At 70.5% G+C, this 57,671-nt stretch carries 51 protein-coding genes and 1 tRNA gene (2 of these 52 cut by a window edge); 26 read left to right on the top strand and 26 right to left on the bottom strand.

Translation table 11 applies throughout. The features are described 5' to 3' along the window. On the bottom strand, positions 1-202 hold the start of the coding sequence (locus tag KGD83_RS08840) for a ParB/RepB/Spo0J family partition protein (RefSeq protein ID WP_212643346.1). The gene continues 827 nt to the left of window position 1, outside the view; 202 of the gene's 1,029 nt are visible here — the first part of the coding sequence; the start codon lies at positions 200-202; its stop codon lies beyond the left edge, outside the window. A gap of 422 nt (positions 203-624) precedes the next feature. On the opposite strand from KGD83_RS08840, the gene KGD83_RS29220 reads away from it, so the two are divergent. The 3 genes from KGD83_RS29220 to KGD83_RS08825 all read left to right on the top strand — a co-directional run bounded on the left by KGD83_RS29220 (position 625) and on the right by KGD83_RS08825 (position 2,526). Further along, entirely contained in the window at positions 625-903 is a 279-nt protein-coding gene (locus KGD83_RS29220; protein ID WP_212643345.1) for a helix-turn-helix domain-containing protein, read from the top strand. A 332-nt stretch (positions 904-1,235) separates the two neighbouring features. After that, positions 1,236-1,643 (top strand): ArsR/SmtB family transcription factor, encoded by a 408-nt coding sequence (locus KGD83_RS08830; protein WP_212643344.1) that lies wholly within the window; start codon positions 1,236-1,238, stop codon positions 1,641-1,643. Then, positions 1,636-2,526, top strand: a complete 891-nt coding sequence (locus KGD83_RS08825; RefSeq protein ID WP_212643343.1) for a permease — start codon at positions 1,636-1,638, stop codon at positions 2,524-2,526. The genes KGD83_RS08830 and KGD83_RS08825 overlap by 8 nt, the downstream gene beginning before the upstream one ends. Before the next feature lie 232 nt (positions 2,527-2,758). Here KGD83_RS08825 and KGD83_RS08820 read toward each other — a convergent pair whose 3' ends face one another. The 12 genes from KGD83_RS08820 to KGD83_RS08765 all read right to left on the bottom strand — a co-directional run bounded on the left by KGD83_RS08820 (position 2,759) and on the right by KGD83_RS08765 (position 17,526). Beyond that, on the bottom strand, positions 2,759-3,355 hold the full coding sequence (locus KGD83_RS08820) for a cupin domain-containing protein (protein WP_212643342.1): 597 nt from the start codon (positions 3,353-3,355) through the stop codon (positions 2,759-2,761). A 189-nt stretch (positions 3,356-3,544) separates the two neighbouring features. Further along, entirely contained in the window at positions 3,545-4,420 is an 876-nt protein-coding gene (locus KGD83_RS08815; RefSeq protein ID WP_212643341.1) for an amino acid kinase family protein, read from the bottom strand. Positions 4,421-4,941: 521 nt separating this feature from the next. Then, positions 4,942-5,103: a hypothetical protein gene (locus KGD83_RS08810; RefSeq protein ID WP_212643340.1), complete on the bottom strand. Its 162-nt coding sequence runs from the start codon at positions 5,101-5,103 to the stop codon at positions 4,942-4,944. A 273-nt stretch (positions 5,104-5,376) separates the two neighbouring features. Beyond that, positions 5,377-7,026, bottom strand: coding sequence for a phosphonate ABC transporter, permease protein PhnE (phnE, locus tag KGD83_RS08805; RefSeq protein ID WP_212643339.1), 1,650 nt, complete (start codon positions 7,024-7,026; stop codon positions 5,377-5,379). 77 nt (positions 7,027-7,103) lie between these two features. Then, positions 7,104-7,919 (bottom strand): phosphonate ABC transporter ATP-binding protein, encoded by an 816-nt coding sequence (gene phnC / locus KGD83_RS08800; protein WP_212643338.1) that lies wholly within the window; start codon positions 7,917-7,919, stop codon positions 7,104-7,106. Between the two features lie 53 nt (positions 7,920-7,972). After that, complete coding sequence (locus KGD83_RS08795) at positions 7,973-8,878, bottom strand: phosphate/phosphite/phosphonate ABC transporter substrate-binding protein (protein ID WP_212643337.1); 906 nt, start codon at positions 8,876-8,878, stop codon at positions 7,973-7,975. A 53-nt stretch (positions 8,879-8,931) separates the two neighbouring features. Beyond that, the gene (gene aepY / locus KGD83_RS08790; protein ID WP_212643336.1) at positions 8,932-10,074 is read right to left on the bottom strand and encodes a phosphonopyruvate decarboxylase; all 1,143 of its coding nucleotides are present in this window, start codon (positions 10,072-10,074) and stop codon (positions 8,932-8,934) included. After that, on the bottom strand, positions 10,071-11,666 hold the full coding sequence (gene gpmI / locus KGD83_RS08785; RefSeq protein ID WP_212643335.1) for a 2,3-bisphosphoglycerate-independent phosphoglycerate mutase: 1,596 nt from the start codon (positions 11,664-11,666) through the stop codon (positions 10,071-10,073). The genes aepY and gpmI overlap by 4 nt, the downstream gene beginning before the upstream one ends. Then, complete coding sequence (gene aroA / locus KGD83_RS08780; RefSeq protein WP_212643334.1) at positions 11,663-12,979, bottom strand: 3-phosphoshikimate 1-carboxyvinyltransferase; 1,317 nt, start codon at positions 12,977-12,979, stop codon at positions 11,663-11,665. The genes gpmI and aroA overlap by 4 nt, the downstream gene beginning before the upstream one ends. A gap of 59 nt (positions 12,980-13,038) precedes the next feature. Further along, on the bottom strand, positions 13,039-13,812 hold the full coding sequence (locus tag KGD83_RS08775; protein WP_212643333.1) for an SDR family NAD(P)-dependent oxidoreductase: 774 nt from the start codon (positions 13,810-13,812) through the stop codon (positions 13,039-13,041). Then, positions 13,809-14,348 (bottom strand): hypothetical protein, encoded by a 540-nt coding sequence (locus KGD83_RS08770; protein ID WP_212643332.1) that lies wholly within the window; start codon positions 14,346-14,348, stop codon positions 13,809-13,811. Before KGD83_RS08770 ends, KGD83_RS08775 begins: the two co-directional genes overlap by 4 nt. Before the next feature lie 709 nt (positions 14,349-15,057). After that, positions 15,058-17,526: a molybdopterin-containing oxidoreductase family protein gene (locus KGD83_RS08765; RefSeq protein ID WP_256448862.1), complete on the bottom strand. Its 2,469-nt coding sequence runs from the start codon at positions 17,524-17,526 to the stop codon at positions 15,058-15,060. A 996-nt stretch (positions 17,527-18,522) separates the two neighbouring features. On the opposite strand from KGD83_RS08765, the gene KGD83_RS08760 reads away from it, so the two are divergent. After that, the gene (locus KGD83_RS08760; RefSeq protein ID WP_212643330.1) at positions 18,523-19,089 is read left to right on the top strand and encodes a CG0192-related protein; all 567 of its coding nucleotides are present in this window, start codon (positions 18,523-18,525) and stop codon (positions 19,087-19,089) included. Positions 19,090-20,061: 972 nt separating this feature from the next. Beyond that, a complete protein-coding gene (gene tcmP, locus KGD83_RS08755) occupies positions 20,062-21,180 on the top strand; it encodes a three-Cys-motif partner protein TcmP (protein ID WP_212643329.1) in 1,119 nt (372 codons plus the stop codon). Here tcmP and KGD83_RS08750 read toward each other — a convergent pair. Together KGD83_RS08750 and KGD83_RS08745 are read right to left on the bottom strand one after the other, a co-directional pair. Further along, positions 21,177-21,932, bottom strand: a complete 756-nt coding sequence (locus KGD83_RS08750) for a DUF5131 family protein (RefSeq protein ID WP_212643328.1) — start codon at positions 21,930-21,932, stop codon at positions 21,177-21,179. The two genes, tcmP and KGD83_RS08750, sit on opposite strands and share 4 nt — an antisense overlap. A 433-nt stretch (positions 21,933-22,365) precedes the next feature. Beyond that, complete coding sequence (locus KGD83_RS08745) at positions 22,366-23,082, bottom strand: DUF2637 domain-containing protein (protein WP_212643327.1); 717 nt, start codon at positions 23,080-23,082, stop codon at positions 22,366-22,368. 173 nt (positions 23,083-23,255) lie between these two features. Here KGD83_RS08745 and KGD83_RS08740 point away from each other — a divergent pair. Together KGD83_RS08740 and KGD83_RS08735 are read left to right on the top strand one after the other, a co-directional pair. Continuing rightward, positions 23,256-23,342: transfer RNA gene (locus KGD83_RS08740), tRNA-Val, on the top strand. A 187-nt stretch (positions 23,343-23,529) separates the two neighbouring features. Then, entirely contained in the window at positions 23,530-23,700 is a 171-nt protein-coding gene (locus KGD83_RS08735; protein ID WP_212643326.1) for a hypothetical protein, read from the top strand. Between the two features lie 51 nt (positions 23,701-23,751). On the opposite strand, the gene KGD83_RS08730 is transcribed toward KGD83_RS08735, so the two are convergent. Then, a complete protein-coding gene (locus tag KGD83_RS08730; protein ID WP_212643325.1) occupies positions 23,752-24,483 on the bottom strand; it encodes a GntR family transcriptional regulator in 732 nt (243 codons plus the stop codon). A 125-nt stretch (positions 24,484-24,608) separates the two neighbouring features. On the opposite strand from KGD83_RS08730, the gene KGD83_RS08725 reads away from it, so the two are divergent. The 8 genes from KGD83_RS08725 (at position 24,609) to KGD83_RS08690 (ending at position 32,314) form a co-directional block, all read left to right on the top strand. After that, the gene (locus tag KGD83_RS08725; protein WP_212643324.1) at positions 24,609-25,991 is read left to right on the top strand and encodes an MFS transporter; all 1,383 of its coding nucleotides are present in this window, start codon (positions 24,609-24,611) and stop codon (positions 25,989-25,991) included. Then, entirely contained in the window at positions 25,988-27,025 is a 1,038-nt protein-coding gene (locus KGD83_RS08720; RefSeq protein ID WP_212643323.1) for an L-idonate 5-dehydrogenase, read from the top strand. Before KGD83_RS08725 ends, KGD83_RS08720 begins: the two co-directional genes overlap by 4 nt. 73 nt (positions 27,026-27,098) lie before the next feature. Continuing rightward, the gene (gene manD / locus KGD83_RS08715; RefSeq protein ID WP_212643322.1) at positions 27,099-28,310 is read left to right on the top strand and encodes a D-mannonate dehydratase ManD; all 1,212 of its coding nucleotides are present in this window, start codon (positions 27,099-27,101) and stop codon (positions 28,308-28,310) included. Next, positions 28,307-29,272: a PfkB family carbohydrate kinase gene (locus tag KGD83_RS08710; protein WP_212643321.1), complete on the top strand. Its 966-nt coding sequence runs from the start codon at positions 28,307-28,309 to the stop codon at positions 29,270-29,272. Before manD ends, KGD83_RS08710 begins: the two co-directional genes overlap by 4 nt. Then, a complete protein-coding gene (locus KGD83_RS08705) occupies positions 29,269-30,723 on the top strand; it encodes a mannitol dehydrogenase family protein (protein ID WP_212643320.1) in 1,455 nt (484 codons plus the stop codon). The genes KGD83_RS08710 and KGD83_RS08705 overlap by 4 nt, the downstream gene beginning before the upstream one ends. Beyond that, the gene (gene eda / locus KGD83_RS08700; RefSeq protein ID WP_212643319.1) at positions 30,720-31,499 is read left to right on the top strand and encodes a bifunctional 4-hydroxy-2-oxoglutarate aldolase/2-dehydro-3-deoxy-phosphogluconate aldolase; all 780 of its coding nucleotides are present in this window, start codon (positions 30,720-30,722) and stop codon (positions 31,497-31,499) included. The genes KGD83_RS08705 and eda overlap by 4 nt, the downstream gene beginning before the upstream one ends. Before the next feature lie 135 nt (positions 31,500-31,634). Then, positions 31,635-32,132 (top strand): TetR/AcrR family transcriptional regulator, encoded by a 498-nt coding sequence (locus tag KGD83_RS08695; RefSeq protein WP_249352223.1) that lies wholly within the window; start codon positions 31,635-31,637, stop codon positions 32,130-32,132. A 35-nt stretch (positions 32,133-32,167) separates the two neighbouring features. After that, positions 32,168-32,314: a hypothetical protein gene (locus tag KGD83_RS08690; protein WP_212643318.1), complete on the top strand. Its 147-nt coding sequence runs from the start codon at positions 32,168-32,170 to the stop codon at positions 32,312-32,314. A gap of 31 nt (positions 32,315-32,345) precedes the next feature. Here the strand turns inward: KGD83_RS08690 and KGD83_RS08685 are convergent, their stop codons facing one another. Further along, positions 32,346-32,828, bottom strand: coding sequence for a hypothetical protein (locus tag KGD83_RS08685; protein ID WP_212643317.1), 483 nt, complete (start codon positions 32,826-32,828; stop codon positions 32,346-32,348). 540 nt (positions 32,829-33,368) lie between these two features. Between KGD83_RS08685 and KGD83_RS08680 the strand changes: the two genes are divergently transcribed. Continuing rightward, positions 33,369-34,697, top strand: coding sequence for a PucR family transcriptional regulator (locus tag KGD83_RS08680; RefSeq protein WP_212643316.1), 1,329 nt, complete (start codon positions 33,369-33,371; stop codon positions 34,695-34,697). 22 nt (positions 34,698-34,719) lie between these two features. Here the strand turns inward: KGD83_RS08680 and KGD83_RS08675 are convergent, their stop codons facing one another. The 3 genes from KGD83_RS08675 to KGD83_RS08665 all read right to left on the bottom strand — a co-directional run bounded on the left by KGD83_RS08675 (position 34,720) and on the right by KGD83_RS08665 (position 37,304). After that, the gene (locus KGD83_RS08675; protein WP_249352222.1) at positions 34,720-35,529 is read right to left on the bottom strand and encodes a MerR family transcriptional regulator; all 810 of its coding nucleotides are present in this window, start codon (positions 35,527-35,529) and stop codon (positions 34,720-34,722) included. Positions 35,530-35,546: 17 nt separating this feature from the next. Then, a complete protein-coding gene (locus KGD83_RS08670; RefSeq protein WP_249352220.1) occupies positions 35,547-36,065 on the bottom strand; it encodes a VOC family protein in 519 nt (172 codons plus the stop codon). A 273-nt stretch (positions 36,066-36,338) separates the two neighbouring features. After that, on the bottom strand, positions 36,339-37,304 hold the full coding sequence (locus KGD83_RS08665) for an LLM class F420-dependent oxidoreductase (protein ID WP_212643314.1): 966 nt from the start codon (positions 37,302-37,304) through the stop codon (positions 36,339-36,341). Positions 37,305-37,646: 342 nt separating this feature from the next. On the opposite strand from KGD83_RS08665, the gene KGD83_RS08660 reads away from it, so the two are divergent. The 4 genes from KGD83_RS08660 to KGD83_RS08645 all read left to right on the top strand — a co-directional run bounded on the left by KGD83_RS08660 (position 37,647) and on the right by KGD83_RS08645 (position 40,991). Further along, positions 37,647-38,177, top strand: coding sequence for a YbhB/YbcL family Raf kinase inhibitor-like protein (locus KGD83_RS08660; RefSeq protein WP_212643313.1), 531 nt, complete (start codon positions 37,647-37,649; stop codon positions 38,175-38,177). Between the two features lie 289 nt (positions 38,178-38,466). Next, on the top strand, positions 38,467-39,519 hold the full coding sequence (locus KGD83_RS08655; protein ID WP_212643312.1) for an ATP-grasp domain-containing protein: 1,053 nt from the start codon (positions 38,467-38,469) through the stop codon (positions 39,517-39,519). 47 nt (positions 39,520-39,566) lie between these two features. Beyond that, positions 39,567-40,325, top strand: a complete 759-nt coding sequence (locus KGD83_RS08650) for a 3'(2'),5'-bisphosphate nucleotidase CysQ family protein (RefSeq protein WP_212644329.1) — start codon at positions 39,567-39,569, stop codon at positions 40,323-40,325. 126 nt (positions 40,326-40,451) lie between these two features. Continuing rightward, positions 40,452-40,991: a DUF1707 SHOCT-like domain-containing protein gene (locus tag KGD83_RS08645; RefSeq protein ID WP_212643311.1), complete on the top strand. Its 540-nt coding sequence runs from the start codon at positions 40,452-40,454 to the stop codon at positions 40,989-40,991. 60 nt (positions 40,992-41,051) lie between these two features. On the opposite strand, the gene KGD83_RS08640 is transcribed toward KGD83_RS08645, so the two are convergent. Then, a complete protein-coding gene (locus KGD83_RS08640) occupies positions 41,052-41,546 on the bottom strand; it encodes a DUF3145 domain-containing protein (protein WP_026114848.1) in 495 nt (164 codons plus the stop codon). Between the two features lie 307 nt (positions 41,547-41,853). On the opposite strand from KGD83_RS08640, the gene KGD83_RS08635 reads away from it, so the two are divergent. The 3 genes from KGD83_RS08635 (at position 41,854) to KGD83_RS08625 (ending at position 45,224) form a co-directional block, all read left to right on the top strand. Continuing rightward, entirely contained in the window at positions 41,854-42,498 is a 645-nt protein-coding gene (locus KGD83_RS08635; protein ID WP_212643310.1) for an RNA polymerase sigma factor, read from the top strand. Continuing rightward, entirely contained in the window at positions 42,495-42,923 is a 429-nt protein-coding gene (locus tag KGD83_RS08630; RefSeq protein WP_212643309.1) for a hypothetical protein, read from the top strand. The genes KGD83_RS08635 and KGD83_RS08630 overlap by 4 nt, the downstream gene beginning before the upstream one ends. Before the next feature lie 231 nt (positions 42,924-43,154). Beyond that, a complete protein-coding gene (locus KGD83_RS08625) occupies positions 43,155-45,224 on the top strand; it encodes a CHAT domain-containing protein (RefSeq protein ID WP_212643308.1) in 2,070 nt (689 codons plus the stop codon). Between the two features lie 5 nt (positions 45,225-45,229). On the opposite strand, the gene KGD83_RS08620 is transcribed toward KGD83_RS08625, so the two are convergent. From KGD83_RS08620 to KGD83_RS08605, 4 genes are all read right to left on the bottom strand, one after another. After that, positions 45,230-45,883 carry an MBL fold metallo-hydrolase gene (locus KGD83_RS08620; protein WP_212643307.1) on the bottom strand — a complete coding sequence of 218 codons (654 nt, stop codon included), beginning with the start codon at positions 45,881-45,883 and terminating at the stop codon, positions 45,230-45,232. Between the two features lie 91 nt (positions 45,884-45,974). Then, on the bottom strand, positions 45,975-46,796 hold the full coding sequence (locus tag KGD83_RS08615) for an enoyl-CoA hydratase-related protein (RefSeq protein ID WP_212643306.1): 822 nt from the start codon (positions 46,794-46,796) through the stop codon (positions 45,975-45,977). A gap of 328 nt (positions 46,797-47,124) precedes the next feature. Continuing rightward, positions 47,125-47,703 (bottom strand): DUF5998 family protein, encoded by a 579-nt coding sequence (locus KGD83_RS08610; RefSeq protein ID WP_019609669.1) that lies wholly within the window; start codon positions 47,701-47,703, stop codon positions 47,125-47,127. 86 nt (positions 47,704-47,789) lie between these two features. Then, a complete protein-coding gene (locus tag KGD83_RS08605) occupies positions 47,790-50,510 on the bottom strand; it encodes a bifunctional acetate--CoA ligase family protein/GNAT family N-acetyltransferase (protein ID WP_212643305.1) in 2,721 nt (906 codons plus the stop codon). A 301-nt stretch (positions 50,511-50,811) separates the two neighbouring features. On the opposite strand from KGD83_RS08605, the gene KGD83_RS08600 reads away from it, so the two are divergent. Beyond that, complete coding sequence (locus KGD83_RS08600) at positions 50,812-51,747, top strand: carbohydrate kinase family protein (protein ID WP_212644328.1); 936 nt, start codon at positions 50,812-50,814, stop codon at positions 51,745-51,747. A gap of 98 nt (positions 51,748-51,845) precedes the next feature. Here KGD83_RS08600 and KGD83_RS08595 read toward each other — a convergent pair whose 3' ends face one another. Beyond that, complete coding sequence (locus tag KGD83_RS08595; RefSeq protein ID WP_212643304.1) at positions 51,846-54,017, bottom strand: RecQ family ATP-dependent DNA helicase; 2,172 nt, start codon at positions 54,015-54,017, stop codon at positions 51,846-51,848. 402 nt (positions 54,018-54,419) lie between these two features. Between KGD83_RS08595 and KGD83_RS08590 the strand changes: the two genes are divergently transcribed. Both KGD83_RS08590 and KGD83_RS08585 read left to right on the top strand, forming a co-directional pair. Next, positions 54,420-57,260, top strand: coding sequence for a glycosyl hydrolase (locus KGD83_RS08590; RefSeq protein WP_212643303.1), 2,841 nt, complete (start codon positions 54,420-54,422; stop codon positions 57,258-57,260). Between the two features lie 284 nt (positions 57,261-57,544). Next, positions 57,545-57,671 carry the 5' end (the start) of a DNA gyrase/topoisomerase IV subunit A gene (locus KGD83_RS08585; protein ID WP_212643302.1) on the top strand. Its footprint extends 2,360 nt past the window's final position, so 127 of the gene's 2,487 nt are visible here — the first part of the coding sequence; it begins with the start codon at positions 57,545-57,547; its stop codon lies beyond the right edge, outside the window.

Below are 57,671 nucleotides of genomic sequence, written 5' to 3'. Positions count from 1 at the left end.
TTGTGCGGCCACTCATCCGTGTCGCCTGCAGGCGGTGCATCCCGTCGATAACCCGCATCGTCGACCGGTGGACAAGGATCGGAGGTAATTCTTCGATCCGCTCGACCAGACGTGCCACGTGATCGCGGTCGATCCCTTCCACCCGGGGGGAATCGGCGTCCAACAGGACGTCGACCCGGACTCGCTCCGAAGTGGTCGCCATCTCAGCTCCTTTGACGAAGAACGCTATCCATGGTCAGCGTGGCGGATTCAGTATGGTCGCCAGCGGTGCGCCGAATCCTTTCGCCATCGACAGAGCCAGAGACGGACTCGGCACGGAGAACGTGGACGCGGATGCCGTGGTCAAGCCGGACAGGGGAAAGAAGCGCGAGGACGCGCCGACGCGCACGGGGTTCCGGAGCAGCGCTGAGGTGAGTACTCACAGAGACCAAGAATAAAGTGTATTTTCTCTGTTTTCAACCAACAACAGATCACCTGCTCTGTTTTTCTGGGAGGTTTGGCACCGTACGTGCTCGATGATGGCACCGAGTCGGGCGCGGATAGCCGCACCAGTGGCCCTTGACGCAGGTAGTGGACGCGTGTACCCGCTGATCATGATCAATATTGGCCTCGGAAGTCGGGACCATGAAGAGGCAGGAGTGGTCGGAGCGGACGTGGGTTCTTCTCATCCAGGATGCGAGCGTGAAGTTAGTTCATTCTGGGTACGCTGATACAACTCTGAACCGGGTCGGTACCAGTGCTGGCGTGACCATAGAAGCACTGACCTTCCGTTTTTCGTCCAAGGCGGCGTTGATCGAAGCCGTATGCACATGGGGTGCCGACGTCACGCGATGCGCACGGACCGTGGTGGACGAGGTGTCCGATGTTCCGCGCTCCCAGGACCGGTTGCGCCTGCCCGCGTAGGTAGGCGCCATCTTCGGCACCCACGGCACCATGCCCCTTGGGCCCCGGGTCCGCTCCCCTCCTCCTGTCGTCCTCAGTTGGCCCGCTCTCCCGCGGCGGCCCCACACCCAACAACTGACCGTTCGGGCAGGGGCCGAGGCCCCTGGGCGCCCACCCGGCGGAGCAGGTTCACTGATGGCAACAGTGCTCGCTGATGAGATCATGAGTGATGCCGTAATGGCGCCCTGATCAGGGAGATGTCGGTGCTCCTCGCCCGGCTCGCGGGGCACCACCGAAGGACACAACAGCAAAAGCTGTTGACATGAATAATTACTGTTGATAGGAGTAGGATTATGTCGAAGGAACTGGACATCCGGCTGCTCGAAGGCGAAGAGCTGTCGAACTGGGAGCGGGCTCGGCTGCTCGTTCCCAAGCTGAAGGCGCTGGCCGACGAGAACCGTACGATCCTGTGCCTTCTCCTCGCCGAGCGCCCGCACACCGTCAAGGAACTCCAGGAAGCAACCGGACTCAGCCAGACCCTCATCAGTCACCACCTGCGCCCCCTGCGTGAGCAGGAACTCGTCAAGGTCATGCCCCGTGGCCGGTCCAACGTGTACGCGCTCTGCTGCGAGGAGCTCGGGATGCCGGTCCGCTGGCTCGCCTCGCTCGCGGCGCTGACCCCCGAAGGCGCCAAGGCATGCTGCCTCAGCGAAGAAGACGACGAAGCGACTACCCCCCCAGAGGAACCAACAGATGTCTGAAAACTGGATCGAGACGATCAAGACGTTCGGAACGATCGCGATTGAGCTGGTCCTGCTCTTCTTCGCGGTCGCGTTCCTCGTCGCTCTGCTGCAGCGCCGGTTGGGTGAGGAGAGACTCCAGCGCTGGCTGGCGGGGGGAAAGCTGACGGCCCCTCTGAAGGGTGCTGTTCTCGGTGCGCTCACCCCCTTCTGCTCGTGCTCCACGCTCCCGATGCTCATGGGCATGCTGAAGGTCGGGGCACCCTTTCGGGCGGCGGCGGCGTTCCTGCTCGCCTCTCCCCTGCTGAATCCCATCATCCTCGGTATCACCTGGATCCTCTTCAGCTGGCAGGTCATGGTCGGCTACTTCCTGGTGGTCTTCGTCAGCACGATCTTGCTCGCTCTCCTCCTGGAGGCGCTGGGGATGGAGAAGTACGTCCGCCGGGTCAAGGTCAGTGCGGAGGGACACAGTGACGCCCCCTGGCAGGGCCTCAAGGCCGAGGCCCGTCCCGCCTGGGACCAGGCTGTGTCGTTCTTCAAGCCGCTGGCGATTCCGATGCTGATCGGTGTGTCGATCGGTGCCTTCATCTACGGTGTGGTTCCCGAGACTTTCCTGGCCTCCGTCGCGGGTCCCGACAACCTGTTCGCCGTGCCGGTCGCCGCGCTCATCGGTATCCCCCTCTACATTCGCACCGAGGCCGCCCTTCCCATCGGCCTCGCCCTACAGGCGGCCGGAATGGGGCTGGGCCCGGTGTTCGCCCTCATCATCGGTGGGGCCGGAGCCAGTGTTCCCGAACTGGCCATGCTGGCCGCGATCTTCAAACCGCGGTTGGTCGGCGCCTACGTCGCCTGCGTTCTGGTGGTCGCCATTGCCGGTGGCCTTCTCATCCCCCTCGTGGCCTGATTCCCTCCGTTCTCGCACCCGCGGTTCCTCTCCGGTCGACGACCGTGAGAGGGGCCGCGATCGTCGTTCCGCGCGTAGCGCGGTGGCCGATTTCCCCCAGCGGAGGTCATCGGCGCACCGCTGCCGTCGGTACGGCGACGGTGAGCGGCAGGTTCGACCGCAGGCAGAGCAAAGAGCCGGTGGCCCCGTCGAGGGACGGGGCCACCGAGCCGGAAGTCCGATCCGCCGGGGATCAGAAGTTGACCGAGACGACCTTGGCCGGGCCGGAGCCCTTGGTCGCGGTCAGGGTGTGGGGGACGTTCGGAGCGATGTAGAAGCTGCCGCCCTGGGGAATCGTCGCCTCCTTGGGGTTGGCCGGGTCACCCCACTTGAAGTGGATGTCGCCCTCCATGCAGAAGATGATCTCGTGGGCGTCGTGGCCGCTGTTGAACGCCGCCTTGTCCGGGTCGTCGACGTTGACCTCGAGGAGCAGCGGGACGAGGTTGGGCAGGGTCCGGGTGCGCACCAGGCAGTTGTAGGTGTAGTACTCGGTACCGTCCCGCATGCCCTCGACCACCGGGTTGTCGCTCGGCATCTGGACGCGGACGCCCTCGTCGAGGTCGGTGACGAACCCGGGGGTGAGCTCCGCGGTCGAGGTCCCCAGGATGCCGGCGATCTGGGTCAGCTTCTCGAGGGTCAGCTCGCCGCCGCCCTTCTCCTCCATGGCGGCGACGTCGTCGACACTCAGGTCCAGCATCTTCGCGAAGGACCCTCGGTCCATCTTGATGTGCTCGCGGCGGTCCTTGATCTTCTGACCGTAGGTCTCTTCAAGGGCAGGAGTCGCTGCCATTTCTCTTTCTCCTTCGGTGATTCGGTGGTGGCGAAGCGGCAAAGGAAACCGAGCGGTGGTCCGGCTGACACGTCCGATGGCGAGTCTGCCGAGCGGGACCAGGTGGCCCTGGCACCTCCTTCTCCTCTTCGCGGATCACGGTGCGGGCTCGCACCGTGAGGTCTTGATGGCTCCGCGCCGTACAACGGCTCAGGCCGTGGCCGAGGGGGACGAGATGCGCGTGCACGAGACGCCGTCTGGCCAGTCTCCGAAGGGACTGAACAGGTGGGAGTAGTCCGTGCCCTGCGCCGATCCGCGCATGATGAAGCATTCGGCCCCGGCCGAAGCGCAGGCCAGGAGCGCGTCGAGTTTCGTCTTGAGCGCCCCGGTCGAGTCCCACGGGCTCTTCGCCCACAGCGCTGAGTAAGCGCGCTCGGGGAAGGCCGGGTCGACATGGGCCAGGACGTTCTTACCGTTGGGGCCGTCCAGCAGGATCCCGGGGACGTCCGTCAGGCTGACCACCCGCAAGTCGGCGTCCAGGGCCCGGACGAGGAACTCCGGCACTCGGTCGCTGGAGATGCCGTGGAGCCTGCCGTCCATGTCCAGGACACTGTCGCCGGACAGGACCGGAAGGGCACCGGAGTCGAGAACCTTGGTCAGGACGTCGCCGCGCACCGAGAACGATCCGTCGTCGTCCAGGACCGACATCGCGCCGAGCTGGAGGGGAAGCGCCCGGACACCCTGGCGCCGCAGGGCTTCCGTCCACGACCAGCGGACATCCGCGAGCGCTTTGGTGAGGGGGATGCACCCGAACGGGTCAGCGCCGTCGTTTCCGCGGAGTGCACCGTGGCCCAAGGCCCCGCCGCCGGTGATGAAGACGAGACGTCCGCAGTGCCCCTGGAAGAGCCTGGAAACCATTCGAGCGTAATCCGCTATCGCTGACATGTCGAGGCTGTTCTCAACACTCTTGTCGGAGAAGAGGCTTCCGCCGATCTTGAGCGCGAGGATGGTTGTCGCCTGCGAGCCCTCACGGGGAGCTGGACGTTCTCTGCCGAGTCGCGTGTCGATCGCGGGGATGACGCTCACTGTAATCGTTCTCCACTTTCATGCAGGGTAGACAGGTTCGCGTCCGCAGCAGGGCGATCCGCCGCCCGGCGGAGTGAAGTGCGAACATGAATTCCGAATGAGCAAACTCCGAAATATCTGAGGAGTGCTCTCGGCCGACGGGGAGGACGGTGGGGGTGTCGGTGATCAGGATCGCTCTTCGGCAGCGGCCCTGCGACTTCGAAACAGCAATTGTTCGACTGAGATGAACCTTAGAGGCGACATGTCGGACATGTCCAGAGGGTGCAGCACATGCTTTCCCCCGGCGCACCTCGAACAGCACGTTCGGTACGATCAGAGAGGAGTTTCCGCACGTGGGAACACCTGAAGGCAGACATCTCGGCTTGACGGCGTCAGCACCGAAAGGGCTTGTGCGTTGCACCTGGCAGAAAAAACAGCCTGCACCGATCACTTGATCGATGCAGGCTGTTTTTTCTGCTGGTCGATATTACTTCCAGGGAAACCTTGCCACGATCCCCCGAGAGTTCTTTTCGGTTGTCGACCTAGCGGGAGGAGGTTTCCTCAGCCCTCACGTCGACCTTCGCCGGGGTCTCCGCCTGGGGCGTCTCCTCTTCCTCCTCGGTAACGCTCACGGCGCCGCAGCAGCTGTCCAACTCTTGCTTGGAGCCACCGCCGGTGAGCTTCTTGAAGAATCCTCCAGCCATGTTTGGCCTCCAATCTGTTTTCGTTCCGACGAACCGCTGGTGTCCGCCAGAGGGAAATCGATGCCCCGCTCTTCGAATGACCGTTGGGACAAGAGGCCGGGTCAAGGACCCCAGCACACGGGAGTCCACGCCAGGACGGTACCCGAATGGATTCCTTCCGGCCTGCGGAGCATCGTGATGGACCTCTGGGATGGGGAACGTCTTTCTCCTCTCCATTAATAACAACAGCCAACGCTGGTGTCAACCATGGAAGTTGATCGAACTTCGGTGGTCTCAGCGGACCAAACGCCTCAGGAGCATGCTGACCAGTTCAAGGGCGAAGACCACTGTGAATGTCATGAGCGTGATCAGGGTGATGACCTCGTATTCACGCGTCTGCGTTGCCTGCAGGAGGTAGAAGCCCACCCCGCCGGCTCCGACGAGCCCGAGCAGGGTCGCGGACCGGATGTTCACGTCGAGTTGGTACAGGAGTCCGCCGATGAGTGCGGGGGCCGCTTGGGGAAGGACCGCGGTGAAGTAGCGCTGGGTCCTGGACGAGCCGAGCGCGGACATCGCTTCCAACGGCCCGGCGTCGATCTCCTCGAGCGAATCGGCGACGATTTTGCCAAGGAGACCGACGGACCCGAGCGCCAGCGCGAACACTCCCGCCACCGGACCCAGACCGATCACCACGACAAACACAATCGCCACGACTAGTTCTGGCAACCCGCGGACCGCGAGGACGAAGCCTCGGCACGCTCCGTGCACAACCCGGTTCCCTGAAATGTTCCGGGCGGCCAACGTCCCGACGGGCACAGCTAGCAGCGCGCCCAGGAAAGTGGCTGCCAGACCGATCTGGATGGTTTCCAGAAGGGCGAGCAGGAGTCGGTCCAGCATGCCCGCGTCCCCGGGCGGCCAGAACAGACCCAATGTCGTGGCGAAACCCGCCCAACCGGCCGAGGCCCTGGTCTCCAGTACGCCACTACCGAACAGGGACGCCATCAAAGCGGCGACGACGATAACGACGTACAGCCAGCGGCGCACCCGGGAGAAACTGAGCGGAGGAGAGACCCGCCGTGCCGTTCCCGTCGGTGAGGCAGTGCGGGGTGCCGCCGGCGGCATGTTCGTACCGGAGGCGCGGCGCCCACGGAACAACCGGGTGCGGAAGCCGTGCGCACCGAATTCGACATCCCCGGATCCGCGCAGGAGGACCCTGCGGATCGAGGTGGACACCATCTCGGTCAGCAGGCACAGCAGCAACAGGATCAGTGCCCAGGAGATCCCGAGCCCGAAGTCGAGACGGGCGAACGCGTTCGTCATCTCGAACCCGATGCCCGCCACGCCCACGATTCCGAGGACGGCCGACACCCGCAGGTTGATGTCGAAGCGGTGGAGCCCGATCGCAATGAACGCCGGCAGGGCCTGGGGAACGACCGCGGTGAGGAGCCGCTGGGCACGGGTGGCGCCGATGCTGTTCAGAGCCTCCCGAGGACCAGGTGCTGTCTGCTCGATCGCGTCGGCGTAGAGCTTGCCCACCATTCCGATCGAGTGCAGACCCATCGCGAGAATGCCGGGGAGCGCCCCCAGACCGAACAGCCGGACGAAGAGGATGGCAAGGACGACGTCGGGAACGGCGCGAGCAGCCACGATCAGTCCGCGTGACGTGAACTGGTGCAGCGCGCTGGGGGTCGTCACCGATGACGCCCACACGGCCAACGGGAGGCTGAGCGCGATGGAGAGCAGTGTGGCAAGGAAGACTGTGCCCAGTGTGATGCCGGTCTGCTGAAGTACGTCCTCGGCGCTGGGAAGGGACAAGGGCCAGATCCGCCGTATGAACATCTCAGCGTTGGAGGCCCCCTGGCCCAGGGCCGCGATGTTCACTCCAAGGGAGTTCAGCGACCAGATCCCGGTACCGACGAACAGGCAGAGGAATCCGACGACCACCCCGGTGTTCCTCGGCGGACGCTGCGGGCCCCCCTGAAGGGACCGGCGAACGGGTGGGCGTACCGGCGACGGTGCGATCATCCTGTGACGTCCGATGCCGCCGGTTTCATTCCCGGTACGGTGTTGTAGACACCCATCACGGTCGTGGTGTCCAGGGTGACCGTGGAAGCGTCCAGTATGACCTCGCCATCGCGGAGCCCGATGACCCGGTCCGCCCACCCCAGGGCCAGGTCGACCTGGTGCAGACTGCCGATGACCGTCAGCGATCTCTCACGCGCGATCTCGCGCAGCAGACGCATGACCGTGTCGGCGCTGTCCGGATCCAGTGAGGCGACGGGTTCGTCGGCGAGGAGAATGGCCGGATGCTGCATCAGCGCTCGGGCGATGGCCACACGCTGCTGCTGCCCACCGGAGAGCGTGCTTGTGCGCTGGAACGCATGATCGGCCATACCGACCCGGTCGAGGTGTTCCAATGCTTCCAGACGAAGGGCACGTGTATAGGTGAACAGGCCGAGTCGGGGGCCCACCAGTCGCCCGAGCGCGCCGCTGCAGACGTTCTCCAGCACGCTCAGCTGTCCGACAAGGTTGAACTGTTGGAAGACGAAACCGGTTCTGCGGCGGATCTGACGCAGCTGGTGCCCACGTGCGTGCGCCACGTCGGTGCCCAGCACCCGCAGGCTTCCACTGGTCGGCCTGTGCAGACAGCAGATATGCCTGAGCAGGGTGGACTTCCCGGAACCGGAGCGGCCCAACAGCGCCAGGATCTGTCCCGTCGGGACATCGAACCCGACCCCACGTAGCGCGGTCACTCCCCCGTCGAACTTCTTCGTCACCTGCGTCAGGGAGACGACCGGCCCTTGATCGACGTCGTCGAACACCGCCTGTTCTGCCATGTGAGCCTCGAATCATTCGTCGGGGTGGGTGGGAGTACCGGTGTGCATGTGCGCTAGCCCGTCTCGCAGGCTTCGGCCTCGGTGATCTGGCAGATCTCGCGGATGGGGTCGTAGAACGAGTCGTCGGCCTCCGTGAACCCCCAGTAGCCGGCGATGTCGTCGACTCCGAGGGCATCGGCGTTCCCCCGCTCCAGCACCGCTTCGGTGATCGCGTCGCGGAGTTCGGGATCCAGAGAGTTGAGGATGGCCAGAGGGGAGTTGACGACCGGGTCGGACGTCCAGATGACGGTGTAGTCGTCGTGGTCGATGCCCTCCTGCTCCGGCAGGACCTCGTCGTACAGCAGGTCGCGGACAGCTCCCGCGTCACACTCTCCGTCCCGGACCGCCAGGAGGGAGGCGTCATGCCCACCGGAGAACCTCTCGGTGTAGTCACCTTCGCTCAGACCGGCCTCCATCAGCCCGGCCAGCGGATAGAGGCGGCCGGAGGTGGAGTTGGGATCAACGAAGCAGACCGTCTTCCCCCGCAGATCGGCGAGCTCGCTGATTCCGCTGTCGGCTCGGGTGACCATGTAGGAGTGGTAGCTGGGGTTGCCGCCCTCCTCATAGAGTTCGGCCGCCATGGGGGAGATGTCGACCCCCGAGTCCCTCGCCAAGACGTAACTGAACGGTCCGTACATGGCGATGTGGACGGTGCCCGCGCGCTGGGCCTCGATGAGCGCGGCGTAGTTCGTCATGACCTGTAGATCGACCTCCTTGCCGGAGGCGTCGGCGATCAGGTCCGCGAGCGGCTCGTACGAGGCGTTCAAGGAAGCGGCGTTCTCGTTCGGGATCAAACCCAGGACGAGTGTGTCGGGGTCGGAGGCGCTTTCGGCGCTGGAGGCGCCGCCGCAGGCGGTGGCCAGCGCGAGGGTGAGGGCCACGGCGCAGAGCGCGGTCGTTCTGGAGAGCTTTCCGGGCATGGTGCTAGCCCTTCCGGTCAGAGGGGGCGAGATGGCTGGGGGCACGGGCTGTGTCAGTCGCCCACAGCGCTCGAGGGGGATCTGCGCGTCGCGGCCGCGAAACGGTCCCGCATGGTCTCGGGCGGGTGGGTGCTGGTCGCGCGCGGAGGCATGGGGCCGCTGCGCGCACGGGTCGGCACGACGAGCATGTGCGGCCCCGGGGAGGACAGCGCCGCGGTGACACCCGTGTGGAGCTGCTCAGGGGTGGCGCATCGCCTGGCGTCGGCGTATCCGGCCGCCGCAGCCACCTTCTCCAGACCGGTGGTGTCCGATGTCGTGCCCTGGCCGCCGGTCGACTCGTGGGTACCGTTGTCCAGCACGACGTGGACGAGGTTGGGCGGCGCCTGGGCGCCGATCACCGACAGTGCGCCCAGGTGCATGAGCGCGGCGCCGTCGCCGTCGAGAGCGATGACGGGGCGGTCGGGCCGGTTGAGGGCGATGCCCAAGGCGATCGAGGACGCGTGCCCCATGGAGCCCTGCATGTAGAAGTTGGCCGGCCGGTCCTCGACCCCGAACAGCTCGCGTCCGGTGTAGCCGGTGGTCGCGACTACCGGGGCGTCACCGATGAGCTTGGTGATCAGGTGGACGGCGTCGACGCTGTCCATCCGGTCGGTGCCCGCGTGTCCGCGCGCGGTCCCCCGGGCCGGTGCCGCGGCGTCGACCGCGTGCTTCTCCACGAGTACGAACGGCGCGTGCCCCTCGTCCAGCGCCGTCGTCACGGCTTCCAGGATCTCCTGGAAACGCGCTTCGTCGGCGTCCGCGCGCAGTATCCAGTACGGCAGGCCCAGGAGGTCCAGGTAAGGAGCGGTGGTCGGTCCCATGACGGCGTGCTGGGGCTCGTCGCCGGCTGGGTCGGGCCAGCCCCGCAGGCTGACGAAGGTGAGCACCGGAATCCGGTAGGTCATGACCAGCGAGGTCAGGGGGTTGACGAGGTTACCGAGCCCGGAGTTCTGCAACATGATGTAGGCGCGCTCACCGGCCAACGCGGCACCGGCGGCCGTGGCGAGCGCACCGCCCTCGTTGGCCGCGGCGACATAGCGGCCCGGAGTGCGGCTCAGCAGGGAGATCGGTCCACCGAAGTACGAGCAGGGGACGCCGCTGGCGAAGCCGAAGCCGTGCCGCTCCAGCTCGTCGCAGAAGAACGCGGCGGAGATCATCGTCGTCCCTCCTGGGCGGCTCCGGTCGGGCCCGGCGCTGCCGGGTCGAGGACGGCCTCCCGCAGAAGCGAGGGCGCGGTCATCGGCGGGGGGACGGGAAGCCCGAGGAGGCGGAGGACGGTCGGGGCGACGGAGGTGATCGCCGCCGGGTCCGTGGACAAGACGGCATCGCTCCGTGTGCCCGCCGGGGCCAGGACGCAGTGGACGGGATTGTGCGTGTGTCCCCCGTAGGGGACGGCCTCACCCTTGTCTCCGGCGGACCGCAGCATCTGCTCGGCGTTACCGTGGTCGCCGACGACCAGCATCCACCGGCCTGCGGCTCGTGCCGCTGCGTGGATGCGCGACACCGCCGTGTCGACGGCCTCGGCCGAGCGCCGGGTCGCGTCGAAGTTTCCGGTGTGCCCGACCACGTCGATGTTGGCGAGGTTGGCCGCGATGAGGTCGATGTCGTCGCGTCCGCACGCTTCGGCGATGGCGTCGGCCACGCCTGCGGCGTTCATCTCCGGGTGTTCGTGGACCGGCCCGTCGGGGGCACCGGTGATCTTGAGGTGTTCCTCCCCTTTCCTCGGCCGGGAGTCCCGTCCGTTGAGGAAGAAGGTGACGTGCTCGAATTTCTCCGGCTCCGCGACGCGCAGCGACCGTGCGCCGGCTTCTTCGAGCACATCGCTGAGTCCTCCCGAGGCGTCCGCCCGGGAGACGAGTGCGGGGATCGCGGTGCGGGTGTCGTACTGGGCCAGACTCAGCAAGCGCACCCGATCCCGGCCGCTCGCGGCGAGGAGGTCCGCGACCATGTCCGCCAGCGGCGCCGTGCGGTCGCTGCGGAAGTTGGTGAACAGGATGCCGTCGCCGTCCTCGACGCGTGCGCGGTGTCCCGAGAGGCCGGTGACGGCCGTGGGCGGGATCGCTCCGTCACCGACCGAGGGGAGCAGCGCGTCCTGGGGGGTGGCGGCGGTGTGCTCCGCGTCGCCGTCCAGGAGGAGCCGCGCGGCCGCGGCCGTCAGGTGCTCCTTCCCGCTCTTGTCCATCGCGTAGTCGCGGCCGACCACTCCGGAGATCGAACCGACCCCCCGTTCCTCGGTCATGGCGGCGAGCCGGGACAGGTACCGCGCGGCTGTGCCGTCGGCCACGTCACGGCCATCGGTGATCACCCAGATCCGGACCCGGTACAGCGCGGCCTCCCAGGCCGCCCGCAGGATCTCCGGAAGGTGGCCGATGTCGGAGTGGATCCGCCCGTCGGAGCACAGGCCCACCAGGTGGAGGGTTCCCCCGTTCCGTGCCAGCGCAGCACACATGTCACGCAGCAGCGGGTGGGACCGCAGATCGCCTGAGGACACGTCCCGTTCGACGCGCAGACTGTCGTACTCCACGGCATGGCCCGCCCCCATGACCAGGTGGCCGGTCTCCGAATTGCCCACGGTTCCCTCGGGAAGGCCGACCGAGGCCCCGGAGGCGTCGAGAAGCCGTCCGTTGGGTCCGCCGGAGAGGGCGTCGAGGAACGGAGTGCGGGCGGCGGTGAGGGCGTTTGCGGGGCTGGGTGGTGCGTACCCCCAGCCGTCGAGGACGAGAAGGACGCCAGGTGCGAGAGTGGTCACCGGTCGCCTCGCAGGGCCTCGAAGCGGTCCCAGAAGTCAGGGAAGGACTTGGTCACGCACGCGGGGTCGCGGATGACGACGCCGGGGGTGCGCAGGCCCGCGACGGCGAAGGCCATGGCGATCCGGTGGTCGTCGTAGGTGTCGATCACCGCTCCCTGAGGCTCCTTGCCGCCGTGGACCGTCATCGTGTCCTCGGTGGTGTCGACGGAGACGCCCATCTTGCGGAGTTCGGTACTGACCGCGTCGATCCGGTCGCACTCCTTGACGCGCAGGTTGCCGATTCCGGTGATGTGGGTCGTTCCGCGGGCGTAGGCGGCGACGACGGCCAGGGTCGGGGCGACGTCGGGCATGTTCGACATGTCGATGTCGATCCCGGTGAGCGGTCCGCCCGTCAACGTGATGCCGGTGGTGTCGGAGCGGTCGGCGCACCCCATGTCGGCGAAGGCGGTGACCAGGCCGACGTCTCCCTGCGCGGAGTCCAGACTGATCCCCGGGATGGTGACCCTCCCGCCGGTGATCGCGGCCGCGGCGAGGAAGTAGGACATGCCCGAGGCGTCGGACTCCACCGTGATATCGCCCCCGCGGTAGCGCACGGCACCCGGTACGGCGTAGCGCTCGTACCCCGACCGCCGGAGGGAAACCCCGCCGGCGGCCATCGCGGCGATTGTCATGTCGACGTAGGGCTTGGAGACGGGGTCCCCGTCCACGACGAGTTCGAGGCCCGCCTCCGTTCCGACCGAGCCGATGAGCAGGCTACTGGTGAACTGGCTGCTCACGGTGCCGTCGACGCGGGTGAAGCCGCCGCGCAGGGTGCCGCCGCCGATCTCGATCGGCGGCGAACCGTTGCCCGCGGTGCTCCGGACCTCAGCGCCGAGCTTGCCGAGCGCGTCGAGGAGGTGGCCCATGGGCCGCTCGCACATGCGCTTGTTGCCCGTCAGGACCGTGCGGCCCTCCGCCAGGGCCGCCATGGTGATCAGGAAGCGGATCGGCGTACCCGCGTTTCCCATGTCGATGGCGGTGTCGGGCGCACGCATGGGGCGGCCGTTGGGGACCACCGAGAACGTCTCGCTGTCCGCGTCGGCCTCGACGTCCACGTGTCCGAAGGCGCGCAGGGCCTTGGCTAGGAGCAGGGTGTCCTGGGAGTGCAGCGCGTGGCGAAGGACCGTCGGCTCCGGAGCCAGTCCAGCGATCGCCAGGAACCGGTTGGTGTAGCTCTTCGAACCGACGACGGTGACCGTTGCGTCGAGGTCCTTGAGGGGGGTGATGCCGACCTCGGGGAGGTCCATGATCGGGTTGCGGGTCGAACGTGTCACAGCGGTGCCCATCCTTGGGTCGGGGGTGAGGGTGATACGCGGTACGGGCCGGCGGGACGTCAGCTCCGCCGGTGCACCTTGTGCTGCGCGGCTTGGGCTCGGGGCCGCACGACGAGGAAGTCGACGTTCACGTGTGCGGGACGGCTGACTGCCCAGGCCACGGCGTCAGCGATGTCCTCGGCCATGAGGGGTTGGTCGACCCCCGCGTAGACGGCTGCCGCTCGATCTTTGTCACCTCGGTAGCGGTTGAGGGAGAACTCCTCCGTGTGGACCATGCCGGGGGCGATCTCGACAACGCGCACGGGCTGGCCGCACAACTCCAGGCGCAGGGTTCCGGCCAGGGCGTGTTCGGCGTGCTTGGCGGCGCTATATCCCCCGCCGCCTTCGTAGACGGTGAAGGCGGCGGTCGAGGAGATGACGACGATGGTCCCGTCCCCGCTCTCAGTGAGGAGCGGGAGCAGTGCCTGCGTGGTCGCGAGCGCTCCCAGGACGTTCGTCTCGAACATGGTGCGCCAGTCGGCGGGGGCGGCGTCCGCGACCTCTTCGGTCCCGATGGCGCCGCCAGCGTTGTTGACGAGTACGTCGCATCGGATCAGTCCGTTGACGACGGCCGCGATGGCCGATGGGTCGGTGACGTCCATGGGCTGGACATCGACCGCCTTCCCGTCCGCTGCGATGCGTTTGGCGACCTCTTCCAAAGCGCTGACCCTGCGGCCGGTCAGGACGACGCGATAGCCCTCGTCGGCCAGCCGGTAAGCGGTGGCCGCACCGATCCCGCTTCCGGCACCGGTGACGAGAGCGGTCCTCTGGGCCCCCTCCGGAGAAGAGCTCATCGGTACGCGTCCTTCCGCGGCACAGAGGTGGTGGAGAAGAGCGGTTCCTCGGGCGGTGCCGCGATCTGGGTCAACCAGACGTGGGCTCCAGGCTCGAGAAGGAGACGGAGATCCGCTCCGCTCTGCCCGGACGTCTCGACCGAACCGCCGAGGAAGGCCAAGTGGGCCTTGCTCGCGGCTACCTCGGGAAAGCACGAGGTAACGGTGAACTCCGCCTGAGTCGAGGTGGGATTGTGCACCCCGAGCAGGCTGACCAGCGTGTTCGGGGTGCGCTCGAGGCCGTTAGGTGATACGCGGAAAGCACTTCGCAGTCCGCTTCCCAAATCCGGGCTCGATACGGAGGCGTCAGGGGAGAGAACATGGGAAAGATCCAGATCATTTCCCGCACAGGTGGACGGATAACCGACCCCGAGTGGTTCGCAGACCATCTCCTGGCGGCGCAAGCCGGTTTCACCCTTGATGCTCGTCATCGATTCCTGCATTTCGTCTTTGGCTTTTTCGTCGACATTGGATCCAATGACGATGCTGACTGTCAAGGGACCTTGAGGGTCAAAAATTCAGCAGGCGAAGGGAGGCGTGAGAGAGAAGGTATGAATCAGCAGAAGAATTGTCAATGAGCTGACCACGGAGGCAGGCGACGAAGGTGTCGTCTGTGACTCATGTGAGAGCAGAGAACAAAGAGGAAACAAAGTTACAAAATGTCACCTTGGTGGTGATTCATGGCGGATTGTCGGCCATCGTTCCGTCACGGAACCCTGCCGACCGGGAAGGCCGGGTAAGGAGGCGCCCTCCGCAGGGGTTTTCCCAAGCCAGGGCGTCTCCGGGGTCGGCGGCCGGGACTTCGAGTCGCATAGCTCGATCACACCCCCGACCTCCCCAGCACCCGGTCGAACAGGCCGCCACCAGTACCACCGATCACTGTCCGACTGAGGAATTCCTCAGTCGAACTTGAGTCATTCCTCCTCGAGTAGTCGCAAAAACCCACAAGGAAGTCCCTTGACCTGGACCGATCACCTGGGAGCGGTGTTTCGACCTCAGGGCTCGGGCGGCCGCCCGGGATCCGCTGCCTCATCGGCGAAGGCGGGCCTCCCGCAGGAACCAGGAAGCGAGGACGGCCACCATGAGCCTGCGGACCGAGTGGCGCTCGGGAGAGGAGGACGACCCGTGAGGTCGCAGAGCCAGGCTCTCTCGGCGGGGGAGTCCCGGCTCGGACTGCCTGCTGGGTGACAGCGGGTGCTTTCCCGTTTACGCCTTGGTGACGCGGCAGGCGAAGCACTTGTAGGCCTGCTGCCCCGAGACATTGTCGAAATAGCGGTCGTCGGTCAGCAGGTTGGCGGACTCGTAGCGATCCGCACCCGAGACGTCACCGACCGCCTGCGAGGGGCCGAAGGTACTGGGCACAAAGATCGTGTCCTCGCGGATGCCCTCCCAGAGAAGAGCAGTTCCGGTGACCGCTCCGCGGGGACTCTCCACACGGACTTGTTCCCCCTCGGCGATACCGTTCCTCTGGGCTGTTCGAGGATGGATCTGGATCAGGCGTACCCCGTTGAGTTGTTTGCCCGTGGGGGTCCACTGCGTGACCGAGGCAAAGTGCACCACGCTGGGCCTGCCGGTCATACCCATCAGTGGGTAGTCCCTGTGCACGTCACCTTGGGCCTGGACGCCCAGCCGAACCTTCACGGTGTTGGCGTGGGGGTAGAGGGGGTTGGTGACGAAGGCATTGGTGTATTCGATGGTCGGGTGCCCGCCGGTTACCTCGGGATGGGTGTAGAAGATCGGCAGAGCGGAGTGGCCGACCCCGGCCAGGGCCTCCTCCAGTTCCTCGGTGTGGATCTCAACCTTCCCCGAAGGGGTGAGGAAGCGTTTCCCCTTGTTTTCCTCCCCCAAGGAATCAGCCGCTTCGTACCAGCTCGGGTGATCCATGTAGAGGGTGCTCACCCCAGGGTGCTCGGAACCGGGACAGGGCCAGCGCAGGGGTTCCCTTCTGGCGCTCATCCGTTCGGCGTCCATTCCCTTCATCCCCGGGGTGTGCGCCACGAACTGCGACCACAGGGTTCGGTAGTCCTTCCACTCGGCAGGAAAGGCGTTTGCCCAATAACCTCTGGGACTGCTGGTGTCCACTTCTTCCAGGGTATGGGCGAGGTCGATCCAGATCTCCCAGTCCGGACGTGACTCCCCGACCCGCGGCACAGCCTGGTTCTGCCATCGGATCGCGCGATCGTCCCGACGCATGTAGACGCCCTCCATCTCCAGACCACTACACACCGGCAGGATGATGTCGGCGAAGTAGGCGGCCTCTTCCATGAACAGGCCGGTATAGACATAGAAGTCGAGCTTCTCAAACGCCTTGTGCACCCTGGCGGTATTCGCTGATGACAGGAGTGGATTGCCCTGGGTGATGACGGCCCTGAGTTGGTAGGGCTTTTTCTCCAGGATGGACTCGGCGAAGTAATCGGGACCTACCGGCAGCGCCTCTGTTGTCTCGGGAACGGTCGATTCGAGCGGAGGCAGGTACATTTTTCCCGGCCATGTGTTGTGCATGAAGTTGCAGCCACCGCCGGGTAGACCGATGTTGCCGGTGATCGCAGCAAGGAAGGCCAGGCAGCGATAGGTGTCGAAGGCCCCGAGTTGATGGGAGATACCAGCGTTGCAGACGATGGCGGCAGGAGACGCGCTGGCGTACTCCTCAGCGATCTGCTTGATGGTCTGGGCGGGCACACCGGTGACATCGGCGGCCCATTCGGGTGTGTAGGCGTGGTCGACCAGATGGCGGCGCAGTTCCTCGAATCCCACCACCCATCGGTCGATGAAATTCCTGTCATACAAATTCTGCGCCACGACGTGGTACAGGATCGCCAGCACCAGCGCCTGGTCGGTGTGGGGTTTCGGGGACACCCACAGATCGGCCTGGGCTCCGGTGGGCGTGAGTCTGGGGTCGACCACGACCAGTTTCGCCCCCGTCCTGGCCCGCTCACGCAGCAGGTACTCGAAGGTGACCGGGTGGGTTTCGGCCTGGTTGGTTCCAAGGAACAGAAAGTACCTGGCCGAACCGAGATCCTGCTCTCCCGTGGCCTCGTCCACGCCGTAGCCGTTGGTGAAGTAACCCAGCCCGAAGGTGCTGGACAGGGCGTTGGCCCCGGCATCGTTACAGACCGGCCCCACGTCGGTGTTGTTGGGGCTGCCGAGTAGCGAGAACAAACGTGCGATCAGGTCCGCGGAGCCCCGGGGCATACGTCCGGTGGTGCGGTTGGCGACGGCGCGGGCTTCTCCTGCGTCACGTAGTCCCACCATCTTCTCAGCGATGGCGCGTAGCGCCTCGTCCCACGAGACGGGCTCGAAACGCGAGTCCTTACTGCCCTTCTGTCCTGAGACCCGGCGCAGGGGCGTGGTGATCCGGTGATGGTTGTAGACCAACTCGGGCATCATCTTCGCTTTGACGCAGAGGTTTCCGTCCTGGACGCGGTCCTCGTCTTCACCGCTGATGCCGATCACACGTCCAGACTTCAGGGACACCTTCATACCGCAATGAGAATTACAGAACTGACATGCGGTGTCGACGATCTCTTCCGGAGATAGTGCCGCAGATTCCTGGGTGAAGTCGAACCCGCCTCCGCTCACCACGGAATCGCTCGACGTTGCGTCATGGCCGGAGTTCGACCCCGGCGAGAGAGACGTCGGAGACGGGGCGGACGAAGTTTGCAATCCCAGCGCCATACCGCCTCCGACGAGACCGCCCTGGAAAAAGAAAGAACGACGACTTGATCCCGCATTTTCGACTGACATCTGAATTCTCCCTTTGCCATGCCTGGCGCATGGGCGGCAAGCACGAGGACAGACTTCAAGCCCTGCCCCAAAATAACTGATCGCACCCAAATCTCTATAAGACACGCCTGTGCTCCAGAAACCTGCCCGACACCCACCATGGAAAGACTGAGGCCCTGGAGCCACACCAGGCTGCCACCCTCCAGTTCGGAGGGCAACCCTTTCGTAGGGCGCGGTTATCGCACACACCTGCCTTCTTCCCTGTCGTTTGACATTGGGATAAGCCCCGTGGACCATGAGGCGTTTGCCATCCCGCGTCGGATGGATTAATGGTCGATCACCGTGCCGCTTCGCGGATACTCGGGCACAGGTCACAGTCAGAGCGAAGGCGAGCCGTCCAAGGCGGGACGGCTGCCCCAAAGGAAGGCGGAGAGCAGCACAAAGACCAAAGCTGTGGCCGAATCCGGCCACAGCGGAGCTCTCTGTTCACAAGAGAGGACGGGGCTTCTGGCGCTGACTCTGCTCCAGTACCACACCCTGCACCAAGAGAGCGACATTAAAAGGATGTACCTTCTGGGAATCTTGAGATGGTGTCTGTTCGTGTCAACTCAGGGTTCTGCTATCACAGTGAGCCGGAGGGCGGCGTATGGCCGCTTTCCCCGGATTGCGGAGGGAAAGCTCAGCACGGATGCGCACAGCGCAGCTCCTCGCCGGAACGTCGACGGCCGAGGCCAGCACTGGTCAGCAGTTGGGCACAGCGCAACGCCAGATAACGCACGCCCTGGCCCCAGGGGTGAGGTGCTCCAAGGTTCCCGGCGGGGACCAATAACATGGCCCCGGCAGAAAAGAAAGGGCGAAGGGGCAGGCGTCCTGTGCTGCAATCGAGATGCCGGGACCGGGTTGGAAGTCAGCTTCCTCCATGAACACTTCTGCCGGATACTGGCGCCCATGGCGATCATTCACAAAGCTACTGTCACCCCGAGCAAAATGACGTTGATCAGCACCTGGTTGGACAGCCAATCGTGGGCAGGTCAGGGGTCCGACGAGAACCTCGGCAAGTACAGGTTCGACGACCCGGAGGGGGAGGTCGGCGTGGAGGCCTTCCTGCTCCGACGCGGGGCACGACTGCTCCACGTGCCGCTGACCTACCGGGGCGAACCCCTACACGGTTACGAAGAGCACCTGGTCGGCACGTTGGAGCACTCCACTCTGGGGACACGCTGGGTCTACGACGGAACCAAGGACGCGGTGGCCGTCGCCTGCTTCCAGCGCGCCCTCGCCGGAGAGCAGGCACAGGCGGAGCTGGAGGTCTGGCAGGAAGGCCGCCTCCTGGAGCGGAGGCCCCAGCAGGTCCTGGTCTCCAGTGAACCCGCCGAGACCGTCAATGACGCCGATCGACTGATTCCGAATGGGAAGATGCTGCTTCCGCGTGTCCTGGGAGCCGCCTCCGAGGGAAGACGACGACTCCGTGCCCGGTGGGGTGACGAACAGGCGGTGGTCGCGGTGCTGGTCTAGATGTACCGTCTTGAGGGGTTGGTGTGTCCTGGTCAGCAGTCGTAAGCAAGCAGTGATCGCTTGATCGGGGCGCCCACCAGCTGGCTGCGCCACATCGCGGTACTACGTCCGGCTTCGACCAGGACCAACACTTTGTACCGGAACTCGGCTGGGTAGCTACAACGTCGCACGATGTTCTCCTTGAGGACACGTGGCCTCAGAACCTAGAAACTCGACTCCGGAAAACCCAGAACGCATCAGGCCAGGACTGGCTCACTCTGGAAGGGCTACCTGTCTACACTCTCGAGCTCAACCCCGTGGAGATGTTGTGGTCAGCCCTCAAGGCACGGAAGTTGGCCAATCCTGCTGGTGCCACCTGACAGAGGTCGGCGACGCAGTCAAACGAGACATCAATCGTGTCTGCGAAGACGATCGGCTTCCATGGTCCTTCCTGACCCACCTGGGGTTGAAGATCCACCCTCCAGCCCCACACAGCTAACGAAAAACTGAGTAGGTTGCTCGTTCCACTACCTCCAGCACGACGTTCCCTACGACGAGACCACCACCTTCCCGAATCCGCTCGAACTCGAGCTGGGGGTCGTGGCTTGACACCTTGCATCCATCGGATGCCTACGGGTACCAGCCGATCGCCGGATACCAGCGCTGCCAGTCTGGTTCATCGTGGCCGTCACCGATCTCGCCACCGCTACGATGGCTGCCTAAATCTGGCCTACCACACCACAACCCCGCTCGCGGGCCGCATCGATGCATAGCGTATCCGCATCAGTCTTTGGAAGACCTGTCAACAAGATGACCGCATCCGGCCGTCACGTCGGGCGACCAAGGCAAGAAGTAGCAGGTCAAGTACAGTCCGATCTGCTCCTGCCCCTGACAAAGACTATCATTCGCCCCCGTGATACTTGCTCCCGAACTTTTCTATGTATAACACTTGTATCGGTTGTCATAATTGATTCGAGTCGCAAGGAGCTCGGGTTGAAGCGATCGGAAGAGCTCAATAGCAAAACGATTTGGTCCAGCGATCCGCACTTGCAGGTAAAGCATCTCGTCTACCGCAAATATATGGACTGCTGGATGGCGAAGATTCTGCAGAGGTTCCCGAAGGCGACTATCGTAGACGCATTTTCTGGTCCGGGGATATACGAAGACGGAGCCCCGGGGTCGCCTATCCTGGCTGCCAAGGCCTATCTGGAGCACAGCTCGCGCCCGAGGTTCAACAAGCTCGACCTGATATGCCTGGAAGAGCGAGACGATCGTGTCGAGGAGCTGCACCGGCAGTTCGCCAAGCTTCCCCATGACGCGAACCTGAATGTCATGATCCAGCCACCCGGGGTCTTCACCGAACAACAGGAGTACCTGTCCACGCTCGCGCGGCGCAGCAGTCCAGGATGCCCGGTACTGTGGATCATCGACCCGTTCAAGATCAGGGACGCTCCCTTCGAGTTGGTTCGCCGATGCCTCAAGAACCGGCGGGACGAAGTCATCCTCACCCTCTTCACGGGGTACATGCACCGGTTCTGCGAAAAAGACGGATACGGCAGGACCATGGACCGCTGCTTCGGTGGGGAGCACTGGAAGTCGGCAGTGACCGTGTCAGGGGACGGCCCGAGGAAGGCTGCCTTCGCCTCGGCCTACGAGGAGGGCTTGAAGCAGCTCGGCCTGTTCACGGGCAGCTTCGGTGTCCGTGTCAGCAACACCACCGAGGTCTACCATCTGGTCATGGCCACCCACAGTGAAGCCGGGCTCAGGTGCTGGAATCCGGTCGGCTGGAAACTGGACAGCTACACCGGGCGCAGTGCCTCGGCCGACACCGCAGCCGCTGACACCCTGTTCGCTGACTCCCCTGTGGTAGACGCTCTGGAGGCCGCACTCGAAGCCCATGCCGGCACTGAACGGACCTGGTCCCAGCTGTCCCGGGAGGCAGCTGAGCACCGGTATGTCGACAGGCACCTGCGCCAGGTATTGGACCGACTCGCCCAGCGGGGACTGGCGATGCGTATCGAACCGATCACGGCTCGCACGCCATGGCCGGAGGGGTGCCGGGTGCGCTTCTATTCCCCCGGTGACATTCGTGATGCCGAGGCCTACGGCTAGCCTTTGGCCAACACGGAAGACTGCGGCTTCTCATCCCAGGTACGCCCGTCGAGGAGGCGCCCATTGGCCTTGGGGGTACGTCCGCCCCACTGCTTGAAAAAGAAGGCGGTGGAGCTCTGCTGGCAAGCGTCACGGATCTGGCGCACCCAGTCGACATGCATGGGACGGTGACCGCGACCGCTCTCCCCACCGGCGATCACCCAGTCGATGCCAGACAAGTTCAGCTCTGGCAACGGCCCGAGCAGCGGCTCGCACGACAAGAACCGTACGGCCGCAGGAACTCGGCGCAAGTGGTCGACACGTTCGAGCACATCAGCCGATTCCACTGAGACCCCCATCCAGACGTTGGGCGGCCAAGGCAGTTGATCAGCGAGGCGGGCCAGGCGCAGAGAGCGTTTAGTGAGGATCTGGTAGGTGTGCTGGGGTGTCTCGGCCATCACGGCGAAGACCTGGGTGATGAAGTCCTTGGGTACCCGAGCGTGGAACAGGTCGCTCATCGAGTTGACAAAGACCAGACGCGGGCTCTTCCATTTGCGTGGGATGTCCAAAGCTCGCGGGTGGATGGTCACGTCAAACCCGGGGCCTGAGGTGCGTGGGTCGCCGTCGTTTTGGTACTTCTCCGCACCCATGGCCTTGAGACGTTTGGCCAGGGTGAGGGCATAACAGTTGTCGCAGCCAGAGGCGACACGGTCGCAGCCGGTGGTGGGGTTCCAGGTGGCTTCGGTCCACTCGATCGAGCTTCGTTCTGCCACAGCGGCACCAGCTTTCAAAGACGGATAAGGGCAAGCGACCCCAGCTGCGGGCCGGTCAGTCAGTATGAGCAAGGTTTGATTCGAACAACTGTCCGTACATTAACAACAGGTGATGCCTGTTGCAAAGGACCCCAGAAAGATGGTTACACAGGTCTCTCGCAATGCGTCACCCCTCGTCGGTTTCCACTGTCCGGTCGATGGCTGCCCGCGAGGCTGTTGCCCACAGCCACTACCCAGTCTCCCAGAGTCCACCTTTGTCTGGATGGCTTTCGTTGTTTCCATACCAGCAGAGCGACGCCCCAAGAGCACAAGAACGCGGACAGTGCAGCTAGCAGACGAACAGTTAATCCGGTGGTTACCAAAGCACGACTTTGCGACGTGCTGAGAAGCCTCGTGTCATGCGGCGGATCTCCACCAGCCTGGGGAAGGGTTCTCACCCGGCTTGGGCGAGGAGGCCTCCTCCTCGCAGTCCTCGCTGCTTGACCAGCCTCCCCCAACGTTCCTTGCGGTCGAAGTGGGACGCGATCTCTCGACCACTCGGCAGCTCTCCTGTCTCTCGCTGCTGTTCCAACGCCCATTGCCAAGCTCGGTCTTGAAACGGTGACAGGGCGGGTCCTGCGGTGGTCTCGGCATCCCTACCATGCACAGCCTGGAGACCGGTGGCTTTCGAAGCACCCGAGACGGTTGGGCCTTGGGCTACTTGGCTCTTCACCCCCGACATCGGTTTCATGGCCTGCTCATGGGCTGCGGACGCAGTGCGTACGCTCCGAGCGGTTGCGCGGAACTCCCGCATGAGCAACTCGTACGCACCGATGAGCGCAAAGCTCGGCCAGGCGTGGATGATCCGCGACCACATCGTGGGGTCGGCGACCGCGACGTTGGCGGCCAGGGACGCGCCGGAGCCGACGATCAGCAGTGTCCAGGGCAGCAGGCTGCCCTTCCGACCGTGGCGGGCATCGCTCAGCAGCGTCATCGACGCGCCCACGATCATGCCGTCGACCGACAGCGGGAACAGGGCCGCGCGCCACTCCGGCTCACCGTGGCGCAGCGCGAGTTCGTACATGTGCGAGTAGGACACCACCGCGGCGATGCCCGCGAGCAGCAGAACAGCCGCGATGGTGACCCATCGTGACCAGCGGGAGGACTCCATCCCGATCACCCTTTCCCGGTGACCGAGGAACCTTCACAGGGCCGAAAACACCTTGCCGGGCGGGGTGGGAGACACCCGTCTCCCACCCCGCACTGGGAGATTTCTGGGAGACGCGAACCTCTCCCAACGGCTCCCAACCGCCGCGAAGATCCCTCAACGGAACCCTCCGACCTGGGCGAATGCTCATCGGCGCAGGTCGCTGCGGAGCCGGAACTACCTTGACACGGTAGAGGTCACAGGTTCGAATCCTGTATCGCCCACTTCACTCCGGAGCGGCCCTGCTCGCGCGCCACCGCGCACCAGCAGGGCCGCTTCGTCATTCCCCCCGGAAGACGACCCCAGACACCCGACCTCCGGGGCCCGGCCACGGGCGCGACCGGGACACCAGCTTGGTTACACGCGCGCACGGAGGGTAGACGAACACCACCCCGACCCCCGGAGGCAACCGTGTTCGCCACCATCGCCGCCGTCCTGTTCGGACTCGCCCTGCTGCTGGAGCTGCTCGGCGAGAACATCCAGGACCTGGTCACCACCACGACCCTCGCCCTCGCCGGGCTGCTGTTCCTCGCGCTGCACGCGGGGGGCTACGGTTCGGGCTGGAAGCGCGGGCGCCGCTAGGGCCGCGGGCCCGCCGAGACCGCGCGACCGGCGTCCGCCCCGGCGCAGGGACTACCTCAGCGAGGTCACGGTCCTGCGGACGGGACGGCGGGGCTGCCCGTCCGAGAAGAACTCCGGTGACGCGTCCCGGATCCGTCCGACGTCCTCGAACACCGCCCGCAGGTGGGAGCGCAGCGCCTCCACCGCGGTCCCGGTGTCCCCGGCCTCGATCGCGTCCACGACCAGCGTGTGCTGTTCCACCAGCTCCCCGATCGGGCGCGTGTCGATCAGGCTCAGCCGCCGGGCCCGGTCCAGGTGGGCCTTGGCCGCGTTCACCGTCCGCCAGGCGCTCTCGTTGCCCGCCAGCGCCAGCAGCGAGCGGTGGAACTCCTCGTCGAGCTCGAAGAAGCGGTCGTGGTCGGCGCCGCCGCCCGCCTCCCGCTGCGCGCCGAGCAGGACGCGCAGGTCGCCGACGTGGTCGGCCGAGAAGGGGGGCCGGGCCTGGGCGAGGGAGGTGCACTCCACCGCCTCCCGGATGAACTGCGCCTGCCGGACGCGCTCGGGGTCCACGAGTGAGACGAACGTGCCGACCTGGGGGTAGACCTCCACCAGCCCCTCCTCGCGCAGCAGGATGAGGCTCTCGCGCACGGGCGTCCGGCTCACGGCGAGCTCGGTGGCGAGCTCGTTCTCCGACAGCGGCGTGCCCGGCTTGAGCTCCAGGGTGATGATCGCGCGGCGGATGGTGTCCAGGGTGCGGTCCCGCGCGGACAGCAGGGGTCCCCCGGACCGGGTCTGGTCGGCCATGAGGGGAGTCTACCGGCATTGACGCCACTGGTATGGCAGTGCTTGTATGTCAGTTGCCATCATGTTCACGTACGGTTTCCCCGATACTTCTTCGCAGGTGGAAGCCCTTCACAAAGGACCGGCCGATGACCGAACAGGCACCCCCCGCGCCAGCCGGACAGGGGGAGCGCAGCACCCGGGACCTCACCAAGGCCTCCGTGTCCGGGTGGCTGGGGACCGCCATGGAGTTCATGGACTTCCAGCTCTACTCCCTGGCCGCCGCCCTGGTGTTCAACCAGATCTTCTTCCCCGACCTCAACCCCGCGGTCGGCCTGATCGCGGCGATGGGCACCTACGGCGTCGGGTACGTCGCCCGGCTCGTCGGGGCGGTCTACTTCGGCCGCATGGGCGACCGCCTCGGCCCCAAGAAGGTCCTGTTCATCACCGTCGCCCTGATGGGAGTCTCCACCACCCTGATCGGCGCCCTGCCCACCTACCAGCAGGTGGGCCTGCTCGCCCCGATCCTGCTCGTGGGGCTGCGACTGGTCCAGGGCTTCGGCGCGGGCGCCGAGATCGCGGGCGCCACCGTGATGCTGGCCGAGTACGCCCCGGCGAGACGACGCGGGTTCATCGCCTCCCTGGTGTGCCTGGGCACCAACTCCGGCACCCTGGGCGCCTCCGCGATCTGGGCGGTGCTGGTGTTCGCGCTCTCCGAGGAGCAGCTCCTGACCTGGGGCTGGCGCCTCCCCTTCCTGGCGAGCTTCCTGCTGCTGCTCCTGGCGCTGTGGATCCGCCTCTCCGTCAAGGAGAGCCCGGTCTTCGAGCAGCGCGAGGACATCGTCGACGGTGTGGCCATGTCCCGAAGCGAGCTGGCCGCCGCCGCGGTCGAGGAGGACAGGAGCGGCCTGGAGACCGCCCTGCGCCAGCGCAAGGGCCGCGCGTTCCTGCTCGCCCTCGGCCTGCGCTTCGGCCAGGCGGGCAACTCCGGCATCGTCCAGACCTTCCTGGTCGGCTACCTCAGCGCCAACCTGCTGCTCAACGACGCGGTCGGCACGTCCGCGATCGTCTACGGCTCCCTGCTCGGCTTCGTCACCGTCCCCCTGGTCGGCGTGCTCGGCGACCGCTTCGGACGCCGCCCCGTCTACCTCTTCCTGACCGTGGCGAGCATGCTGTTCGCCGTGCCCATGATGCTGATGATCGAGACCGGCGACACCGTGCTCGTGACCGTCGCGATGGTCGTCGGGCTCAACCTGTCGGTCCTGGGCCTGTTCTCCGTGGAGAGCGTCACCATGGCCGAGCTGTTCGGGGCGCGCACCCGGTTCACCCAGCTGGCCCTGGCCAAGGAGATCGGCGGCGTCCTGGCCACCGCGATCGGCCCGGTGCTGGCCGCCACGCTCACCGCCGCGACCGGCTCCTGGTGGCCGCTGTCGGCGATGATCATCACCTACTCCCTGATCACCCTCGCCTCCGCCTACCTGTCCCCCGAGGTGCGCGGACGCGACCTGGTCCGCCTGGAGGACGCCGTATGAGGGCCGTGACCGTCCACGGAGCCGGAGACCTGCGCGTCGACGAGCTCCCCGACCCCGTCCCCGGCGAGGGGGAGGTCGTCGTCGCCGTGGAGTGGGGCGGCGTCTGCGGGTCCGACCTGGCCTACTGGCGCCACGGCCGCTCGGGCACTGCCGTGCTGCGCGACCCCCTCGTGCTCGGCCACGAGATCGCCGGACGCGTCGCCCGGGTGGGCCCGGGCGTGACCGGCGTCGAGGAGGGGCTGCCCGTCACCGTGCACCCGGCCGAGCTGGTCGGCGACGGGCGCATGCCGGAGCGGCTGGCCGGGCGCACCAACCTCTACCCGAGGGTGCGCTACTTCGGGTCGGCCGCGTTCTCCCCGCACACCGACGGCGGTTTCTGCGACCTGAAGAAGGTCGCGGCCCGGCAGCTGCGCCCCCTGCCCGAGGGGGTGGACACCCGCAGCGGGGCGCTGGCCGAACCGCTCGCCGTGGCCTGCCACGCCGTCAACCGCGCGTCGGGCGCCGTGGGGGGTGTCGCGGGCCGGGACGTGTTCGTCAACGGCGCGGGGCCGATCGGCTCGCTCGTCGTCGCCGCGCTCCGACACGCCGGGGCGGCCCGGATCACCGTCGCCGACCTCGGGCGCGCCCCGCTGGAGGTGGCCCGGGCGATGGGCGCCGACGACACGCGCGACCTCTCGCGCGGGGACGCGCTGCCCGAGGACGCCGAGCTGGTCTTCGAGGCCTCCGGCGCCCCGGCCGCCCTCGGCGGGGTCCTGAGCGCGACCGCGCGCGGCGGAACCCTCGTCCAGGTGGGCAACCTGCCCGGAACGCAGGCCCCGGCGGCGCTGGGCGAGCTCGTCACCAGGGAGGTCACCTGGATCGGCTCCTACCGCTTCGCAGAGGAGATCGACGACGCCCTGGCCGCGATGGCCGCGGGCCTGGACGTCACCCCGCTCATGACCCACTCCTTCCCCGTCGGGGAGGCGCACGAGGCGATGCGGACGGCGGCCGATCCCGCCTCCGGCAGCAGCAAGGTCATGCTGCGCTTCGCCTGAGCCGCGCCGCGGGCGTCCCGCGCTCCCCGACCGGGAGCGGGCGCCTCCCCCTCCATCCCAGAAAGGGCATTCCGTGAAGATCACCGACGCGCGTGTCGTCGTGTCCTCGCCCGGCCGCAACTACGTCACCCTGGTGGTCGAGACCGAGGACGGCGTCACCGGCATCGGCGACGCCACGCTCAACGGCCGCGAACTCGCGGTCGCCTCCTACCTGCGCGACCACGTGTGCCCGCTGCTCGTCGGACGCGACGCGCGGCGGATCGAGGACACCTGGCAGTACCTGTACAAGGGCGCCTACTGGCGCCGCGGCCCGGTGACGATGACCGCGATCGCCGCCGTGGACGTGGCGCTGTGGGACATCAAGGGCAAGTCCGCGGGCATGCCCCTCTACCAGCTCCTGGGCGGGGCCTCGCGCGAGGGCGTCCTGGTCTACGGGCACGCCAGCGGCACGTCGCTGGACGGGCTCTCCGAGGACTTCCAGCGCCACCTGGACCTGGGCTACCGGGCGATCCGGGTCCAGGCAGCGGTCCCCGGACTCGACAAGACCTACGGGATCGCCCCGGCGGACGGCCGGGTGTACGAGCCCGCCAGCGGCAACCGGCCCCAGGAGGACACCTGGGACACCCCGGCCTACCTGGACTTCGCGCCGACCATGATCGCCCACGTCCGCGAGCAGTTCGGCTACGGCGTGCACCTGCTGCACGACGTGCACCACCGGCTCACCCCGATCGAGGCGGGCCGCCTGGGCGCGGCGCTCGAACCGTACCGGCTGTTCTGGATGGAGGACCCGACCCCGGCCGAGGACCAGTCCGCGTTCCGGATCCTGCGCCGGCACACCACCACCCCCGTGGCGGTGGGCGAGGTGTTCAACTCGATCTGGGACTGCCAGCAGCTCATCACCGAGCGGCTCATCGACTACGTCCGCGCCTCGGTGTCGCACACCGGCGGCATCACCCACCTGCGCCGCGTGTTCTCGCTCGCGGAGCTGTACGGGGTGCGCTCGGGCTCGCACGGTGCCGGTGACCTGTCGCCGGTCGCCATGGCCGCGGCGCTCCACCTCGACCTGGCCATCCCCAACTTCGGCATCCAGGAGCACATGGGCCACACCGGCCCCTACGCGGAGGTCTTCCGCACCTCCTACTCCTTCTCGGACGGGTACATGCACCCCGGCGACGCCCCGGGCCTGGGCGTGGAGTTCGACGAGGAGGCCGCGGCCCGCCACCCCTACGAACCCAGGTACCTGCCGGTCAACCGGCGGCTCGACGGAACGGTGCACGACTGGTGAGCACGCACGGACTGAGGGATGAGAGCGGGCCGCTGGACGTCGTGGTCCTGGGCGAGGTCCTGCTGGAGGTGGCCACCGACGCCCCCGTCGCGCACGGGGTCCCGGCCAGGCTCGGCGTCTCGGGCGACGCGCTGAACGTCGCCGCGGCGGCGTCCCGGGCCGGGGCCAGGGTCGGCCTGGCCGCCGTGCTGACCGACGACGAGCTCGGGCGGGCGGCCGCCGACCGCGTCGCGGAGCTGGGCGTGTCCACCGGCATGCTGCGTTTCCGTCCGGGGCAGCAGGGCGTGTACCTGGTTCACAGCGACCCCGAGGGCGAGCGCGCCTTCTCCTACGCGCGCGCCCAGAGCGTGGGCTCTACCCTGTCCCCGGAGGACCTGGACGAGGAGGCGGTCGGCGCGGCGGGTGCGGTCGTGGCGGGCGGCATCGCCTGCGCGGTCTCCGACAGCGCGCGCCGGGCGGTCGTGGCCGCGGCGCGCCTGGCCCGCAGGTTCGTGTTCGACCCCAACCACCGGCCGCGGCTGGCCTCGCGGGAGGAGGGCGCCGCGACCCTCGCGGAGCTGGCCCGGCACGCCTTCCTGGTGACCCCCTCCCACCCCGGCGAGACCTCCGCCCTGCTGGACAGCGCCACCCCGGCTGAGGCGGCCCGCCGCCTCCTGGATGCGGGCGCCCGCAACGTCGCGGTGACCTGCGGGTCGCGCGGCGTCCACCTGGCCACGCCGCGGGAGGAGTCCTGGATCGACGCGGTCCCCGCTCCCCGGGTCCTGGACCAGACCGGCGCGGGGGACGTGTTCGTGGGTACCCTGACCGCGCGCCTGACCCTGGGCGACCCCCTCGTGGAGGCCGCGCGCCTGGCGGCCGCCGCGGCCAGTCTGAGCGTGGGCGGGCGCGGCGGAACCGGTTTCCTGCCGACCCTGGAAGAGACCCGCGCGCACGCGCGGGGTGAGAAGGAGGCGACTCGATGACCCGGCTGGACCTGGCGGCGCTGCGGGCCGCGGGGCGCACCACCGCTCTGGACCGCGCCGACCTGCGCACCGGGGTGGTCCACCTCGGGATCGGCGCGTTCTACCGGGCCCACGGCGCGGTCCTGACCGAGGAGGCCATGCTCGCCGCGGGCGAGACCGGATGGGGCATCAGCGCGGTGACCGGGCGCTCGGCCCGGGTGTGGGAGCAGTTGGCCCCGCAGGACGGCCTGTTCACGGTCACCGAACGCGGTGAGGGCGCCCGCCCCGTGCGGGTGGTCTCCTCCGTCCGCGAGACCCTGTCCGGCCCGGCCGACCCGTGGGCGGTGGCGGAGCGCATCGCCCACCCCGACACCCGGGTGGTCACCCTCACGGTCACGGAGAAGGGGTACATGGCGCACCCGGTCACGGGGCGCCTGGACACCGGCGACCCCCGTGTGCGCGCCGACCTGGACGGCGGCCCGCCGCTCACGCCGGTGGGACAGGTAGCGCGCGGCCTCCAGCTCCGCCAGCTCCGGGACGCCGGTCCGGTGACCGTGCTGTCCTGCGACAACCTGCCCGACAACGGCGAGCTGACGGCCGCGCTGGTCGCCGACTTCGCCGAAGCCCTGCCGGGCGCGGAGGGCGAGCGGCTGAGGTCCTGGGTCCAGGAGCACGCGGCCTTCCCGAACACGATGGTGGACCGGATCGTCCCGGCCACCACGGCGGCGGACCTGGACGCGGTCGAGGCGGAGCTGGGCCTGCGCGACGAGGCGGCCGTGGTCGCCGAGCCCTTCCACCAGTGGGTGATCCAGGACCGCTTCGCCGGTCCGCGCCCGCGGTGGGAGGCGGCCGGGGCCACGATCACCGACGACGTGCGGCCCTGGGAGGCGGCCAAGCTGCGCGTGCTCAACGCCAGCCACTCCCTGCTCGCCTATCTCGGCCTGTCCGTGGGGCACACGACGATCGCCGAGTGCGCCGCCGACGACGCCGTGGCGACGGCGGCGCGCCGACTCGTCCACGAGGAGGTTCTGCCCTCGCTCACCCTGCCCGAGGGCTTGGACGGCGGAGCCTACGCCGCGTCGGTGCTGCGCCGGTTCGCCAACCCCGCGCTGGGCCACACCACCGCCAAGGTCGGGGCCGACGGCTCCCAGAAGCTCGGGCCCCGCGTCGTGCCCACGGTCCGGGACGTGCTGGCCGGGGGCGGCGAGCCGCGGTGGAGCGCCCTGGTGGTGGCGGCGTGGATGCACCACGTCGCCACGGCCGGTCCCGGACTGGAGGACCCGCTGGCCGACTCCCTGCGCGCGCTGCTGCCCGGGGGCGGCGGGGCGCGGGAGGTGGTCGCCGCGCTGCTGCGCTCGGAGGTCTTCCCCGGGGACCTGGCGTCCCATCCGGTGTTCACCGAGCTGCTGGTCCACTGGTACGGGGTCGTGTCCGCCGGGGGCGGCGCGCTGGCGGCCGAGGTCGCTTCGTGAACGCGGGCGGCAGGGACGACGTACGCGGCACGGACAGCGGGAACGGCGTGGCCGGGAGGAGCGGCCTGAGCGAGGGGGACGGCGGGAGCGGCGGCATCGGGGCCGTACTGGCGCTGTCACCGGTCGTGCCCGTGGTGACGGTGGACTCCCCCGGACGCGCGGTCCCCCTGGCGGAGGCGCTACTGGCGGGCGGTGTGGGCGTCGTGGAGGTCACCCTGCGCACGCCCGGTGCCCTGGAGGCGGTCCGGGCGATCGCGGAGGACGTGCCGGACATGGTGGTGGGCGCGGGGACCGTGCTCACCCCCCGCCGGGCCGACGAGGCCGCGGAGGCCGGGGCGCGCTTCCTGGTCACGCCCGGCACCACGGACCGGATGCTGCGCCACCTGGTCGCGATCGGGGTTCCGGCCCTGCCGGGGGTGGCCACCGTCAGTGAGGTGCTGGCAGCCCGCGAGGCGGGGATGCTCGCGCAGAAGCTCTTCCCCGCGTCGGTTCCGGGAACCCCGTTCCTGCGCTCGGTGGCGGGCCCGGTCCCCGACGTGGTGTTCTGCCCCACGGGCGGGATCACGGCCGCCACGGCCGCCGACTACCTGGCCCTGGACAACGTGGCGTGCGTCGGGGGGAGCTGGCTGACCCCCGGGGACGCGGTCCGGGCGGGGGACTGGGCGCGGATCACCGGGCTGGCCGCTGCGGCGGTGCGCCTGGGCGCGGGAACTGGCGGGGACGGCCGCCCCGGCTCCGCGCCACCGCACGTCGGTCCGGGCCCTACGGGCGCGTGACCGGGACCCGCTGAGTGCCCGGCTCGCCGGTGCGGGCACGCGGGTGGCGCCTGCGGACGCGTCCCCGGGGCTTGAACACCGACAGGGACATGGCCGCGGCGCGGCGGCTCTTCTTCGAGCACGGCCGCAAGGGGGGTGACCGTCCGCGGCATCGCCGCCGCGGGGGTCTCCCCCGCCCTGGTTATCAAGCACCACGGCAGCAAGGCCGAACTCTTCAAAGAGGTGGTGCCGCACGACCTCCCCCTGGCCGAACTGGACCTGCCCCGCTCCGCCATCGGCCGCGCCCTGGTGCGCAAGGTCCTCGCCCGCCGTGAGCACGGCGCGCCGGAGGGCTGGCTGGCCACCACCGCCCACGTGCGCGAGTCCCCCGACCCCGACCGCTCCCGCGCGGAGGTGCGCGCGAATCTCCTGGACAGCGTGGGCGCCCTGCTCGGGGACACCACCCCCGGACGACGCTACGCCAGCGCCGTCTCCTGCCAGATGCCCGGTCTCGCCGAGGGCGTCCGCGTCCTGGGCGTGTTCCCGGAGGAGGAGACGTCCCGGGAGGAGCTGCCGGAGCTGTACGCGCCCCTGATCCAGCAGCAGGTCGACGCCTGCGCGCGGGCCTGCGCCGACCGGCCGGGCGAGCCGTGACCCCGCCGGGGCCGCCGTCTGGTAAGCCGGACGGTGTGAACAGCGCGAGAGAGACCGAAAGACGGAGCGAGTACGGGCGGATGCCCTCGGCTGGAGAGAGGATCGCCCAGTGGCTGTGGCCGCTGTCGGCCGTGGTGGTCGTGGTCGTGGGCATGGTCCTCGGCTACGCGTTCTTCAGCTGAGCCGGGCGCGGTGCCGCGGACCCGGGCGGCCTCAGGCTCCGCCCGGGGAGGTGGCCGGCAGGCGGGTGGCCACCCACTGGTCGTCGGAGTCTCGGCGCATCTCCAGGGGCCCGTGGTCCTCGCCGGGGTAGACCAGGGCGACCGTGGCGATGGGGACCTCCCCCTCCAGGTCGGTGTCCATGGTGACCTCGCCGACCTCGATGCCCTCACCGCCCCGGAGCGACTCGGCGTAGAGCGGGAAGGCCGCCGGGCAGTCCTCGGCCCCGTGCTCGTCGGCCACCACCGTGCGGGCGGCCTCGTCCATCAGCGCGCAGCCCGCCTCGCCGTCGGCGGCCATGAGGGAGGCGAGGAAGCCCTGCGCGGCGCGCCGCACGTGGGTCTCGGCGTCCGGGTCCACCGCGACGGCGCTCTCCTCGGCCTGCCCCGCGGTCTCCTCCGGGGCCTCCTCGCCGGAGCAGGCGGTGGCGGCGAGGAGCAGGGCCAGTAGCGGAGCGGACAGCGGAAGTCGTCTCATGGCGGGCGCCTTTCGAGGGGGCGGTGGCGTCGCACCATTGTTACCGTATCGGACCGCCGCGTGACCAGCGGTGTCCGAGCGGCCGGGATCGACCCGGGGCCGTCCGGGCGGAAGGGCTTCCGACCATCACCAGAAGCCCGACCCGGGACGGACACAGGGGTCGTCGACAGGGGCAGGCCCCACACCATCACCAGAAGCCCGACCCGGGACGGACACAGGGGTCGTCGACAGGGGCAGGCCCCACACCATCACCAGAAGCCCGACCCGGGACGGACACAGGGGTCGTCGACAGGGGCAGGCCTCACACCATCACCAGAAGCCCGACCCGGGACGGACACAGGGGTCGTCGACAGGGGCAGGCCTCACACCATCACCAGAAGCCCGACCCGGGACGGACACAGGGGTTGTCGGCGGGGGCGGGCCTCTGGTGATATGGGAACGCGGTCCCCTCCCGACGGAACCGCCCCGGACTTTCTGGCGCACAGAGCACGCGCGGGCGTGCCACGGGCGGCTCCGCCGTGCGTCCGCGCCGGAGGTGACATGACCTACCCCCTGCGGGAGAGCCGTCCGACGGACCCGTTCACCCGTATCCCCCCGGAGCTGGGCACCCGGCTGCGCCCGCTGGTGCCGTCGCTGGCGGAGGAGGCCCTGGAGGGCATCCGGCTCCGGGCGGAGTTCCACGCCGCGCCCTTGGAGCCCGCCGACGCCGAGGGCCTGCGGCGGACGGTCGAAGCCGGTCTGCGCGCCTTCCTGGACCGGGTGGAGGGCGGCGGCCGCTCCCCCGGACACGTGGACGCGCTGGCCGCCGAGTTCCGGGCCTTCGGCGCGGACGAGGCCCGGCACGGGCGCACCCTGGAGTGCCTGCACACGGGGATGCGCACGGCGGCGGCCGTGGCGTGGCGGCGGCTGGCCGACGCGGACGCGCTCACCCGCGACCACATGGCGGTGCTGGGAGAGGCGATCTTCGCGTTCCAGGAGGAGGTCTCGACCGCCGCGGCCGAGGGCCACGCGCGGGTGCGCGGCGCCGGGTTGGAGGCGCTGCGCAGGCGCCGCGCCCGGTTGTTGGAGGTGCTGCTGGCCGGGACGGGCGCGCGGCGGGAGGCGGAGGCCGTGCCCGCGCTGGCCCGGGCCGCCCGGTGGCGGCTGCCGGAGCGGGTGGCGGTAGCGCTGCTGTACCGGGGCAGGGACGGCGCGACGGCGGTCCCGGGCTGCCCGGGCGGCACGAGCGGCCCGGTCTCGGTGGCCCGGGCGGACGCGCTGTCGGCCTCGGCGGAGGAGTTCTCGCACCTCACCGCACTTCCGTCGGACGTGCTCGTGGGCCTGGACCGCGTGGAGCCGTGCGCGGTGGTGCCCGACCCCGAGGGGCCGGGGCGGCTGCGGTCGCTGGAACGCTCGCTGCGCGGGTCCTGCGCGGTGCTGGGTCCGAGCGTGCCCCTGGACCGGGCACCGCTGTCGCTGGCCCGTGCCCGGGACCTGGCGGAACTCGTGCGCACCGGCGTGGTGCCGGGCGGGGGCGTGGTGCGCTGGGACGACCACCTGCCCGCGCTGCTGCTCTCGCGCGACCCCGGGCTGGTCGCGGAGATGACGCGGTCCCGGCTCGCCCCGCTGGCGCTGCTGCGTCCGCCGCAGCGGGAGCGGATGGCCGACACCCTGCTGGCCTGGCTGGAGTCGGGGCTCAACGCCAACGAGGCAGCCGAGCGGCTGCGCATCCACCCCCAGACCGTGCGCTACCGGCTGCGCCGGCTGGAGGAGCTGTTCGGCGAACGGCTGCGCGAGCCCGGAGAGCGTTTCGAACTGGAACTGGTCCTGCGGGCACGCCGTCTGCTCGGTCCCCTGGAGGAGGGTCCGGTGTGGCCGGAGGTCGGGTGACGGGGGTCTCCGCGCCACGGGATCACCGCCAGGCGGCTGTGTCCGGGTCGATCCCGTGGTGGCGTGCGCACTCGTCGACGCTCCGCCGGAACCACGAGGCCAGCCCGGACCGGATTCCGTCGTAGTGGGCGGAGAAACCGGGGTCGGACTCGAACATCCTCCCCAGGCACACCTGCATCTGACGTGTGAGCGGGAAGAAGTCGGAGAACACTTCGCGGTGGCGTTCGATGAGCGCGTCCGCTTCCGGGCTGCCCGGAACGACACCCCGTTCGAGGGCGTCGCCCAGGTCGCGCTGCAACGCGGACATCGCCGAGGAGAGCGACCGCCACTGCTCCCGCGTGCGAGAGGCGGACCGCTCGGCGAACTGCGCCCACTGCTCGGAGTCCCCCCACACCGTGCGGGCCTCGCGGGACCGGCGGGCGTCCCAGTCCGCCCCGAAGACCTCCGACTGGGCCTCGTCGTCGAGGAGGATCCCCCGCTCGTGGGCCTCTGTCATCCTTTCCAGGCGCTCGTCGAGCCGTCGCAGGCCCTCGATGCGCTCGGCGAGCCGGGCACGCTGCTCACGCAAGGTGGCACCGATCTCCGCCGTCCGGTCGTCGAGGACCCGACGCACCGCGTCCAGACCGAGACCGGCCTCCCGGTACGCGACGATCCGACGCAGTCGTCGCAGGTCGGCGTCGGTGTACTGGCGGTATCCGGCGGCGGTGCGCGCGGACGGCGACGCCAAGCCGACCTCGTCCCAGTGATGAAGCGTGCGGACGGTCACCCCCACCAGTCCGGCGGCCGCACCCACCGTGAGGCCTTCAGCGGTACAGCGCTCGCGTTCGGCCATGAACACCATTGTGGCCCCTACGCCGTTCCCGGGGCGACGATGCCGACCGCGGCGAGATCGCGCGCCTCCTGGCTGTCGGGGTCGAACTCCTGCGCCGCGGTGAAGACGACCCGCACGCCCTCGGGAGTGGTCACCTCGACGTCGCGGGTGCGCCACGGCGTGTCCCGTGGCCCCGCCACACCGCCCGGCACTAGGTCCGAACACGCCTCGACGAGCGGATCGACCTCGCTCAGCACGCACAGGAAGCTCACGCTCATCGCCGGCGCTTCGGCCGGTTCGGCACCGGCCGCCGCGGGAACGAGCAGGACGTCCTGGAACGCCCACCGGCGCAGGTGGACCACCTGCCCCGGGATGCCGAACAGTTCGACGAAGCCGAACCCCCGTACCCAGAAGTCCGTCGACGCCGCCAGGTCCGGCGTCGGAACCGTCACGAACACCGGCATCGCGTAGATACCGCGGAACACCTCTGGCGCTACCGCCCCCGGTCCACGCTCGGACACGGGTCCCGTCTCGAACGCGCTGAAGAAATCGCTCATGCGGTCCACCGTCCCGCCTCACGCGGCGTGAGGGTCAAGCCCGATCCGTGGACTCGACGGCATCGGGCCGCGCCGCCGCCGTCGGCCGAGCCACCGGCCCCGCCCGGACGCAGCGGGTGACGGGCGCGCGGGCACCCGCCACCGCTCGCGGGGGCGGCCCGGCGGTTGTCCACAGGCGAGAGGTCGGCCTTCCCCGACCGTTCCGCCGAGGACTAGCGTGGTAAGCGGGGGTTCCCAGGGCCCTCCCGCTTCGTGCTGCCCGCGCCCCTCCCCTCAGCCCCGCGGCGCCAGCGCCCGCACCACCGCGGCCGGGTCCGCGTTCGGCGGGCCGATCGGCGCGACGACCGGTGTGGTCACCCCGTTGTCGGCGTAGGCCCGGATCCGCTCGCGGCAGTACTCGGCGGGGCCGTGCACGATGAGCTCGTCCACCACCGAGTCCGGGATCGCGGCCAGCGCGCCCCTGCGGTCCCCCTCGTCCCACGCCTTCCACATCGGGGTGAGCTCCTCGCGGCCCAGCCACTCGTGGAACGCCCGGTAGACGGGGACGTTGAGGTAGGCCGAGATCGCCCAGCGGCCGATCCCCCGGGCGGTGTCCGGGTCGGCGTCGGGAACGGCGAAGATCCGCGCGACCACCTCCTTGTCCTCGCCGTACCGGCGCACATAGGGCGCCACCGTGCGCACGTCCTCCGGCGAGAGCCAGTTGACGACGGCTCCGTCGCCCTCGCGTCCGGCGAGGCGGAGCATGCCCGGCCGCAGCGCCGCCACCAGCAGCGGGGGCACCTGCTCGGGGACCGCGCCGAGCGTGAAGCCGTTGACGCTGAAGGTGTCGTAGTCCTCCTTGACCTTCGCGCCGGTGAGCGCGGCGCGGAGGAAGCGCACGGTGTCGCGCACCTTCTTGTACGGCTCCTCGAAGGGGATGGAGTTCCACCGCTCCACGATCACGTTGGAGGAGGTGCCGACGCCCAGGGCGAAGCGGCCCGGCGCGGCGGCGGCCAGGGCGGCGGCGCTCATCGCCAGGGTGGCCGGACCGCGCGTGTAGGCGGGCACGATCGCGGTGCCCAGGCGGAGCCGGGGGGCCCACACACTGGCCAGGGCGAGGGGTGTGAAGGCGTCGGTGCCGTTGGCCTCGGCCGACCAGACGTCGGTGTAGCCCAGATCCGGCAGCCGCTCGACGAGGGTCCGCTGCTCGGAGAGCGGGACCCCCTCCAGCGGGATGGTGATGCCCCAGCGAGTGGTCATGGCGACTCCCTGTCGGTGTGGAACCGAATCCGGTTCTCGTTCCGTGCTGGCAGCACCGTACCGCCCGGTCGGTCTGTTGTCTCGGGGCGCCTCCCCCCTTCGCCGCCGGCAGCCGCGCACCGCGCCCCTCGGGGCTCGGCGGAGCACACCCCTCCCGCCCGGCGCACCGCACCGCTCCGGACCGGCGCACCGACGCCGCCCTCCGACACGGCGTGCCGCCGCCGGGACGCGCGTGCCCGCCGGGGCGTATGTTCGTAGGGCCCGGACCGGAGCCCCGCCGACGGCGGGCGCCCCCGGCCGGACCGTACGAGCGCATCCCAGACGAACGAAGGAGGCCCCTTCGTGGCCACGCCACCCTCCCCCTACGACTTCCTGCCCCAGGTCGCGTCGTTCACCGTCACCAGCAACGACGTCGCCGACGGACGGACCCTGCCCCAGGCCCAGGTCAGCGGGATCATGGGCGCCGGAGGCGGGGACGTCTCACCGCACCTGTCCTGGAGCGGCTTTCCCGAGGGGACGCGCAGCTTCGCCGTCACCTGCTTCGACCCGGACGCCCCCACCGCCAGCGGCTTCTGGCACTGGTCGGTGGCCAACATCCCGGCCGACGTCACCGAACTGGCCGCGGGCGCGGGGGACGGCTCTGGCCTCCCCGAGGCGGCGGTCACCCTGCGCAACGACGCGGGCGGACACCGCTACGTCGGCGCGGCACCGCCCGCCGGTCACGGCCCGCACCGGTACTTCTTCGTGGTGCACGCGGTGGACGTGCCCCGCCTGGATGTGGACGAGTCGGCCAGCCCGGCCTTCCTCGGCTTCAACCTGTTCTCGCACGCGCTGGGCCGCGCGATGATCACCCCGGTCTACGAGGTGGAGTAGCCCGCGCGGGCGGCGCGGGGCCCGGGCCGGCACCGGGTCCGCGAGTCGCGCGACGCGTCGAGGGCGGGCCGTGTGCGTCCGTGCCGCGCAGCCCGCCCTCGGCCCCTCCTCCCGGGGTCGGGGGCACACGCGCAGGGGGTCCCTTCGGTTGTCCTGACAACCGGATTCGGCCACTTCCGGGATATCGGGCACCCCGAGGTCTAGGCTCTGTAGGCATCCCCCCAGTCCGCCGTCCACGTCGGAAAGGGTTCGACCGGTGCCACAACAGCCTGCGAGCAAACCAACCGTCGTGGTCACGACAGCGGGGTCGGCGCCCACACCCGGGACCATCCTCCACCTGCGCGAACAGGGTTTCCGCGTGGTGGCGACCGACGTGGACCCCTCCGCGCCGGGCCTGTACCTGGCCGACCGGGGGTACCTGGTGCCGCCTGGCGACAGCGAGGCCTTCCTGCCCAGGATGCGGACGCTGTGCGCGGACGAGGGTGCCGTCGCGGTCATCCCCCTGGTCGACGAGGAACTCGTCAGGGTGGGCGAGCTCGCCAAGGACGGCGTGGAGGTGCTGCTGCCCCGGCTGGACTTCGTCACCACCTGCCTGGACAAGTACGTGCTGATGCGCGAGCTGGAGGAGGCCGGGATCGGCGTGCCGCGCACCTGGTTGGCCTCGGAGTGGCCGAGCGGCGCCGCGGACTCCGCGCCCGGCGGCCTCATCGTCAAACCGCGCTGCGGACGCGGGAGCCGCGGGGTGGCGGTCATCGACTCGGTCCGCGACATGGCGCGGGTGGTGTCCGAGGGCGGCTACGCGGCGGACGAGCTGATCGTCCAGGAGCTGGTCGGCGGCCCCGAGTACACGGTGTCCGTGGTGGTGTGGCGGGACGGCGCGGTCCAGGCCGTGGTGCCCAAGGAAGTCGTCCTCAAGCAGGGCGTGACCAGGTACGCGGTGACCCGGCACCACCGCGAGGTGGGCCGCGCCTGCCGGGCGGTCCAGTCCGCGCTGCGCGCCGACGGCCCCTTCAACGTGCAGCTGTGCCTGGACGCGGACGGCAGGCCGAGGATCTTCGAGATCAACCCGCGCTTCTCCTCCACGGCCTCGCTCACCGCGGCGGCCGGGGTCGACGAGATCACGGGGCTGCTGCGGCAGGCCGTCGCGGACGGGCCCCGCCTGGAGGACGACTGGCGCGAGGGGGTGGCGATGGTGCGGCGGTGGACGGACGAGTTCGTCAGCGAGGCGGAGTTCACCTCCCACGGCATCTCCCCCGCCCCAGCGGCCGGCGCGGAACTGCCCCGGCAGCTGTCCCCGGGCGGCACGGGACCGGTCCCGGTCGTTCCGGTGCGTGTGCGTTGACAGGCTCCGTGACGGGGACAGCCGAGGCGCGCCCGCTGGTCGAGGCGATGGCGTCGGCGGTCGTGGAGGTCGGCGGCCTGTTGCGGGAGTGGCGCTCCGACGCGGACGCGCGCAGCGGGGTGTGGGAGGGCAGCCAGTTCAAGGCCCGGGCCGACGCCATGGCGCACCGGGCCCTGTCCGAGCGGCTCACCGCGATCGACGGCCTGATCCCGGTGGTCAGCGAGGAGGACCCCGAGTCGCTGCGCGGCGAGCGGCCGCACCGGTACTGGCTGATCGACCCCGTCGACGGGACAGCCAGCTACGTCCACGGGTTCCCCGGGTACGTCACGCAGGTCGCGCTGGTGAACGGGGGGAGGCCGGAGGCGGCCGCCGTGTTCGCCCCCGAGACCGCGACCCTCTACACGGCCGTGCGCGGCCGGGGCGCGTGCCGGGACGGACGCCTCCTGCCGCCCCCGCGGCCCGCGCCGCCGGGACGGGGCGTGCTCACCGACAACACCCCGCGGCCGGAGGGAATCGCCAGCCGGGTCGGCGACCGCTTCGGCTACGGCGGGTACCTGGAGAGCGGCAGCATCTCGCTGAAGCTGTGCCTGGTCGCCGAGGGTTCCGCGCACCTGTTCGTCAAGGACGTGCCGGTGCGCGACTGGGACGTGGCGGCGCCCGCCCTGGTCCTGGAGGAGGTGGGCGGCCTGGTCACCCGGCTGGACGGAAGCCCGTTCGACTACCGGGGGCCCTACGAGCACACCGGGCTGGTGGGCGCCGCCGACCCCGCGGTGTGCCGGGCCGTCTCGGGCTGGCTGGGCTCCTGAGAACGCGCCCGGAAGCCGCCCCGGGGCCGTGGACCGAGGGCGCCGACTCACTTTCCGTGCATCCCTTTTCCACGCCGGGTGCGGCGCGTATCGTGTGGTCACCAACTCGCGTCTTGGGGGTGGGAAGTGGAGGACGAAGGCCTGCCGCTGCACCGGATGCGCGCCTCGGACGCCGAACGCGACCTCACGGTGGACCGCCTCACCACCGCGTTCGTCGAGGGCCGTCTGGACCACGAGGAGTACGACCGCCGGGTCGGTCTGGCGCTGGGCGCGGTGCTGCTCGGCGAACTGCGCCCGCTGACCGAGGACCTGCCGGTGTCCATGTCCGCGGTGCACGGGGCCCCGGACGCGCGGCACGGCGCCGATCCGCTGTCGGACCCCCTCTCCGGGGCGGCCCGCGCCGGTCCGGGATCCGGGCGCGGCCCCCGGGACGGCCGCGAACCCCCCGGCGCGGACGACCTGTCGCTCCTGGGCGCCCCCTGGCGCGAGTGGGGCGACGAGTGGCGCTGGTGGACGGGTGTGGCGGTGATCCTGACGAGCGTGTGGGGCGTGGTCAGCCTGATGGGCGGCGAGCTCGTGCCCTACTGGCCGCTTGTGCCGCTGGGCATCTGGGCCGCGGTCCTGCTCGCCTCCGCCATCTGGCCCAGCGAGGGGGAGCCGCCCTGACGCGGCGCCCTCCCCCTCCCCTCGCGTGTGCTGCCGACGCCTCGGGCGCGGCGGGAGGGGTCAGCCCGCGGCGTGCAGCCAGCGCACCGGGGCGCCGTCGCCCGCGTAGCGGAAGGGTTCCAGTTCCTCGTCCCAGGCGCGGCCGGTGAGGCGTTCGATCTCGGCGGCCAGCTCGGTACCGTCGGCCGCGGCCCGCTCCACGGCCAGGCGCAGTCGGCCCTCGGGCACGAGGACCTCGCCCGCCGCGCTGGTGAGGGCGGTGAACATACCGAGGGACGGCGTGTAGCTGTAGCGCACGCCGTCGCAGCCGGGCGACCCCTCCTCGGTCACCTCGAACCGCAGGCGCTGCCACGTGTTCAGCGCCGAGGCGACCGAGCCCGCGGTGCCCGGCTTCCCCTGCCAGTTGAGCTCGGCGCGGTGGTTGCCGGGTGCCGCCGGTTGGGCGACCCAGTCGAGTTTCACGGGTACTCCAACGACGCCCGCGACCGCCCACTCGACGTGTGGGCACAGCGCCGCTGGCGCGGAGTGGACGTACAAGACGCCACGTGCGGACACCGAACCTCCTGATACGAACGAGTGCGCTTCCCCGACGCCCTCGTACCACGAGAAGGTTGCATACCCGCCTGAATACTTTTGCCCCATTGTGCCCCAAGGGCACCCTGAGAACCAGCGCTCACTTTGCTTTTTCCAGCGTTCTCCCCACCTCCGGAAGCCCCAAAAGCTAGCGTGAGCCCCGGCGAGCGGGAGTCCGATCATAGTGGGGGCGGGTGTGCCAGACCAGTCGCACGAGGACATCCATGACACCCAGGCACCTCCTCAAACCGTACTTTCGACCTTTTCCGGGGAGGAAGCACCCCCACCCTTGCCGGTTCCGGCCACAACCGGCGGTGATACAGCCGGGCCCAATCCGGACCGGGACGCCGGCGGAACCGACGCCGCCCCCAGCGACGCCGAGCTCGTACGGGGCGCCTGCCGGGGCGAGCACAGGGCGTGGGAGGCCATCGTGGACCGGCACCTGCCGGTCGTGAACGCGATCGCGCGCTCCTACCGCCTGTCCGTACCGGACCGGGAGGACGCGGTGCAGACGGTGTGGCTCACCCTCAACCAGCAGCTGCCTCGCCTGCACTCCCCCGAACGGCTCCGCGGCTGGCTGCGCAGGGTCGCCCACGACGCCTGCGGCCGACAGCGCCGCCACAGCGCCCGGGACCATCCGGTCGACCCCCAGAGCCTCGCCCGGCGGGACGCCCTCTCCCAGGACGCGGGGCCCGAGGCGCAGTACCTGCGCAAGGAGGAGCACGAGGAGCTGCACCGCGCGATCCGGCGGCTCACCGATCCCGGAGAGCGGCGGGCCGCCCTGCGCTACCTCGACGGGGCCGCGGGGCTTCCCGTGCCCCCGGCCCCGTGCGACCCGGGGACCTCCGACGGCCGGGTCCATCCCCGGACCGCCGCGAACCAGCGCCGCCGTATGCTCCGCAGACTCCGCCGCCTCCTGGAGGAACCCACATGAGCGACCACGACGATCCGGCACCGGCCCTGGCGGGGCGCGCCGCCGCCCTGGCCGCCTTCGACCGCGGCGACGACGGCGCCGACGTGGCGGCCCTGACCGGGGAGAGGTCTCCGGCGGGCGAGGTGCTGCGCGCGGCGGAGGGGGAGGCCGAAGGCGCGCTGGTCACCTCCCTGCGCTTCGAGCACGGCGACCTGACCCTGGACGTGCGGGTCCACGCCCACGGTGGGCTGCGCTCGCTGTCGGGGCTGGCCAGCGGGGAGTACGACCACGCGCTCCTGCGCGTGCGCCGCCCGGGTTCGGGGGCGGAGCTGCGGATCGGCGAGAACGGCGGGTTCGCGCTGTCCGGCCTGGCCCGCGGCCCGATAAGCCTGGCGCTGCTCAGAACGGGACGCCCCGCGGTGGTGACCGGATGGTTCACCGTCTGACCGCCCGGCCACCGGGCCAGCGGCCGGTGATCCCATCCGTCACAGAAACGGGGAAGGCCGAACCCTGGTTGCAGGCAGACACGAACCGGCTCCCGATGGTGGCCCTTCGACCGGCTTCGTCCGGGTTCGCGTGAGCCGAGTTGCGCGCAGGCGGACGCGACCCCTCCCGTGCGCCCTCCCCTCGCTGCTATCACTGTGTGCGGCCCGCCCCCTCGGTGAAAGGCACCGGACGTGTCCCTGCGCGCCCAGCCCTCCCCCGTCTCCCCCGAGTCCCCCCTCTCCGCCGCTTGCCCGGACCACCACGCGCTGCGGTCCGGCAGATCCCTGCTCGCCCGCGTGAGCCACGGGATCCGGTTGGCGCAGGGCGGCATGTTCGAGCAGACCGCGGCCCTGCTGGACGAGGCCCACCGGCGCCTGCGCGGCCACCCGGTGGCCGAGTCCGCGACGGTGATGCCCGGCGTCCTGCTCAACCTGGGCCTGGCGCAGACGCTGTGCGGCCGCTTCCCGCAGGCCGAGGAACACCTGCGCGAGGCCCGGTCCCTGGCACAGGAGCGCCGACTGCCGCTGATGGGCCTGGTCATCGACCAGAACCTGGGCTGTCTCAGCCTCTACCGGGGCGACGCACCCGCGGCCATCGCCGCCTTCCACGGCCTGACCGACCGGCTGCCCTCCCAACGCCGTGAGGCGCTGCACGTGGACCTGGCCGAGGCGCTGCTCGCCGAGGGCCTGGTGGAGGAGGCGGCGACGGCGCTCGCGGACGGCCCCTGGGTCGGGGGCTCGTCGGCCAACGCCCTGCTGGTGGAGGCCAAGCTGTGGCTGCTGCGGGGCGACCACCGCCACACGGTCGAGCTCACCCGCCGGGTGCGGCACTCCTTCGGCACGGGCTCGCTGTGGTACCGGTTGGCCACACGCCTGGAGAGGATGGCGCTGCGCGAGGGCCGGACGGCCTCCCCCGTGACCCGGGCCAGGAACGCCCTGGCCGTCCGCGCTCCCCTGGCCGCGCCGCGGCCGTCGGGGAGGGGCGCCGCCCACCTGGCCCTGGACACCCTGGACGCGCACCCGCGCCTGGCGCCGGGCCCCTGGCTGGCGGGCGCGGTGAGCGACCCCCACGTCGTCCGCGCGGGCCTGGAGAGCGCCCTGCGCGACGGGGAGGCGGCCACCGCCCTGGAGTGGGCGGAACTGGCCCGGACCCGGGCCGCGCCCCACGTCCCCGGCCCCGGCGTACGCACACCGGCGACGGCCTCGCTGGCCGACCGCTACCGTACGGCGCTGATCCGCGGTCGCGAGCCGCACGCCCTGGTCCGACGCCTGGAGTCGGCCCGCTGGCAGGCGCACCACGAGGCCGCGGGGGCACGCCGCGCCCCCGCGCCCTCACCCGTGGCGGATGCGCTGCTGGAACGCCTGAGCGACCAAGCCTTCGTGCGGTACACGCGGGCTGACGGGGAGGCCGTCGCGCTCGTGGCCGCGGCCGGACGTGTCCACGCCCGCGCCCTGGGGCCGCTCCCGCGTGTGGCCCGTGCGATGGCCCGGTTCGTCCACCCGGTGGCGTTCGCGCAGGACGCGTGCGAGGCGCGGGAGGCGGCCGACGGCGCCGCCCGCGTCCTCCTCGAACCGCTGCTGGCTCTGGTCGGCGACCGCCCGCTGGTCGTGGCCGGAGACTCCTACCTCGGCGATCCCCCCTGGGGCATGCTCCCCGCGCTGCGGGGCCGTCCGCTGAACCTGGTGCCCGGCGCCGGGTTCTGGCTGGACCGGACCCGCTCCGGGGCCCCCGCGCCCCGTCCGCCGGAGCGGGTGCTGCTGGTGGCGGCGCCCGAACCGGACGGGGCGGCGCGCGAGGTCGCCGCGCTGGCCGACGTGTACCCGGGGGCGCGCGTGCTCCGCGCAGACCGGGCCCTGCGCTCCGACGTCCTGGCCGCCCTCGGCCGGGCCGACCTGGTCCACCTGGCGGGGCACGGGCGCGTCCCCGGACGCTCGCCCATGCTCGCCTCGGTCGGCCTGGGCGACGGGCCGCTGCTCGCCTGCGACCTGGCCGGGCTGCCCGATGTCCCGGACACGGTGGTGCTGTCGACCTGTTGGAGCGGCCGGGGCTTCGCGGACCGCGCCGGGGCTCCGCTCGGGTTCACCGGCGCGCTGCTCGCGGCCGGGGTCCGCACGGTGGTGGCCAGCCCCGTTCCCGTCAGGGACACGGGGACCGTCGGGGCCATGCGCCTGTTCCACCGCGCGCTCGCCGCGGGCGTCCCCGCGCCCGAGGCGGTGGCTGTCCACCTCGGGCGGGCGGGGTTCTGCTGCTTCGGCGCCTGAGTCCGCTACCAGCCGCGCTCGCGCCACTCCCCCAGGTGCGGACGCTCGGCGCCCAGGGTGGTGTCGCGTCCGTGCCCGGGGTAGACCCAGGTGTCGTCGGCCAGCACCCCGAACAGGCGCTCCTCCACGTCCGCGAACAAGACGCGGAAGTCGTCGTCGGACCAGGTGCGGCCGACGCCTCCCGGGAAGAGGGAGTCACCCGTGAACAGGTGGGTGTGGCCCTCGGGGTCGTCGTAGCGCAGGGCGATGGACCCGGGCGTGTGCCCGCGCAGGTGGATGACGGTGAGGTGGCACTCCCCGACCGGGACGCGCGACCCGTGCACGACGGGCTCGTCCACGGAGACCGGGAGCTCGTCGCCGTCGTCGGGGTGGGCGACCGTGCGCGCCCCGGTCTGGCCCACGACCTCGGCTAGGGCCTGCCAGTGGTCCTGGTGGCGGTGGGTGGTGACCACCCGGGCCAGGCCCTCCTCGCCGATCAGCTCCAGGATGCGGTCGGGCTCGGCCGCGGCGTCGATGAGGACGGCCTCGCCGGTGCCCTGGCAGCGCAGCAGGTAGGCGTTGTTGTCCATCGGGCCGACGGCCAGTTTGGTGATGGTCAGGTGCGGTAGTCGTCGCAGGTCGGCGGGGCCGCCGACCCTGGTATCTCCGGAGTAGCTCACCCGACCATTGTGGCCCGCGTCCGGGAGCGGACGCACCAGGGTGGCACGGGCGTGCGGCCGCGGCGGCCCGGACGGGCCGCCGCGGCCGGGGTCACCTGGCCCAGCGGGGCGCGCGCTTGTCGAAGAAGGCGGCGCGGCCCTCGGCGGCGTCCTCTCCGGCGAAGAACTCGGCGGACAGCTCGCCCATCCGGGCGAAGGCCTCGCTGCGCTGGTCGGGGGCCGCCAGCGCGCCCGCTCCCAGTTCGCCCAGGAGTTCCTTGGTGCGCGAGAGCGCGCGCGGCGCCGAACCCCGCAGTCCCTGCAGGATGGCGTCCACGGCGTGCGGCATGTCGCGGTCGGGGACGGCCTGGGTGAGGAGCCCGGCCTTGGCGGCGGCGGAGGCGTCGAACAGCTCGCCGGTGAGGAAGTAGCGGCTGAGCTGGCGCGAGTGCATCCGCGCGGACACCGGGACGGAGATGACGGCGGGGACCACGCCGATGCGCACCTCGGTGAAGGCGAACGTGGCGCTCTTGGGCGCCAGGGCGATGTCGGCGGCGGCCACCAGTCCGATGCCCCCGGCGCGGGCGGCGCCGTTGAGGACGGCGACGACCGGTTTGGGGGCGCCCATGATCTGCTCGAAGATCTCGGGGAGTTCGGGCGCCTGTTCGACCGGGGCGCCTCGCAGGGCCGCGCCGACCTCCTTCAGGTCGGCTCCGGCGCAGAACACCGGACCGGTGCCGGTGAGCACGATGGCGCGTACCTCGTCGTCGGCCACCGCCTCGGCCAGGGCCCCGGACAGCTGCGCGCGCAGCCGGGCGGACAGGGCGTTGCGGTTGCGGGGGGAGTCGAGGGTGACCGTGGCGATGGAGCGCTCGACGGCCAGGCGTACCAGGGGCGTGTCGTCCGAGGGGGTCGGGGACGGGTGCTGCGTCATCGCAGGCGGGCCTTTCTCAGGGTCCATACTCGCGGGTGCCGGAGAGGGGGAAGCGCGCGTGTTCGTGTCGCGGCGCGCTTACGCGCCCGGCTCGTGGCCGACCGCGTCCGGTTCTGTGGCGTGGTGCACGAATCCGGTCCCACCCTAGACAACCGGGCCCCGACGACACCATGTCCGTGTACACCCCGCTTGTTAAGTCCCCCTCACAGGTGCCCGCGCGTGTGCGTGACGGGGCGCGGCCTCGGGCCGACCGGCGCGCGGCGCCGACACCGCGCGCCGGAGCGGCCCGGCCGCTCCGGCGGTCGGGGCCCCGACGGCCCCGGTGGCCTCAGGGGCGGGTGGTCGCCTCGGACAGGGCGTCGGCGAAGTGCATCATGGCCGACACCGCACCGGCGCCGTCCGCGGCCTCGCTGACCCTCAGGGTAAGGGGCTCGGCGGTGATCGCGCCGGTGTACCCGTGGTCGAGTTCGCACTCCTCGTCGGCGCAGGCGGCCGGTTCGAGGTCGATGTGGGCGATCGCGCCCCAGTTCACGGACAGGTTGACGCTCAGCACCAGCTCGCTGGGCATGCTGCCCGGCGTGTACTGGGCGGGGTTGGGCACCACGCGGGTCAGGGCGACCGACTGGATGTTGCCCAACTGGATGCTGTCGGTGGTGGTGGAGGCGTGCGAGGTGCCGCCGGGCTCGGTGGGCGGGTGCTCGTCGGTGTGGCACACCACGAGGCGGGTCGCGGTCAGCAGCATCACCGTGATGTGCCGCCGCATCTCCATGGCCGGGTCGAAGGTCGCCTCGTGGTGCACGATGAACGCCTCGGCGCCCTCGCTCCCCAGGGCGGTGGCGACGGCGTCGATCACGAGTGCGGGGTAGTACCCGCTGCGTTCGATCTCCGTCCGCCAGTCCGTGGACACGGCGCGTGTTTTCCTCATACTCCTATCCTGCCCCTTTCCCGTGACACTTCGCGACCGGGACGTGAAACGGGATGCCCACCCCATGATCAGAACGTCACCCCGCGCAGTCGCCGTGGCCCGGCGTCGGGCCGCACGTCGGGGGCCTCGCGGAGCCAGACGCGCGCACCCAGCACGTGGGCGCCGGTGGCGTTGACAAGGACCGGGTCCAGGTCGATGTAGCCGATCTCGGGGAAGGCCTCCACCAGGCGCGAGACCCGGACGAGGAGTTCCTCCAGCGCCTCCACGTTGGGCTGCTCGGCGAGCGAGGTCGCACCGGCGGGCAGCCCGAACAGCAGCGGGGCGGCCCGCACGGCGTGGATGAGGTCGGCGGCGTCCATATCGGTGAGCGGCGCCAGCCGGAACGCCCGGTCGTCGAGCAGTTCGGCGGTCACGTCCGCCAGCCCGAAGGAGACCACCGATCCGAAGGACTGGTTGTCGCCCGCCCGGACGACCGTGGGCACCCCTGGGGCCACCATGCGCTGGACGACCAGCGAGGCCTCGTCGCCGAAGCGGTCGTGCAGGGCCGCGAAGGCGCTGCGCACGTCGTCGGGTGTGCGCAGGTCGGCGCGGACGAACGTGCCGCCCGCGCGCAGGCGCAGGTCCGGTGAGTCGGCCTTGACCACCGCCGGGTAGCCCAGCTGGCCCGCGGCCACCACGGCCTCCTCCTCCGACGTCACCGGGATGTCGGGGTAGGCGGCGATGCCGTAGCAGGCCAGCAGGTCGCGGGCGTCCTCGCCGGAGATCGCCGTCTCCTCGTCGTAGCGGCGCTCGCCGCCGAACCAGGCGATCTCCTCCGCCGAGGGGGCGGCGTTCTTGAGCGCGCGGACGATGGTGGCGCGGGCCCGGGCACCGTCGATGTCGGGCAGCTCGGGGTGGCGTCCGGGCTTGCGGTCGCGCCACTGGGCGTAGCGGGTGGCGTAGGCCAGGGCGCGCACGGCGTCCTCGGGCGAGGGGTAGGAGGGCACCGAGCCGCGCAGGGTCTGGCCCCGGTCGCCGACGCGGCGCAGTTCCTCGGGGACCCCCTGGCGGGCCAGGTAGGTGGTGACGACGGGCTTGGTCGAGTCCAGGGAGCGGGCCCGCAGCACGCGGGCGACGTCGTCGGAGATGGGGTGCAGGGCGGGGACGAACACCACCACGACCGAGTGCACGTCCTCGGCGGCCAGGGCCGTCTCCAGGGCGCGGTCGAAGTCCTCCGCGGTGGCCTGGGGGCCGAGGTTGACCGGGTCGTGCGGCTTGAGCCCCTGACGGACGGCCGCGTCCTTGACCAGCAGTTCCAGGGAGTCGGAGTTGCCGATGACGCCCACGCGGGGCCCCCGGGGCAGGGGCTGGTAGGCGAACACCTGGGCGGCGTCGAACATCTGCGTGATGTCGTCCACCCGCACCACCCCGGCCTGCTGGAACAGAGAGGTGACCGCGTAGTCGGGCAGGGAGAGCCCGCCCGCGGCGTGGCCGGTGGGGGTGGTCCGCGCCGAGCCGCCGCTGCGCACCGCCACGACCGGCTTCTGCTTGGCCAGGCGCCGGGCCAGGCGGGTGAACTTGCGCGGGTTGCCCAGCGACTCCAGGTACTGGAGCACCACCTCCGTGGCCGGGTCCTCCTGCCAGTACTGCATGAGGTCGTTGCCGGACACGTCGGCGCGGTTGCCCGCCGAGACGAAGGTGGAAAGGCCCATGCCGCGCTCGGCCACGCGCTGGAGTATGGCCCGGCCCAGGGCGCCGGACTGGGAGAAGAACCCGATCGTGCCCGAGGGCGGCAGGTCCGGGGAAAGGGTGGCGTTGAGCGAGATCTCGGGGTCGGTGTTGGCGATGCCCAGGCAGTTGGGGCCGACCACGCGCATCCCGGCCGCGCGGGCGGTGCGCACCAGCTCGTCCTGGCGGGCCCGGCCCTCGGGCCCGGTCTCGCCGAACCCGGAGCTGACCACGACAAGGCCGTGCACGCCCTTGTCGGCGCACTGCTCGACCACGTCGACGACCATGTCGGCGCGCACCGCCACGACGGCGAGGTCGACCTGGTCGGGGATGTCCAGGACGGAGGGGTAGGCGCGCACGCCCACGACCGCCTTGGCCTCGGGGTGGACCGGGTAGACCGGGCCCTGGAACTCCCCGCCCAGCAGGTTGCGCAGGGCGGTCTGGCCGATGGTGTGCGCGGTGCGGCTGGCGCCGATGACCGCGACCGAGTTCGGGAAGAGCAGGCGGGCGATGGAGCGCGACTCGGCGCGCTGCTCGCGGGCCCGCATGACCTCGGTGGAGTCGTCGGTGGGCTGGAGGTCCAGGGTGAGGCGGATGACGCCCTCGTCGAAGGTCTGCTGAGCGGTGTACCCGGCCTCGCGGAAGACGTTGATCATGCGCCGGTTCTCGGGCAGCACGTCGGCGATGAAGCGGCGCATGCCGCGTTCGCGCGCGGCCGCGCCGATGTGCTCCAGCATGACCGAGGCCAGGCCGCGGCCCTGGTGGGCGTCCTCCACCACGAAGGCGACCTCCGCCTCCTCCGGCGCCACCTTGTCGTAGCGCACCACGGAGACGAGGGAGTCGGAGATGGTGGCGACCAGTGCCACGCGGTCCTCGTAGTCGACGGTGGTGAAGCGTTTGACGTCGCGGTCGGAGAGCTTGGGGTAGGGCGCGAAGAACCGGTAGTAGATGGTCTCCGGGGAGAGGCGGGAGTGGAACTCGCGGAGCAGGTCGGCGTCTTCGGGGGTGATGGGGCGCAGGTGCGCGGTGCCTCCGTCGGTCAGGACGACGTCGGCTTCCCAGTGGTTCGGGTAGGACTGCACGACTGCGAGACTAGACGACAAACGGCCGAATCCGGGGAAAGTCCGTGCGGGCGGCGCGAAAACCCCGCTCGGGACCGCACACGGTGCGTCCCCTGAGCGCGGAGGCGCCGGTCGGGGGCCGAGCGCCCCGTCCGCGGACCGGATCGGCCGCCCCGTGGGCGATCGCGGCTCAGAGGGGGCGTCCGGAGGCGGTGTGGCCGGGGTGCTGTCACTTCGTTACACGCCGCTGACGGTTGACCTGTTAACGTCGTGCGAGCACGGATTCTGATAACCCTCGGTGGTGGCTGGCGAAATGACACGAGTGGTCGTGATCGGTGACCTGATGACCGACGCCGTCGCGCGCGCGTTCCACCCGTTGGCCCGCGGCAGCGACACTCCGGCGTCCGTGATCATGTACGGCGGCGGGTCGGGGGCGAACATCGCCTCGTGGCTGGCCGTGGAGGGCACCGACACCACGTTCGTCGGCCGCCGCGGCTCCGACATCACCGGGCGCACCCGTGAGATGGAACTCATGGGCTACGGCCTGGACTCGCGGATGGTGATGGATCCGGAGCGGCCCACCGGCACCTGTGTGGTGATGATCACGCACCGGGGCGACCGGACGATGCTGAGCGACCCGGGCGCCAACGCCCGCCTGCAGCCCGAGGACCTGCCCCGCGACGTGTTCGGCCCGGACGGGCACCTGCACGTGTCGGGCTACACCCTCATCAACGACGACTCCCGGCGCGCGGCCCGCGTGGCGCTGCGGATGGCCCGCGAGAGCGGGATGTCGATCTCGGTGGACGGCGGTTCGCACGCGCCTCTGGAGCGCGCGGGCGCGGAGAACTTCCTGGACTGGACGCAGGGCGCGCGCCTGCTGTTCGCCAACGTCGACCAGGCCCGGGTGCTGACCGGCCGGGACGAGCCCGAGGCCGCCGCCAAGGTGCTGACCGCGTGGTACCCCAACGTGGTGCTCAAGCTCGGCCAGCAGGGCGGCCTGTGGGCGTCCAAGACCCGCGACGACTGCGTGACGGCGCCGGCCGAGCCGGTGGAGCCGTCCCCGGGTTCGGTGGGCGCCGGTGACGCCTTCATCGCCGGGTTCCTGCCCGCGTGGCTGCTCGGCCGCCACCCCAAGGAGGCGCTGGGCCGGGCGCACCGCCTGGCGGCGCGCGCCCTGCACCAGCCGGGCGCCCGCCCGGACCTGGGCGAGGGCCAGCCGGTGCGCCGCGGCGCACCGCGTGGCCAGCGCATCCGCTGAGCCCCGGCGGCCCACGTCCTCGAGGCCCCTCGGCGCGCGTGGTGGACGCCCCCGCCCGTGACGGGACGCCCTCGCGGGGCTCCCGCCGGAGCCGCCGCTCACCCCCCTGCGGTGGCCAGGGTGAGGGGCAGCACCTGGGGCGCCCCGGCTCTGCGGAGCAGGGCGGCGCCCACGGTGAGGCTCCAGCCGGTGTCGGTGACGTCGTCGACCAGCAGCACCGGCCCGGGGGTGTGCTCCTGTAGCCGTGCCATCCGCTCGGTGAGCTCCTCTCCCGCCACGAGGGCGGAGTAGACCTGTTCCAGGCGCATGGCGCTGTTGTGCCTGCGCGGCCCGGTGCCCCGCTCGGTGCGGTACTCCAGCGCCCCCACGGGCGCCAGCCGTCCGAGCCGGGAGAGCCGCTCGGCCAGGTCGGTGATCATCCCGGGGCGGGTGAGCGAGGGCATCGCCACCACCCCGACGGGGCGCCGGTCCCAGTTCCAGTCGGCCAGGACGCGCACCACGCCCTGGAGCACGTGCTCGTCCACGGGCGCGTCGGGGGCGTCGGCGGCCAGGACGCGGCGCAGCTCGTTGCCCCAGCCGATGTCGGTGAGACGGCCCAGGGCTCGGCCCTCCCCCGCCCGCAGCTCCTCGGCGATCCTTCCGGACAGGTCCACGCCCAGGGTGGCCATCCCGCTCGGCCACTGGCGCCGGGGCGCGATGGGCGTGCCGGGCCGGTCCAGGTGCTCGGCCGCGGCCTCGCGCCGGGTGGAGTCCACGTCGGCGGGCCAGTACTCGCCCGTGCACACGTCGCAGCGTCCGCAGGGCGCGGCCTCGGGGTCGTCCAGCTGGCGGCGCAGGAACTCCATCCGGCAGGTGTCCAGGTCGAGGTAGTCGAGCATGGCGCGCTGCTCGCGCTCGCGGGCCCGGCTGACGGCGGCGTAGCGTTCGGCGTCGTAGGTCCACGGTTGGCCGGTGGTCTCCCAGCCGCCCCGCACCCGGCGCACGGCCCCGTCCACGTCCAGCACCTTGAGCATCTGCTCCAGGCGGGTGCGGCGCAGGTCCACCCGGGTCTCCAGGTGCGCGACGGACAGGGGTCCTCCCGCCTCGGCGAGCGCGTCCAGGGTCTGGCGCACGGTCTGCTCGGGAGGGAAGGACAGTCCGGCGAAGTACTCCCAGATGCGGGTGTCCTCGCGGCCGGGCAGCAGGACCGCCTCGGCCCGCCGCACGCCGCGTCCGGCGCGGCCGACCTGCTGGTAGTAGGAGATCGGGGACTGCGGAGCGCCCAGGTGGACGACGAAGCCCAGGTCGGGCTTGTCGAAGCCCATGCCCAGCGCGCTGGTGGCGACCAGCGCCTTGACCCGGTTGGCGAGCAGGTCGTCCTCGGCCTCGCGGCGCTCGTCGGGGTCGGTCTGGCCGGTGTAGGCGCGCACCTCCATGCCCTGCTGGGCGAGGAAGCGGGCGGTCTCCTGGGCGGCGCTGACGGTGAGCGCGTAGACGATGCCCGAGCCCTGGATCTTGGGCAGGTGCTCGGCCAGCCAGCTGAGCCGGGCGGTGGGGTCGGGCAGCCGGACGACGGCCAGGCGCAGGCTCTCGCGCTCCAGGGAGCCGCGCAGGACCAGGGTGTCCGCGCGCTCGCCGCCCGCTTGGAGCTGCTCGGCCACGTCGCGTGTGACGCGTTCGTTGGCGGTGGCGGTGGTGGCCAGCACCGGAACGCCGTCGGGCAGGTCGTGCAGCAGGGAGCGGATGCGCCGGTAGTCGGGGCGGAAGTCGTGCCCCCAGTCGGAGACGCAGTGGGCCTCGTCGATGACGACCAGGCCGGCGCCCGCGGCCAGCTCGGGCAGGACCCGGTCGCGGAACTCGGGGTTGTTGAGGCGCTCGGGGCTGACCAGCAGGACGTCGACCCGGCCCGCGGCCACGTCGGCGTAGGCGTTCTCCCAGTCGGTGGTGTTGGAGCTGTTGATGGTGCGCGCGTGGATGCCCGCGCGCTCGGCCGCGGCGATCTGGTTGCGCATCAGCGCCAGCAGCGGGGAGACGATGACGGTGGGGCCCGCCCCCTCGGCTCGCCGCAGCGCGGTGGCCACGAAGTACACCGCCGACTTGCCCCATCCGGTGCGCTGGACGACGAGGGCTCTGCGGTGCTCGGCGGCCAGGGCGTGGATGGCGGTCCACTGGTCCTCGCGCAGCCGGGCGGAGTCCCCGGCCAGGGCGCGCAGGTGGGCCTCGGCGCGCTCGCGCAGCGCGCCGTCGGACGCGGCGGTGGGAACGGTGCTGTCAGGGGTGGGTGTGGCCATACGTCCCTTGGTACCAGAGCCGGGGGACGGTCGAGCGGTTGTCCACAGGCCCGGTTGCGCGTGACGGGGAACCGGACCGCGCCCCCGTCCCGCCCCGCGCGGGATCGGCCCGCCTCGGGGCGGGCGCGCGGCCGACCTGGGACGGGGTACCCCCTGTAACCCCCATGAGCACCGCCGGTAACAGAAAGGATACTTTCCACTTTCCTGGCATTGCGCTCCTCCGGCCGGGACTGAACACTCATTTACCAAGGCTCAGGCCTGGGAGCGCTCCCGCCCGTAGAGGGCGGACGCTCTCCCGCGGAAGCGAGTGAAAGGCGCAGTATGCGGCACCCATGGAGTCGACCGTCCCCCCACCATCCCCCCAACGGACCGACGACAGCACGGCGCGCGCGGTCCCCGCGCATGGGCGTCCTGGCCGCGGCCGCGGCCCTGGTCTGCGCCGCGGGCGTGGCCTCCGCCCCTCCGGCGGCCGTGGCCGCCGAGGTCCCCGTGGGATCAGGCGGCTACAGCGACACCCTCCCCGCCGGAGCCCCCGGGCCCTCCGATCTGAACGGCGCCCCGGTCGACCCCAAGGTGACCGACGACTTCGAGGGGCACGCCCCCACCAACGAGTGGTGGTCGTCGCTGATCTTCCAGCGCTACCCAGACAACCCCCACGGTGAGAACCTCTTCGCGCACCCCGCCAGCTTCCGCCCCCACGAGGGCGGGCTGGAGATGGGCTACCCGCGGGACCCCCAGCTCGTCGCCGACGGCCTCAAGTACGAGCACCCCCACACCGCCGACCTGTCCCTGGGGGTCCAGGGCCTGTCCTCCCCCGACACCCGGGTCGCCGACCACGGCGACTGGACCGTCACCGCGCACTGGGCGGGCTCCGGCCGGACCCTGCGCGTGACCATCGGCCAGGGCCTGCCCTTCGCCTACGCCGACACCGCGGGCGGCGACGCCCAGGTGACCTTCTCCGGCACCCCCGAGGTCTGGCACCAGGAGGGCTCCGTGGTCGGCGCCAGCGTGGGCGGACGCCACTACGCGCTGTTCGCCCCCTCCGACGCCCCCTGGACGCGCTCGGGCGACACCTTCACCGCCCCGACCGGCACCGAGGGCCACTACTCCGTGGCGGTCCTGCCCTCACGCGAGGACCTGGACACCTTCGCCCCCTACGCACACTCCTTCGTCACCGGCTCCCGCGTGGAGTACGACTACGACGAGGCCGCCGCCACCCTGACCAGCACCTACCGGGTGGAGACCGAACCGCGCGAGGGGAGCGGGGAGGGCACGCTCATGGCCCTCTACCCGCACCACTGGCGGGAGGCCTCCACCCCCGTCACCGACCTGGCCTACTCCTCCCCCCGGGGCGAGATGCGCGTGGCGGAGGGCGCGAGCTTCACCACCGAGCTGGCCGCGCAGGGCATCCTGCCGAGCCTGCCGACCGTGGACGGCGCCGACCACGACCGCATGCGCCAGCTCATCGACGAGGTCCTGGCCGAACAGGAGCACTTCCCCGAGCCCGGCGACACCTACTGGGACGGCAAGGCGCTGGGCAGGCTGGCCCAGCTTGTGCCAATCGCCGACTCCATCGGCCACACCGAGGGCCGCGACGCGCTGCTGGACCTGGTCAGGAACCGTCTGGAGGACTGGTTCACGGCCGGTGGGACCCGCCAGTTCGCCTACGAGGGCGACTGGGGCACCATGCTCGGCTACCCGGACAGCTTCGGCGCCGCCACCGAGGTCAACGACCACGACTTCCACTACGGCTACTTCGTCTCCGCGGCGGCCGTCGTGGCCCGCTACGACAGCGCCTGGGCCGCCGAGGACGCCTGGGGCGGCATGGTCCGCCTGCTGATCCGCGACGTGGCCGAGACCGACCCGAACAGCGACATGTTCCCGCGCCTGCGGTCCTTCTCCCCCTACGCGGGGCACGGATGGGCCTCCGGGCACGCGGGGTTCGCCGCCGGGAACAACCAGGAGTCCTCCTCCGAGGGCATGCACTTCGCCGCCGCCACCGCGCTGTTCGGCGCCCTGACCGGCGACGAGGAACTGCGCGACCTGGGCGTGTACCTGCACACCACGCAGGCCTCGGCCATCACCCGCTACTGGCAGGACCACGGCGGCGACACCTTCCCCGATGGCTTCGAGCACGACGTCGTCGGCATGGTGTGGGGCGACGGCGGCGACTACCGCATCTGGTGGGACGGCGGCGACGAGGAGCACTACGGCATCAACTACCTGCCGATCACGGCGAGTTCGCTTTACCTGGGGCACGACCCCGAGCACGCCGGGGCGATGTACGAGTCGCTGGTGGACCGCCTGGGCCGCGAACCGCAGATCTGGCGCGACATCCACTGGGAGCACCGCGCCCTCTCCGACGGCGACGACGCCCTGCGCATGTTCGAGGAGCAGTGGAGCACCTACGAGCCCGAGGCGGGCGAGTCCAAGCCGCACACCTACCAGTGGGTCTCGACGCTCGCCGAGGTCGGCACCGTGGACACCTCCGTCACCGCCGACACCGCGCACTACGCCGTCTTCACCGACGGCGGGGAGCGCACGCACGTCGCCTTCAACCCCTCCGGCTCCCCGCTGACGGTCACCTTCTCCGACGGCGTCGAGCTGGAGGTGCAGCCCCGCTCGCTGGCCTCCACCACGGGCGAGGGGGGCGGCGGTGACCCCGGTGACCCCGGCGACCCGGGCGACCCCGGCGACCCGGGCGACCCCGGCGACCCGGGCGACCCCGGCGACCCGGGCGACCCGGGCGAGGGCAACGTCGGCGACGGCGGCCTGCACCTGACCCCCTCCGCTCTCTCCAGCGCCCCGCACGGCTCCGCCGGCGAGATCACCGTGGCCTCCGCCGGGGGACGCAACCAGGACGGCCTGCCGCCGGGCGACCGCGTGGTGCTGCGCGCCGACGACCTGACCGGCACCCACACCGGCGGAGCCACCGCGTTCTCGCTGCCCGTGGACTCGGGCAACGCGGTCGGCAACGCTGTCCAGGTCCGCGTGGTCTACGACCTGGACGGCGACGGCGCCGACGACCGCACGGAGACCTACCGCTACTTCGCCACCAACGACCTGAACGGCTGGGAGGAGTACACGCAGGGCCAGGGTCCGGCGAGTGCCGACGGGTCCCTCGGCGACCTGGAGGGCGGCTCCGTCCGCGTCGAGCTGTGGAGCGCCCTGGGCGGCGCCTCCTCGCGGGTCCTGGTCGGCCCCGACGGCGGCGCCTCGATCACGATCCCCTTCACCGACTGACGCCCGGTCCCCGGCGCCTGCGGGCGCCGGGGACGCCTCCGCCCCGCCGCGGGACGCGCCAACCGAAACGGGCCGCGCCCGCGGCTCCGTTTCGGGCGTTCCGGGCACGATCGGAGCGTTGCGCGACCGTCCGGCACCCAACCACAGAAACATCGCGGAACCGCCCACCGCCACACAACCCGCACGTCGCAGCGGCACACGCGACGCCGCGTCACGAGGCTCACACCCGTCCGGCGACGCGTCCTTGTACGTTTCAGTCTCTGGCACAGGCCAGAATTACGGACATGGCCCGTACTACTTCCCGTCCCCCCGAGGATCTCGCCGAGAAGATCATCGACATCGACGTCTCCGAGGAGATGCGCGGCAGCTTCCTGGAGTACGCCTACTCGGTCATCTACCAACGCGCGCTAC

The organism is Nocardiopsis akebiae (assembly GCF_018316795.1).
Lineage (GTDB): Bacteria > Actinomycetota > Actinomycetes > Streptosporangiales > Streptosporangiaceae > Nocardiopsis > Nocardiopsis dassonvillei.
This window is presented reverse-complemented; position numbering and strand designations above follow the sequence as displayed.

Coding starts and splice junctions, on each gene's coding strand:
- KGD83_RS08795 (WP_212643337.1), bottom strand. CDS start 8,878: ATGCCCGGAAAGCTCTCCAGAACGACCGCGCTCTGCGCCGTGGCCCTC.
- KGD83_RS08830 (WP_212643344.1), top strand. CDS start 1,236: ATGTCGAAGGAACTGGACATCCGGCTGCTCGAAGGCGAAGAGCTGTCG.
- KGD83_RS08810 (WP_212643340.1), bottom strand. CDS start 5,103: ATGGCTGGAGGATTCTTCAAGAAGCTCACCGGCGGTGGCTCCAAGCAA.
- phnC (WP_212643338.1), bottom strand. CDS start 7,919: ATGGCAGAACAGGCGGTGTTCGACGACGTCGATCAAGGGCCGGTCGTC.
- KGD83_RS08775 (WP_212643333.1), bottom strand. CDS start 13,812: ATGAGCTCTTCTCCGGAGGGGGCCCAGAGGACCGCTCTCGTCACCGGT.
- KGD83_RS08685 (WP_212643317.1), bottom strand. CDS start 32,828: ATGAGACGACTTCCGCTGTCCGCTCCGCTACTGGCCCTGCTCCTCGCC.
- KGD83_RS08730 (WP_212643325.1), bottom strand. CDS start 24,483: ATGGCCGACCAGACCCGGTCCGGGGGACCCCTGCTGTCCGCGCGGGAC.
- KGD83_RS08615 (WP_212643306.1), bottom strand. CDS start 46,796: ATGACGCAGCACCCGTCCCCGACCCCCTCGGACGACACGCCCCTGGTA.
- KGD83_RS08680 (WP_212643316.1), top strand. CDS start 33,369: ATGACCTACCCCCTGCGGGAGAGCCGTCCGACGGACCCGTTCACCCGT.
- KGD83_RS08675 (WP_249352222.1), bottom strand. CDS start 35,529: ATGGCCGAACGCGAGCGCTGTACCGCTGAAGGCCTCACGGTGGGTGCG.
- KGD83_RS08725 (WP_212643324.1), top strand. CDS start 24,609: ATGACCGAACAGGCACCCCCCGCGCCAGCCGGACAGGGGGAGCGCAGC.
- KGD83_RS08760 (WP_212643330.1), top strand. CDS start 18,523: ATGGCGATCATTCACAAAGCTACTGTCACCCCGAGCAAAATGACGTTG.
- KGD83_RS08825 (WP_212643343.1), top strand. CDS start 1,636: ATGTCTGAAAACTGGATCGAGACGATCAAGACGTTCGGAACGATCGCG.
- KGD83_RS08630 (WP_212643309.1), top strand. CDS start 42,495: ATGAGCGACCACGACGATCCGGCACCGGCCCTGGCGGGGCGCGCCGCC.
- KGD83_RS08765 (WP_256448862.1), bottom strand. CDS start 17,526: ATGGCGCTGGGATTGCAAACTTCGTCCGCCCCGTCTCCGACGTCTCTC.
- KGD83_RS08670 (WP_249352220.1), bottom strand. CDS start 36,065: ATGAGCGATTTCTTCAGCGCGTTCGAGACGGGACCCGTGTCCGAGCGT.
- KGD83_RS08705 (WP_212643320.1), top strand. CDS start 29,269: ATGACCCGGCTGGACCTGGCGGCGCTGCGGGCCGCGGGGCGCACCACC.
- aepY (WP_212643336.1), bottom strand. CDS start 10,074: ATGATCTCCGCCGCGTTCTTCTGCGACGAGCTGGAGCGGCACGGCTTC.
- KGD83_RS08650 (WP_212644329.1), top strand. CDS start 39,567: ATGGCGTCGGCGGTCGTGGAGGTCGGCGGCCTGTTGCGGGAGTGGCGC.
- KGD83_RS29220 (WP_212643345.1), top strand. CDS start 625: ATGAAGAGGCAGGAGTGGTCGGAGCGGACGTGGGTTCTTCTCATCCAG.
- KGD83_RS08745 (WP_212643327.1), bottom strand. CDS start 23,082: ATGGAGTCCTCCCGCTGGTCACGATGGGTCACCATCGCGGCTGTTCTG.
- KGD83_RS08720 (WP_212643323.1), top strand. CDS start 25,988: ATGAGGGCCGTGACCGTCCACGGAGCCGGAGACCTGCGCGTCGACGAG.
- KGD83_RS08595 (WP_212643304.1), bottom strand. CDS start 54,017: ATGGCCACACCCACCCCTGACAGCACCGTTCCCACCGCCGCGTCCGAC.
- KGD83_RS08665 (WP_212643314.1), bottom strand. CDS start 37,304: ATGACCACTCGCTGGGGCATCACCATCCCGCTGGAGGGGGTCCCGCTC.
- KGD83_RS08820 (WP_212643342.1), bottom strand. CDS start 3,355: ATGGCAGCGACTCCTGCCCTTGAAGAGACCTACGGTCAGAAGATCAAG.
- KGD83_RS08590 (WP_212643303.1), top strand. CDS start 54,420: ATGGGCGTCCTGGCCGCGGCCGCGGCCCTGGTCTGCGCCGCGGGCGTG.